Genomic DNA, 40474 nt, shown 5'->3' with positions numbered 1-40474 from the left:
CGGTGGAGCGGATGATGCGGGACGCGAAGATCACGCAGATCTACGAGGGCACCAACCAGGTCCAGCGCATCGTCATGGCCCGCAACCTGCCGTAAGGCCCGCGCGAAAATCACGCGACGGCGGGCGGCCGCGATTCGTAGGCTGCCCGCCATGTCCGCGCACACCCTCAGCCCCACCCTCAGCCTCGCCGAGCTCACCCCCGGGAACATCGACGCCGCCCTCGCCCTGCGGGTGCGCCCCGGCCAGGAGCACCTGGTCTCCTCGGTGGCGAAGTCCCTGGCCGAGGCGTACGTCCACGGCGAGGCGGCCTGGCCCCGGCTGATCATGGACGGCGAGCGGCCGGTCGGCTTCGTGATGGCCTTCTTCGACCTCGTCTTCTACCCCGACCGCCCCGGGGAGCGCCCCCGCTCCGGCCTGTGGCGGCTGCTGGTCGACGGGCAGGCCCAGCACGGCGGCTACGGCCGCTTCGCCGTCGAGCAGGTCTGCGCCGAGATCCGCCGCCGGGGCGGCACCCGCGCCACCGTCACCTACCACCCGGGCGACAGCGGCCCGGCCGGGTTCTACGCCCGTCTCGGCTTCCGGGAGACCGGCGAGACCAGCGGCGAACAGGCGGTGGCGGAGCTGGAGTTGGCGCCGTAAGGTCCCACCCCGTGACCACCGAGCCGGAGTTCATCACCGAGACCAGGGCGTTCTACGACGCCGTCGCCGCCGACTACACCGCCGCCTTCCGGGGCCACATGGACTCCAGTCCGGTGGACCGCGCGGTGCTGGGGATCTTCGCCGAACTCGTCCGCTCCGAGCGGCCGGACGGCAAGGTGGCCGAACTCGGCTGCGGCGCCGGCCGGGTGACCGGGTACCTGCACCGGGAGCTGGGCCTGGACGTCTCCGGGGTCGACCTCTCGCCCGGGATGGTCGAGCTGGCCCGCCGGGACCACTCCGAGGTGGAGTTCACCGTCGGATCGCTGTTCGAACTCCCGTACGGCGATGGCGGGTTGACCGGCGCGCTGGCCTGGTACTCGCTGATCCACACCCCGGCGGAGGAACTCCCACGGATCTTCGCCGAGTTCGCCCGGGTGCTCGCCCCCGGCGGCCACCTGGTGATGGCCTTCCAGGCCGGCGACGAACCGTCCCGGCAGGAGCGCCCCTGGGGCCACCCGGTGACGCTGGACTTCCGCAGGCTGCGTCCCGAGCGGGTGGAGGAGCTGTCCGAGGAGGCCGGGCTGCCGGTCACCTTCCGTTCCGTCCGCGAGCCGGAGGCCGGCGAGAAGGCCCAGCAGGCCTACCTCCTGGCCCGCAAGCCGAAGGGCTGACGGCCGACGGGCTGCGAGGCGGGGGTGGCGCGCGTGCGGCTGCCGGTCGTGCCATGATCCCTGCATGGCTTCCAACGTTTTCTTCGACATCGAGATCGACGGCGCGCCGTCGGGCCGCATCGTCTTCAAGCTCTACGACGACGTGGTTCCGAAGACCGCCCGCAACTTCCGCGAGCTGGCCACCGGCCAGAACGGCTTCGGCTACGAGGGCTCCGGCTTCCACCGTGTCATCCCGGCCTTCATGCTGCAGGGTGGTGACTTCACCAACCACAACGGCACCGGTGGCAAGAGCATCTACGGCGAGAAGTTCGCGGACGAGAACTTCCAGCTCAAGCACACCAAGCCGGGCCTGCTGTCGATGGCGAACGCCGGCCGCAACACCAACGGCTCGCAGTTCTTCATCACCACCATCGTCACCGACTGGCTGGACGGCAAGCACGTCGTCTTCGGCGAGGTCGTCGAGGGCCTGGACGTCGTCAAGCTGATCGAGTCCAAGGGCTCGCAGAGCGGCCGCACCTCGGCCAAGGTCACCATCGCCAAGTCCGGCGTGGTCGAGTAGTCACCACCCCCAGTCACCACCCCAGGGGAAAACGCGTACCGCCCCGGAGTGGGAAGTCGGCCCGGCCGACTTCCCACTCCGGGGCGGTGGCACTTCTACGGCGCGACGGCCTCGACGGGCGGCGCGTACCCCTCCCGCAGGCCGACCCGGCGCGCGGGCACCCCGGCCCAGACCTCGCCGGGCCCGGTCGAGCGGGTGAGGACCGCGTTGGCGCCCACGACCGTGCCCGCGCCGACCGTCAGCACGCCCTCCTTGCAGACCACCTTGGCGCCCGCGCACAGCACCGCGCCGTCCTCCACCACCACCCGCCGCATCCGGCTGAGCTCCTGCGGCACCCACGGGTCCGCCCGGCCGATGGTCACGCCGTTGTACAGCGTCACGCCGGCGCCCAGCGTCGTGTACGGGTGCAGCACCGTGCCGAAGCCCCGGTGGAAGACGGTGAGCCCCGGCCCGATCTCGCAGGCGGCCGGCACCTCCATCCCGTACAACGCGAGCGCCTCCTGGACCAGGCGGCCCAGGAGGCGGGTACGGCGGCGGTAGACGAGTGCGGTGACGAGTGACATCCACCCATTGTCACGTCCCGCGCACGTTACGTCACGTCATGTCAGCGTTACTTGACGTCCGGTACGGCGGTGTCGTTCCGGAAGGCGTCGAAGACGGCCTTGGACTTCGCCGGGTCCCACTGCACCGCGGACTCGCCGGTCTTCGTCCGGAAGTCCGGGTTGCCGATCGGGACGGTGAGGCTCTTGCCGTTGCCGCCGTTGACGTCCTTCATGGCGAGGAAGAGCGAGCCGAGGTCCGTCAGCCCGCAGTCGTCGTCCACGATCAGCGTGCCCAGCGCCGAGTCGACCAGCGGGTAGAAGGTGAACGGGTTCAGCAGGTTGCCCGGGGAGGCGGCCTGGTGGGCCAGCGCGCCGAGGAACTTCTGCTGGTTGCGCATCCGGCCGAGGTCCTGGTCGGCCATCTGGTGGCGCTGGCGGACGAAGGCGAGGGCCTGCTTGCCGTCCAGGGTCTGGTCGCCGGCCTTGAGGTCGAGGCCGGAGTCCTTGTCCTGGATGTCCTTGTCGATGTGCATCTCGACGCCGCCGATGGAGTCGACGATGCCGGCGAACCCGGCGAAGCCGATCTCCGCGTAGTGGTCGATGCGGATGTTGGTGTTCTTCTCGACGGTCTGCACCAGCAGGCGCCCGCCGCCGTTGTTGAAGGCCGAGTTGATCTTCGAGGTGGTGGCCTTCACGGTCTTCCCGTTGGAGGCCTTGTACTCGGGGATCGGCACCCAGGAGTCGCGCGGGACGCTCATCAGCGTGTTCCCGCCGTCCCCGATGTGCAGGATCATCATCGAGTCGCTGCGCTTGCCCTCGACGTCGTGGCCGGTGTGCATGTCGTCCATCTGCGACTCGGACAGGCCCTCGCGGCTGTCCGAGCCCACGATCAGCCAGTTGGTGCCCTTGCCCGCCGCCGGGCGGCCCGGGTAGTCGGCCAGCACGTTCTCGTGGTTGAGCTTGGAGTCCGCCCAGAACCAGGTGGACACGGAGGTCACCATCAGGGCGATCAGCACGCCGAAGACCGACCACTTCACGATCCGCCGCCGCGGCCACCGCCCCGCCGGGGCCGGACGCGCACCGGCGGGACCGCCCGGGCCGCCGCTGCCGCCCGGCCCGCCGGGGCGCCCCGGACCGCCCGGGCGCCCGTCCGGCAGCGCCGCGCCCTGCTGCCCGGCCCCCTGCTGCCCGGCCCCCTGCTGCCCGGCCCCCTGCTGGCCAGGGATGCCCGAGGGCCGCGGCGGCTCGGGCCGACGCGGTGCGGGAGCCCCCGGCCCGCGCGGGTTCAGCGAGGACGGGAGCGGCGGCTCGGCCGCCCCGCCGCCCGTACCGTTGCCGCCGTACGGGTTCCCGCCGCCGCCCTGGCGGCCCTCCTGCCACGTGTTCATGTGGTCGAGAATGCCCGACCCCCGGTGTGCCGACTCCTCCCGGGGTGCCCACCGGGCCTCTTGTAGCAGTTTTGATGCACGTACCGGATCGTTCCGCCGTAACGTCCCGACATCCCGCGTTCCGGCTGCTGAAACGATTCTTGACCGGTTCGAACACCACGTGTTTGCATCGACGGCATGGATCAGCGTTGGGCTCTCACGCGTCGGCGGCACGTCGATCTGCGTCGTGGGGTGGCCTGTTCGCTCTGTCGCGGCTGACGCGCGCTCCCCGTCGTACGTCGCTCCCCGCCCCGACACCCGGCCCGCAGCCGTCCCCGCCCCACGCTGCGCGGCGCCGCCCCGCTTCCTGCCAGAGGTGAACCATGGCCACCGTCCTGTCCGTTTCCGGCTCCCCGTCCGCCACCTCCCGAACCACCCGGCTGCTGCGCCACGTCGACGCGCAGCTCGCCGAACGCGGCCACCACGTCGTCCCGTTCGAGGCCCGCAGCCTCCCGGCGCACGCGCTGCTGTCCGGCGACTTCGGCCACCCCGAGATCGTCGCCGTCACCGAACTCTTCGCGCGGGCCGACGGCGTGGTGATCGGCACCCCCGTCTACAAGGCCGCCTACTCGGGCCTGTTGAAGGCCCTGCTGGACGTGCTCCCGCAGTACGCCCTCGAGGGCAAGGCCGTCCTGCCGCTGGCCACCGGCGGCTCGCCCGCCCACGTCCTCGCCGTCGACTACGCGCTGCGACCGGTGCTCAGCTCCATGGGTGCCGGCCACATCACCCAGGGCTGGTTCGTGCTCGACCGCCACGTGACGGCCAGGGAGGACGGCAGCACCCTCGTCGAGCGCGAGACCGACGCCCTGCTGACCCCCGTCGTCCAGGGTTTCGCCGACGCCCTGGAGCGGCTCTCCGTACCCGCACTGACCAGGGGCTGAGCCCCCGTACGGGGGGACCCCGAGACGGGCCGCGGCGACCCCTAGGGGGAGGGGCGCCGCGCCCCGTAGAACCTTGGTTGAAGCGCTTCATTCCGGCGGAGGACGAAGGCCGGGAGCTGCACTCCTAACGTGGTGGACGTGCCCGTGAGTTCCGGTGAGGAGCGCGCGGGGTGACGGGTGGGCCCACTTCCAAGGAGACTCCAGTGACGACGGCAGAAGCCGTGTACGACCCCCAGCTCCCCGGCGGAGAGTCCGCCGTCGCCGCGGCGGCCCGTCAGGTCACCAAGGCCTACGGATCGGGAGAGACCAAGGTCACCGCGCTCGACGCGGTGGACGTCGACATCCAGCGCGGGCGCTTCACCGCGATCATGGGCCCCTCGGGCTCCGGCAAGTCGACCCTGATGCACTGCCTGGCCGGCCTCGACACCGTCACCAGCGGGCGCATCTGGATCGGCGACACCGAGATCACCGGGCTCAAGGACAAGCAGCTCACCAAGCTGCGCCGGGACAAGATCGGCTTCATCTTCCAGGCGTTCAACCTGCTCCCGACCCTGAACGCGCTGGAGAACATCACGCTCCCGATGGACATCGCCGGCCGCAAGCCCGACCGGGCCTGGCTGGACCAGGTGGTGGAGACCGTCGGCCTGGCCGACCGCCTCAAGCACCGCCCGACCCAGCTCTCCGGCGGCCAGCAGCAGCGCGTGGCCGTGGCGAGAGCCCTGGCCGCCCGCCCCGAGATCATCTTCGGCGACGAGCCCACCGGCAACCTCGACTCCCGCTCCGGCGCCGAGGTGCTGACCTTCCTGCGCCGCTCGGTGGACGAACTCGGCCAGACCATCGTCATGGTGACCCACGACCCGGTCGCCGCCGGATACGCGGACCGCGTCCTGTTCCTCGCCGACGGCGTGATCGTCGACGAGATGCACGCGCCCACCGCCGACTCCGTCCTGGAGCGCATGCGCCGCTTCGACGGCAAGCGCACGAGCTGAGCGGGCGGACGACGAGACCATGCTGCTCAAGACCTCACTGCGGAGCTTCTTCGCCCACAAGGGCCGAATGGTGCTCTCCCTCATCGCCGTGGTGCTGTCGGTCGCCTTCGTGTCCGGCACGCTGGTGTTCTCCAACACCGCGACCAGCACCTTCGACAAGCTCTTCGCCGCCACCGCCTCCGACGTCTCCGTCCAGCCGCCCAAGCCGTCCGAGGACGACGAGTCGGGCCAGCAGGCGGCCGTCAAGCCGCCGACCGTGCCGATCGCGGTCGAGAAGCAACTGGCCGGGATATCCGGGGTGAAGAGCGCCCTCGGCCAGGTCTCGGTGGACAACGCCGTCCTGGTCAACCCGGCCACCAACAAGCTGGTCGGCCCGACCACCGGCGCGCCGACCCTGGTCGGCAACTGGACGGACACCCCGCGCAACCCGACGAGGCTCACCTCCGGACACCTCCCGCAGGGCCCGGACGACCTGGTGCTGGACGCCGACACCGCCAAGAAGGCCAAGCTCAACCTCGGCGACAAGGTGCGGGTCGAGAACCCCGTCGGCAAGCACGACTTCACCCTCGCCGGCATCGTCACCTTCACCACCACCAACCCCGGTGCGGCGCTGGCCTTCACCGACACCGCGACCGCCCAGACGGAACTGCTCGGCGAGCAGGCGTTCACCTCCGTCGAGCTGTTCGGCGACGGCAGCCGCACCAACGACCAGATCAAGGCCGACGTGCTGGCCAAGCTCGGCGGCGGCTTCCAGGCCAAGACCGCGGCCGAGCAGAAGGACGAGAACAGCAAGGCCGTCGGCCAGGGCCTCGACTTCATGACGTACGCGATGCTCGGCTTCGCCTTCGTCTCCGCGATCGTCGGCATCTTCCTGATCGTCAACACCTTCTCGATGCTGGTCGCCCAGCGCACCCGGGAGATCGGCCTGCTGCGCGCCGTCGGCGGCAGCCGCAGCCAGGTCAACCGCTCGGTGCTGGTCGAGGCGCTGATCCTGGGCGTGCTCGGCTCGACCATCGGCATCGGGGTCGGCCTGGGCGTGGCCGTCGGCCTGGTCGCCCTGATGAACGCCATCGGGATGGACCTCAAGGCGGCCGACCTGCAGATCGGGCCGGACGTCTTCGTCGCCGGGTACGCGCTCGGCATCGTCGTCACCGTGGTCGCCGCGTGGTTCCCGGCCCGCCGGGCGAGCAGGATCGCGCCGATCGAGGCCCTGCGGGACCACGGGACCCCGGCGGACGGCCGCGCCAACCTGATCCGTTCGATCGTCGGCCTGGTGCTGACGGCGGGCGGCGGCGCGGTGCTGGTGCTCGGCGCGAAGGCCGAGAAGGCCGCCGAGGGCGGCAAGATGCTGGGCCTGGGCGTGGTGCTCACCCTGGTCGGCTTCGTGGTGCTCGGCCCGCTGCTGGCCTCGGCCGTGATCCGGGTGCTCGGCTCGGTGCTGCCGGCGCTGTTCGGCCCGTCCGGCAAGCTCGCCCAGCGCAACGCGATGCGCAATCCGCGCCGCACCGGCGCCACCGCCGCCGCGCTGATGATCGGCCTGGCCCTGGTCATCGCCGCCTCGGTGTTCAGCTCCTCGGCGGTCACCTCGACCAGCGCGCAGATCGACAAGTCGGTGGGCGTGGACTACATCATCTCCGGCGGTCGCACCGCGATCACCCCCGAGATGATGGAGACGGTCCGGAAGACCCCGGGCATCGACCACATCACCACCCAGGAGTTCTTCTTCGCCTCCAAGCTCGTGCTGCCGGACGGCCAGAAGGTCAAGAACGAGCTGACCGCCGTTCCCCCGACCTTCTTCGGCACCGACTTCCGCCCGACCACCACCGCCGGCTCGGCGGACGCGGTGGGGCGCGGCACGATCGGCATCGGCGAGGTCTTCGCCAAGGACCACAACCTCAAGGTCGGCGACCAGGTCACCGTCGACTACGGCAAGGGCCACACCCAGAGCCTGGCGGTGGGCGCGGTCTTCCAGAAGGGCGGGCTGTACGGCTCGGGCTCCTTCGTCGACCTGGAGACCATGGGCAAGGTCGTCCCGGCCGCCGACCGGCCGCCGGTGTGGACCTTCTTCGCCAAGGCCTCGCCCGGCACCGACGTCGCCAAGACGCTGACCGCGCTGGAGGACGGCCTCAAGGAGTACCCGCAGCTCAACATCAAGGACCAGGCCGGCTACAAGGAGCTGGTGCAGGGCCAGATCAACACCCTGCTCTACCTGATCTACGGGCTGGTCACGCTGTCGATCATCGTCGCGGTGCTCGGCGTGGTGAACACGCTGGCGCTGTCGGTGGTCGAGCGCACCCGGGAGATCGGCCTGCTGCGGGCGATCGGGCTCTCCCGCCGCCAGCTGCGCCGGATGATCCGGCTGGAGTCCGTGGTGATCGCGCTCTTCGGAGCCGTCCTGGGCACCGGGCTCGGCCTGGCCTGGGGCGTCACCGCCCAGCGGGTGCTGCGGGACCAGGGCCTCGGGACGCTGTCCGTCCCGGTCGTCACGGTGGGGCTGACGCTGGTCGCCTCGGTGGTGATCGGCCTGCTGGCCGCGCTGATCCCGGCCTTCCGGGCCGGGCGGATGAACGTCCTCGCGGCGATCGCGACGGACTGACCCGGCCTCAGGGGGAAGCCGGGTACGGGGGAGCCCATGGGGGCCGACGGGGGAGTCACGGGGGATCCCACGGCGGTAACGGGGGGAACGGGGGCCGTCGGGGCCGGGTGCCGAGCGCACCCGGCCCCGCGGTGCTTCCCTTGCGCCGCCGCTGAGATGATCGTCCGATGTACTCCCCGGACGCTCCGTCGCTGCCCAGCGCCGCGCCCTTCACCGCCTCCTCCGCCGACCGCTGGCGCGCCGCCCGTACGGCCTGGCGGCTGGACAGCCGGTGGCTCGCGCTGGTGCCCGTCGGCGTCCTGATCCTCGCCGCCTCCCTGGAGCCGGACACCCCCGGCGTCTGCAACGAGCAGGGCCTCTGCCACGAGGGCTGGGGCGAGACCCTCGCGATCTGGACGGTGCTCGCCGAGACCGTCCTGCTGCTCCTCAAGCCCCGCGTCCGCGCCCTCGTCCCGCCGGTCGCGCTGGCGCTGCTCTGGTACGCCCCGAACGGGCTCGTCCACCCGCTCGCCCGCTGGTCCACCGTGCTGGTCCACGTGCTGCTGACCGCCCTGCTGGCCGCCGCCGAACTCGGCCGCCGCAGGGCCCGCCAGCAGCTCGACGAGATCATGAACCCGCCCGTGGACTTCCCCTGGACGGCGGCCGGCCCGCCCTGGCCGCTCAACCCCCCGGGCCCGCCCCCGGTCGGGCGGCGCCTGCTCGGCGGCCTGCTGCTGGCGGGGGCCGTGGCGCTTCCTCTCTACGGCCTGTGGGAGCAGCACCAGTGGGACGCCGTCGGCGAGCGGTCCGTCCGCGTCACCGGCACGGCGGGGGAGAGCGACGCCGAGGGCGTCCTCACCGTCCGCTACCAGCCGCCCGGCGGCGGGGACACGCGCACCGCGAAGCTCGACCTCTGGTGGGCCGACCGCCCCCAGCCCGGCCAGGGCGTCCCGCTGCTGCTGGACGGCGAGCACGTGCGCGCCGAGGGCGAGGAGTACGACCTGTCGGAGCAGCTGGCCTTCGGCGGCCTGCTCGCCCTGCCCGCCCTGGTGCTGCTCGGCTCCGCCCTCGTCCACGACACCCGCCGCCACCGGCCCGCCTTCGAGGGCGCCGCCCCCGCCCTGGCCGTCCGGCTGCGCGCCGACTCCCGGGGCGGCCTGCTGGTCCTGCCCGTGGACGCCCCGCCGACGGCGCGCCCGCTGTGGCGGCTCGCCGAACGCGACCGCTTCTACTGGGCGCACGAGGGACTGCCGGACGATCCCGAGCCGCGCTGGGTCCTCGAACACCCCGACATCGAGGGGGACGAGACGGACTACCCGGAGGAGCCGGAGCCGTCCCCCGCCGCCGCGCCCACCGCCTCCGACACCGACCGCACGGTCCCGGCCGTGCTCTACCGGGGCCCCGACGGCATCGACCCCCAACTCCTCCTCCGCCCCGCCCTGGTGCAGGGCGACCCGCTCTGGGTCGCCTCCGTGGTCGCCCCCGTGGCCCGCGCCCCGCGCGTGGAACGCGCCGTCCGCAAGCGCCGCGAACGCGAGGAGTCCGTCGCCCGGATCAGCGCCCGCACGGTGGCCGCCGCCCCCGCCCCCGGCGCCGAACCGCTGCCCGCCCTGCGCTGGGAACTGCCCCTGCCCGTACGGGTCCTGGGCGGCCCGCTCGCCGCCGCGGCCGTCGCCGCCCTCTCCGTGCTGCTCGGCGGCGACGGCCTCTGGGAGGGGCTGCTGCGCCCGCTCTGGCTCGGCACCATGGTCGTCGCCGCCTGCGCCCGCGCCTGCTCCTGGCAGCTGGTCGCCGACCGGGACGGCCTGCGGGTGGCCACCTCGCTGCGGGTGCGGCGCTACCAGTGGCGCCAGGTCGGCGCGGCCGCCGTCCACAAGGGCTCGCTGACCGTGCGGCTGCGCACGGGCGACGACCTCACCGTCAACACCCGGCTGATGGCCGCGCTGGCCGGCCACTTCGGCGAGCGCTTCGACGCGGTACGGCTGGCGCGGACCGTCGCCGTCGCCGCCCACCGCCCCGACCTGCGCCCCGCCGAGGCCCTGCCGGACCGGTTGGGCCGCCCGCAGAACCTCGTCAACAAGCTGGTGCTGGGCGCCTACGCGGTGTTCACCGTCGCCCACTACCTGCTGTGAGCAGCGCCTCCAGCCCGTCGGGCCCGGATGCGACGCCGGGCCCCGGGCACCGGTACGGTTGGGCGCGATGAACACCAAGGCTGCTGAGGAGCTGCCGGCGGTCTCCGTGATCATGCCGGTGCTCAACGAGGAACGACACCTGCGCACCGCCGTCCGGCGCATCCTGGAGCAGGACTACCCCGGCGAGCTGGAGGTGGTGATCGCCCTCGGCCCGTCCGGCGACCGCACCGACGAGATCGCCGCCGAGCTGGTCGCCGAGGACAGCCGGGTCAAGACCGTGCCCAACCCCACCGGCCGCACCCCCGCCGCCCTCAACGCGGCGATCAAGGGCTCCAGCCACCCGATAGTGGTGCGCGTGGACGGCCACGGCCTGCTCACCCCCGGGTACATCGACACCGCCGTGCGGCTGCTCACCGAGATGGAGGCCGCCAACGTCGGCGGCATCATGCACGCCGAGGGCGAGACGGAGTGGGAGAACGCCGTCGCCGCCGCGATGACCTCCAAGATCGGCGTCGGCAACGCGGCCTTCCACACCGGCGGCCTGGCCGGCCCGGCCGACACCGTGTACCTGGGCGTCTTCCGCCGTGAGGTGCTGGAGAAGCTCGGCGGCTACAACGAGGAGTTCGTCCGCGCCCAGGACTGGGAGCTGAACTACCGCATCCGCCAGGACGGCGGCCTGATCTGGTTCACCCCGCAGCTCAAGGTGACCTACCGGCCCCGGCCCTCGGTGCGGGCGCTCGCCAAGCAGTACAAGGACTACGGCCGTTGGCGCCGGGTCGTGACCCGCTACCACCGTGGCTCGGTCAACCTGCGCTACCTCGCCCCGCCGGCCGCCTTCCTCGGCGTGACCCTGGGCCTGGTGCTGGGCGCGGCCGTCCACCCGGTGTTCTTCGCCGCGCCCGGCGCGTACCTGCTGGGCATCCTCGGCGGCTCGGTGGTCGAGGGCCGGGGCCTGTCCGCCAAGGCGAAGGCCCTGCTGCCGGTGGCGCTGGCCACCATGCACCTGAGCTGGGGCTTCGGCTTCCTCACCTCGCCGCGCTCGCTGGCCCGCAAGGTGATCGCCAGCACCGCCCCGACGTCCAAGGACGTGCTCTCCCAGGCGCGTTGATGCCCAGGGCCTGTCTCTTGGACCCTTGCCGGGCGTGCGACGCCTGGGCACGCACCTCGCCGCGTTGTCGTCGGTCGCCAATGCTCCGCATGGGCTCCCTCCTCCGCCTTGCGATGCACGCACCCAGACGCCGCACGCTGATCCGACAAAATCCAAGAGACAGGCCCTAAGGTCCGTCCCCATGGACTCCTCAGCAGCCAGGATCGAGCCGAGCGCCGATGTGGACGAACGGGCCGCGATCGGCGCCGGGACGACGGTCTGGCACCTCGCCCAGGTCCGTGAGCACGCCGTGGTCGGCGCCGACTGCGTGATCGGCCGCGGCGCGTACGTCGGCCCGGGCGTGCGGATCGGGGACAGGGTCAAGGTGCAGAACCACGCGCTGGTGTACGAGCCGGCCGTGGTCGAGGACGGGGTGTTCATCGGCCCGGCCGTCGTCCTCACCAACGACCGCAACCCCCGCGCCGTGACTCCGGACGGGCGGCTCAAGACCGAACTCGACTGGCACGCCGCTGGAGTGACGCTCCGTCAGGGCTGCTCGATCGGGGCCCGCGCGGTGCTGGTCGCCGGGGTGACGGTCGGCCGCTGGGCGCTGGTCGCGGCGGGCGCGGTGGTCTCCCGGGACGTCCCCGACTTCGCCCTGGTCGCCGGGGTCCCGGCCCGCCGGATCGGCTGGGTCGGCCGCGCCGGCGAGCGCCTGGAGCCCGCCGGCGAGGGCCGCTGGGCCTGCCCCCGCACCGGCGAGCGCTACCGCGAGGACGGCTCAACGCTCGTGCGGGAGTAGCTACTTGGCGCAGACGTCCACGTCGTCCGCCTGCACCCGCTGGAGGTCCTTGGGTGCGGCCGTCGGCGGCTGTTGCGCGCCCGGGCCCGCGTCGAGCGCGTCCTTGCCGAGCACCAGCACCAGCGCGTCCTTGGGGTCGGCCTTCGGGTCCGCCTCGGCCGCGCCGCCCGGCAGCCCGAGGGCGGCGGCGAGCGCGGCGGCCTCGGCCTCCCGGCCGGCCGGGTAGGAGACGGTGGTGGTCGCGGCCGCCGGGGCGTCGCTCGCCACCGTGGCCTTGGTGAAGCCCTTGGCGCGGAGCTTCTCCACCGTCGGGGTGGACTGTCCGCGCGTCCCGCTGCCGTTGCGCACCGTCACCCGGACGTCCTTCGGGTCCACCGAAGGGGTGGTGGCGGTCGGCGCACCGGTGGCGGCCGGTGCGGGCGGTGCGGCCGTCTCCGTCAGCGAGAGGTCGCCCGCGATCATCGCGAACAGCTGCCCCGCGTCCGGCTGTTTGAGTATCAGCCGGTCCTCGTCCCGGGGGTCGTCGAGGACGGGCACGGTGGCGAAGGTGATGTTCTTGGTGTCCACCTTGCTGATGTCCAGCGCCAGGTCCTTGAGCTTGTCGACGCTGCCGATCCCGGAGTCCACGGTGAGCGCCTTGGTGGCGGCGTCGGCGAGCTTGTAGAGCTTGGACGGGCTGGTCAGGGTGTCGTCGCTCTTGATCTTGCGGATCATCGAGCTGATGAACTGCTGCTGGAGCGGGATGCGGGTGAGGTCCCCGCCGAAGCCCACCGCGTGCCGGGTGCGGACGAAGGCCAGTGCCTCGTCCCCCTGGACCACGTGCCGGCCCTTGGTCATCTTCAGGTGCGAGTCCTTGTCGTCGATGTCCTTGGCCGCGCACACCTCGACCCCGCCGACGGCCGTCGAAAGCGTCTTCACGGCCTCGAAGTTGACCTCCACGAAGTGGTCGACCCGGATGCCGGTGACCTTCTCGACGGTCTTCCAGGCGCAGCCCGGGTCGCGGCCGGACTGCCCGAGGCTGTTGTTGAACATGTCCCGCGCCGTGCCGGGGATCTTCTTCTTCCCGTCCGCCGACTGGCACTCCGGGATCGGCACCATCAGGTCGCGCGGGATGCTCATCACCGTCGCGTTGGAGCGGTCCTTGGCGACGTGGAACAGCAGTGTGGTGTCCGCGTGCCCCGCGCTGCCCGCGTCGCCGTACTCGCGGCCGAGGCCCTCGCGGCTGTCGGTGCCCAGGACCAGGATGTTCAGCGCGTCCCCGGCGGCCTTGGGGCGCTCCTCCTCGCGGCCGACGTCGACCTTGACCGAGGTCAGGTTGTTGTTGAAGTGCTGGTAGAGGTAGACCGCCCCGCCGCAGCCGGCGACCAGCACCAGCGCGCCCGTCCCGGCCGTCCACTTGAGCGCCCGGCGGCGTCTCGCCCGCCGTGCGGCGGCGGCCGCCCGGCGCCGGCTGTCCCGGCGGCCCGTTCCGCTGCCCTGGCCGGTTTCCGGTATGTCCTGCTGCACGCGGTTCCCTACGTCCGGTCCGGTCACGGGGCGGGCCCGCGGTGGCGGCACGCCGATTCGGACACACTAGACGAGCCGCGCGGGGTAATCGTTCCGGGTATGACGTCGGTCACGCAAGGGCAATGGGACGGCAAAGGCCTCAGTGCTGGGCGCAGGCGTCCACGTCGGCCGTCCGTCCCTCGAAGGTGGGCGAGGCGCTCGCGGAGGGTGACGCGGCCTCGTCCGAACCGGCGTCGACGGTCGGGCCGGGGCTCGGGCTCGCCGTCGGCGCCGGGGCCGAGCCGGGCGGCCGGACGGTGATCGGCCGGTCCTCCCGCAGCGCGGCGAACAACTGCCCGGTCTGCGGCTGCACGAACTCGTCCCGGTCCGAGTCGTAGCGGTACGGGCGGCGCGGCGCCGTCAGGAACACCACGTCCGGCGAGGGGACGCCGCGCAGGTCCTGGGTGAGGTCGTACAGCGCGCCGAGCGAGGACAGCCCGCCGTCCGCCCGGACGGAGGAGGTGGCCGCGTCCAGCACCGGCCACAGCCTCGCCGGGTTCAGCAGCACCCCCTGCGACTGCACCTTGCGCAGCAGCGAGGCCAGGAACTGCTGCTGACGCCCCATCCGCTGGGTGTCGCTGCCGTCGCCCAGGCTCTCCCGCGCCCGGACGTAGCCGAGCGCCTGCTCGCCGTGCAGGGTCTGCCGCCCGGCGGGCAGGTCCAGCTTGGCGTCCTTGTCGTGGATCGCCTGCGGCACGCACACCTCGACCCCGCCGACGGCGTCCACCATCGTCTTGAAGCCGGAGAAGTCGAGGATCACGTAGTGGTCGATCCGGATGCCGCTCAACTGCTCGACGGTGCGGATCGAGCAGGCCGGGCCGCCGCGTTCGAACGCCCAGTTGAACTGCACCGTCGCGGGCCTGCTGCGGGTGCCGTCCGGCTGGTCGCAGGCGGGCACGGGCACCATGACGTCGCGCGGGATCGAGACGGCCGTCGCGTGCCGACGGTCGGCCGCCAGGTGCAGCAGGATCGTGGTGTCCGAGCGCTGGGTGCCCGCCTCGCCGCCGTACGCGCCGTTGGCGCCGGAGCGGTCGTCGCTGCCGATCAGCAGGATGTTCTCGGCGCCCTTCGCCCCCGCCGTCCGGCTCGGGCGCTCGGCCTCCAGCTTCGCCAGCAGCCGGTCGGTGGCCGAGTCGGTGCGGATGTTGCCGTCCAGCCTGCGGTACGCGACCCAGAGCAGGACCCCGGTCGCGACCAGCAGGAACGCGACGGCGCCGGCGGTGATCATCAGCCACCGCCGGCGCCGTCGTGGACGTTCCCGGCCGCCCGGGGGAGCGGTCGTCGGGGGATCGGTCATCGGGGTCTCGTCCTCGGCCATGGCAGCGATCCCTACCCGCCGGGCCGGAGCCGGGGGTTACCCGAGGCGCAGTGTCACCCGTTCGGATTCCGTCCGCTTCTCCCACTGCTCGGCGTCCAGGTCCTGCGAGTTGCGGCACAGCACCACGGAGGCGCCGGCCGCCAGCGGGGCCAGCAGGCCGGCCTCCAGGCCCGACCAGTCGTCGTACGAGGCGGTGGACAGGACGCGGTCGCCGGGGTTCAGGCCCAGCCGGGCGGCGCCCTCCCGGGCCAGGGCCACGGTCTGCTCGCCGGTCAGCTTGAGCGGCAGCCCGTCCACGCCGGTCTCCAGCGCCGGCGCGTCCGGGGTGACGGGGGAGTACGGCGCGAAGCGGTCGCCCTGGCCGGGCACCTCGGCGGCGTAGTCCAGGAAGCCGTCGGGGCGCTGCGGGAACCGGCCGCCCAGCGGGCGCAGGGCGAGCGCGACGCGCTCGCCCTCGCAGGCCTCGGCGGCCTCCAGGCCGTCCGGGCCGCTCACCACCAGGTCGGCGGCGGCCGGGTCCCCGCCCGGTACCGCCGTCACCCCGACCGACCAGCAGGCCAGCAGCCAGACGGCGCTCTGCCAGTGGGCGGGCAGCAGCAGCGCGGCGCGGTCGCCCGGGCCGGCGTTCAGTTCGTCCTGCAGCAGGTTGGCCGTCTTGGCCACCCAGTTGTCGAAGGTCCGGGCGGAGAGCTCCACCCGTTCGCCGGTGGCGTCGTCGTAGAAGGTGACCAGCGGGGCCGCGGGGTCGACCGACGGGGTGCCGCCTCGCAGGTATGCGTGCAGCAGCTCGACGGGGGTGCGGGCATCGGCAGCGAAAGGCGCAGTCATGGTGCGCCCCAGCCTACGGCCTTCGGGTGGCGGGCCGGGAGGGGTGGCCGCGCCCTGGCGGGCCGCCGTGGCGGGGCGTCCGGTTTGCGGAGAACATCCGCTGTATGCGCTTCTCCCTCCCGGCCGCACTGCTCGCCGGCTGCACCTGTGCCCTGCTCCTCCAGCCCGCCCCCGCCTCCGCCACGGACGGCTCCTCCCGCCGCGGCTTCCCCGGCGGCGGCACCACCACCTCGCTGCCGCTGACGGCCGGCCGGCCGCTCGCCGCGCGCGGCACCCGGCCGTTCGAACTCCTCGGCCTGCGCTGGGACGGCCCGGCCGACGCGCTCGCCGGCGGCGCCGTACGCGTCCGCACCCGGGACGCGGACACCGGCGGGTGGAGCGACTGGCACCCCCTGGAGACGGCCGCCGAGGACGGCCCCGACCGCGCCCCGCACGGCTCCACCGCCCCGCTGTGGACGGGCCGCAGAGACGGCGTCGCCGTCGACGTCCGCCCCGGCCCCGCCGGGCCGCCGCCCGGGCTGCGGCTGGAACTCGTCGACCCCGGCGCGGGCGCCCCGGGCGGGGCCGCGACCCGTACGGTGCCCGCCGCCGCCCCCCGGCCGGCGATCGTCACCCGGGCCGGGTGGGGCGCCGACGAGTCGCTGCGGGACAAGGACTTCGAGTACACGGGCCCGGTGCGGGAGGTGTTCGTCCACCACACGGCCACCGCGACGGACTACGCGTGCGCCGACGCCCCGCGGGTCATCCGGGCGATCTACCAGTACCACGTTCAGACCAGCGGCTGGCGGGACATCGGCTACAACTTCCTCGTCGACCGCTGCGGCACGGTGTACGAGGGCCGCGCCGGCGGCGTCGACCAGCCCGTCCACGGCGCCCACACCCTCGGCTTCAACACCGACTCCTCCGGCGTCGCCGCCATCGGCACCTACGTCGACGCCGCCCCGCCGCAGCCCCTCCAGGACGGTCTCGCCGCCGTCGCCGCCTGGAAGCTCTCCCTCACCGGGCAACCCGCGGACGGCCGCACCAGGCTCACCTCCTCCTCCGACGCCAGCCGCTACCCCAAGGGCACGGTCGTCGACTTCGACGCGATCTCCGGCCACCGCGACGCCTTCACCACCGAATGCCCCGGCACCTCCCTCTACGCCGCCCTCCCGGCCCTGCGCACCGCCGCCACCCGCCTCCAGCAGCCGCCCGCCCCGCAGCCGCCGCTGCCGCCGACCCCCTGACGGTGCCGCCGCGTATCCTTCCTCACCTCATCGGAGGAGGTGCACGGCCGGATGGCAGGCGAGTCGACACGGCGCTGGCGCCCGGGGTTCCCCCTGGACGTCCCCCGCACACTGCTGCCCCTGCGCCGGGGCCCGGCCGACCCGTCCTACCGCTCCACCGGCGACGGCGCGATCTGGCGCGCCTCCCGCACCCCGGCCGGCGTCGGCACCCTCCGGGTGCTGCCGTGCCCGGCGGGCGGCGAGGTCGAGGCCACCGCCTGGGGCCCCGGCGCGCAGTGGCTGCTCGACCGCCTGCCCGTCCTCCTCGGCGCCGAGGACCACCCGGAGGACCTGCACCTGCCAGCAGGCCCGCTGCGCGACGCCCAGCGCCGCACGGCCGGGGTGCGCCTCGCCCGTACCGGGCTGGTCCTGGAGTCCCTCGTCCCGGCGATCCTGGAGCAGAAGGTCACCACCGACGAGGCGTACCGCGCCTTCCGCATCCTGCTGCGGGACTTCGGCACCCCGGCCCCCGGCCCGGCCGAGGGCATGCGGGTGGCGCCTTCGGCGCGCGAGTGGGCGACGGTCCCCAGCTGGGAGTGGCACCGGGCGGGGGTCGACCCCAAGCGCTCGGCGACGGTGATGCGCGCCGTCCGGCTGGCGCCGCGCCTGGAGGAGGCCTCGGCGATGGGGCACGAGCAGGCGGTCGCCCGGCTGACGGCCGTCCCGGGCATCGGCCTCTGGACGGCGGCCGAGACCCTCCAGCGCAGCAACGGCGACGCGGACGCCGTCTCGATCGGCGACTTCCACCTCCCCAACCTGGTCGGCTGGGCCCTGGCCGGCCGCCCCCGCAGCGACGACGCCGAGATGCTGGCCCTCCTGGAGCCCTACCGCCCCCACCGCCACCGCGTCTGCCGCCTCCTGGCGGCCACCGGCGCCCACGCCCCCCGCTTCGGCCCCCGCCTCACCCCGAACGACCACCGCCACCGCTGAGCGAAAGCCCTGCGTTGTGTACGCGCCGATGTGTACGCTGGCCGTATGGCTGACGCAATGAACATCCGTGAAGCCCGTGCCCACCTCGCTGAGGTCATCAGCCGGGCGGAGGCCGGTGAGATCACCGTGATCACACGCAAGGGCGAGCGTGTCGGGGCTGTCGTGCCGATCGAGATCCTCGACGCCATAGAGGAGGCAGAGGATGAGCTCCTTGCCCGTGAAGCGCGGAAGCACCTGGACGAACCGACCGTGACCATGGCCGAGCTGATGGCAGACCTGTTCGGATCGCCTGCGGACTCCGCCGGGAGCGCTGCGTGAAGTACGCCTTCGGTTTTACCGCGCACGCCCGACGCCAACTCCGTGCGATCGGTCAGTTTCAGGCGATGCGTATTCTCACCGCACTCACCGCGCTTGGGGACGACCCGTTCGCAGACGGACCCGATGTCAAGAAGTTGACCGGCAACGACGACCTCTACCGACTCCGAGTGGGCGACTATCGCGCGGTCTACCAGCTTCGCGGCGATGTCCTGCTGGTCCTGGTCGTCCATGTCGGCCACCGCCGCGAGGTCTATCGAGACCTGTGATTTCTACCGGACCTCGATGAAAGCTTCCGCGCCGCGCCGCGGCCTGAGCCGGGGAGCCTCGGCCGGGCGGCCGATGGCGACGGCGCCCATCGGGTCCCAACTGTCCGGCAGGTCCAGGGACTTCCGCACCGTGTCGCGGCAGAACATCGTGGACGACACCCACGCCGAGCCGTAGCCCTCGCCCGTGAGCGCGACGAGCAGGTTCTGCACCGCCGCACCGGCGGCGACGGTGAACATCTCCCGCTCCGCCGTGGCCCGCCGCTCGTCGCGGTAGGCGTGGGAGCCGTCCATGACGAGGCAGGGCACGACCAGGTACGGCGCGTTGCGCAGCACGTCGCCGCGGGCGGTGCGCCGGGCGATGCGGGCCTCGTCCCAGCCGTCGAGTTCGCGCAGGTCGCGCCGCCAGGCGTCGAGCATGGCGTCGAGCAACCGCACGCGCCGCTCGGGGGATTCGAGCAGCACGAACCGCCAAGGCGTGGTGTGGTGCGGCGCGGGCGCGGTGACGGCCGCGGCGACGGCCCGCCGGACGGCGTCCGGGTCGACGGGCGCGTCGGTGAAGGCGCGGACGGTGCGCCGCAGGGTGACGGCCTCGCGCAGGGCCTCGGAGGTGCCGAGGCGGAACATGTCGTCGACGGAGGAGCGCACCAGCGGCCGGGCGCCCTCGCCGTCCTCCTCGGTGACGAGGTGGCCGAGCCCGCGCACGACGGCGACCGGGACCCCGGTGGCCTTGCCCTTCACCAGGTCGGCGGCGGCGGCGAGTTCGTCGCCGGTGGCGACGACGGTCAGGGCGAGCTCGTTGCCGTGGCTGTCGGTGCGCCCCCGGTGGTCCTCCAGGACGGGGAGCCCGGCGGCGCCGATGGCGACGTCGGTGAGCCCGCTGCGCCAGGGCCGTCCGAAGGTGTCGGTGACGAGGACGGCGAGCCGGCGCCCGGTGAGCCGCTGGAGTCCGTCGCGCAGGGCGCGCGCCGAGGCGTCCGGGTTCTCGGGCAGCAGCAGCACGGTGCCGGGCGCGGTGTTGGAGGCGTCGACGCCGGCGGCGGCCATGACGAACCCGTTGCGGTTCTCCACGATCCGGGCCCGCCCGCGCCGGGCGACGACGCGGACGGTCTCGGCGTCGATCGCGGCCTCGCGGTCGTCGGCCCGCAGCAGCCGCCCCTCCGCCTTGCTGACGATCTTCGAGGTGACGACCAGGACGTCGCCGTCCTCGTACGTGCCGGCCTTGGCCAGCAGCGCGGCGAGGTCGGCGCCCGCCTCGATCTCCGGGAGGCCTTCGACCCCCAGGATCTCCACGGTCATCGGCGCACCTGCTCGGCCAGCGCGAGCGCGGCCCGGGCCATCTCGGCGGTGGCGTCGACGTCGGTCATCAGCAGCGGCACGGCCCGGCAGGCGATCCCGCCGGCCTCGACGGCGGCCACGGAGGCCTCGTCGGCGGTGTCGACCAGCCAACCGTCGATCAGCGAGGAGCCGTAGTTCAGCGCGACGGCCTCCGCCGTGGCCTCGACGCCGACGGCGGCGAGCACCTTGTCGGCCATCCCGCGCACGGGCGCCCCGCCGATGATCGGGGAGAGCCCGACGACGGGCGCGGGCGCGGCGGCGACGGCCTCCCGGATGCCGGGGACGGCGAGGATGGTGCCGATCGAGACGACGGGGTTGGACGGCGGGAACAGGACGACGTCCGCCTCGGCGATCGCCTCGAGCACGCCGGGCGCGGGCTTGGCGGTGTCGGCGCCGACGGCGACGATCGCCTCCGCGTCGACGGCGGCGTGCAGCCGGACCCAGTACTCCTGGAAGTGGATCGCCCGGGTGCCCTGCTCGTCGGTGATGCGCACGTGGGTCTCGACCCGGTCGTCGCTCATCGGCAGCAGCCGCACGCCGGGCTTCCAGCGCACGCACAGCGCCTCGGTGACCTGGCTGAGGGTGTATCCGGCGGCCAGCATCTGGCTGCGGACGAGGTGGGTGGCGAAGTCGCGGTCGCCGAGCCCGAACCACTCGGGCCCGACGCCGTACTCCTTCATCTCGGCCTTGATGGACCAGGTCTCCTCGGTGCGGCCCCACCCCTGCTCCTCGTGGATGCCGCCGCCGAGGGTGTACATCACGGTGTCGAGGTCGGGGCAGACCTTGAGGCCGAAGAGGTGGATGTCGTCGCCGGTGTTGCCGATGACGGTGATCTCGTCCTGCGGTCCGACCGCCTTCAGGAGTCCGCGCAGGAAGCGCGCTCCGCCGATTCCGCCTGCCAGTGCCACGATGCGCATGGGGGCCATCCTGCCACGACCGGACCACCCGTCAGTGGGCGTCCGGCTGCGGCTGGGACTGCTGTTCGACGGCCGTGGTCCCGTACTGGTTCATCTCGGTCAGGCCGGGCGTGTAGAGGTGGATCGAGACGGCCGGTTCGAGCGTTCCGTTGACGACCTCGTGCAGGTACCCGGGGGAGAACACCCGGCGCCCGCCGGGCCGCAGCGTCCGCTCCTCCTCGCCGGCGCCGGTGAGGGAGCGCTCGATCAGCTCGCCCTGGACGACGGCCATCACGCCGGAGGAGTCGCCGTGGTCGTGGAAGCCGCTGCTCTGCCCGGGCAGCCAGCTGAGCAGCCAGACCTCGTACCCGGGGCCGGTCTCCAGCCGGGCGTACCAGCGGGTGAGGGCGTCGTAGCGCACCAGCGGCTCCCAGCGGGAGCGGTCGGCGGCGATCTCGCGCACCAGCCGGGCGTACTCGGCGACGGTGACGGGGTGGGCTGGCAGGTCGGTGCGGGCGAGGTGGGGGAAGGCGAGCGGGTCGCCCGCGATGGAGACGTCGCTCAGCCCGTCCGACCAGCGCGGGGTACGGGCGGGCGCGAGGCCAAGGCGGGTGAGCTTGCTGCGGTCGCGGTTCCGCTTGCGGATGCGGATCATGCGCACGGGAGTCGTCCTCGGAGGTGGCGGCTGGTTCGGCGGGGAGCAGCCGGCTCCGGGATGTCCTGGGGCGGGAGATCGCGGGCGGCCTCTGTGCTTCCTGGAGAAGGCGGCGCGCGGTGGGACGCGGGCGCCTAGATACAGGGACAGAGGCGACAACAGAGGTTCGCGGCACGGCGGAGGGTGGAACCGCTCCGGGGGCTGGCGAACTCTGACATGGAAGAAAGGAGACCGCATCCGTAGCACCGGTGTCAAACCGGTGGAGTGCGGCATTAGGGGGGATTCGGTCCGGATCTTTCCTGGATGGGGTGATTCATCACCCTCTATGTTTCGATGGGAAGATCGCCGGGAAGGCAGGCCGATGACCCACCTGTGATCGTGACTCTGCGTCACTCGGCGACGGGTTGTTGACGGTTCGATCCCGTCCGAGGCTTTCGGGCCGAAGGTCCGATGTGTCCAGATATGTACACTATTCGTAACGGCTTGGTGCCAGGGAGTGAATCCCGACCCCAATACCAGAGCTCGGCTTGACTGAGCCAGAGTGACGCAACTGTAATTTCACTCGTGTCGTCAGCCGCACGAGGCAACGGCAACCACGGGGACGCCAAGGTAGGGGCAGAGGAGGCGCGCCACATGAGCGAGCTCTTTGAGCTGTTGATCGGTGACGGCATCGCGGAGGAAGAGGAGGAACTCGGTTGGCAGGAGCGCGCGTTGTGCGCCCAGACCGACCCGGAGTCCTTCTTCCCCGAGAAGGGCGGCTCCACTCGCGAGGCCAAGAAGGTCTGCCTCGCCTGCGAGGTCCGCTCGGAATGCCTGGAGTACGCCCTCGCCAATGACGAGCGCTTCGGCATCTGGGGCGGCCTCTCGGAGCGCGAGCGCCGTCGGCTCAAGAAGAGCGCCGTCTGACCCGGGGCGCCCCGGGCCCCCGCTGACCGACCGGCAGGTCCGGTGTCGGCGGGGCCGGCCGGACAGTCGTACGAGCGCCTCACCGTCGCGGTGGGGCGCTTTCGTGCGTCCCGGGCCACGCGGCGCCCGTTCGAGGGGACCCCCGCGCGGACACCGCGCACGTGACGGCCATCCGGAGCCGTTAGTGTGGTGCGCCATCCGGTTGCCGTTCACCGGCTGTGTCCACCGAGAACTGGGGCCCGCGCACTCGATGACCGTCTACAGCCAGAGCGGCTTCACCGCTTCCCGGCCGCCCGCCTACCCGCGCCACCTGGTCACCGCCGTGATCGTCTCGCACGACGGCGCCCGCTGGCTGCCGCAGGCCCTGGCCGGCCTGCTCGGCCAGGACCGGCAGGTCCAGCGCGTCCTCGCGGTCGACACCGGTTCCACCGACGACTCCCCGCAGCTGCTCGCCAAAGCGCTCGACGACTTCGGCCTCGCCGACGGGATGCCGGACACCGGGCCGATCGTCCTCGGCCGCCGGGCGGGCTTCGGCACCGCCGTCGGCGAGGCCGTCTTCAACAGCCCCCCGCTGCGCCCCGAGGACCTGCCCTACCGGCTCGACCCCTCCGGCTACGACCCGGTCACCGGCGGCTGGGACGACTTCGGCGACCCGCTCGCCCAGGAGGACGTCCTCGGCCGCGGCGGCCCGCGCGAGACCCAGCCCGTCGAGTGGCTCTGGCTGCTGCACGACGACTGCGAGCCGCAGACCGACGCCCTGCGCCGCCTCCTCCAGGTCGCCGACTCCACCCCGAGCGCCGCCGTGATCGGCCCCAAGCTGCGCAGCTGGTACGACCGGCGCCAGCTCCTGGAGGTCGGCGTCACCATCGCCCGCTCCGGCCGCCGCTGGACGGGCCTCGACCGCCGCGAGCAGGACCAGGGCCAGCACGACCAGGTCCGCCCGGTCCTCGCCGTCTCCACCGCCGGCATGCTCGTGCGCCGGGACGTCTTCGAGGAGCTCGGCGGCTTCGACAAGGCCCTCCCGCTCATGCGGGACGACACCGACTTCTGCTGGCGCGTCAACGCCGCCGGCCACCGCGTCGTCGTCGCCCCCGACGCGGTGCTGCGGCACGCCGAGGCCGCCAGCCGCGAGCGCCGCGCGATCGACTGCGGCCCCACCCACCCGCACCGGGTGGACAAGGCCGGCGCCGTCTACACCCTGCTCGCCAACAGCCGGGGCGTGCTGTTCCCGTACGTCCTGCTGCGCCTCGTCCTCGGCACCCTGGTGCGGGCCGTCACCAGCCTGCTCGGCAAGGACCCGAAGCAGGCAGTCGACGAGCTCGCCGGCCTCGGCCACGAACTCGTGCGCCTGCCACGGCTGTTGGCCGCCCGCAAGCGCCGAGCCCGGACGCGGGCGGCGGACGCCCTGGACGACCGCTCGCTCTTCCCCGCCCCCGGCGCCACCACCCGCCTGGCCGTCGAGGGCGTCGTCTCCTCGCTCGGGATAGGGGGCGGCGACGACGCCGGCAGCCGGCACGGCTCCGCCGAGGCGGGCGGCGACGACGACTCCGAGGACCTCGTCGTCGAGCAGTTCGCCCTGATCAAGAAGCTCGCCCGGCGCCCCGCCCCGGTGCTGTTCGCCGCCCTGCTGCTGTTCGCCCTCGCGGCCTGCCGCAGCCTGTTCGGCAGCGGCTCGCTCATGGGCGGCGCCCTGCTGCCCGCCGCGGACGGCGCGAGCGGCCTCTGGTCGATGTACGCGGACGCCTGGCACCCCGTCGGCACCGGCTCCACCGCCGCCGCACCGCCGTACCTCGGCGTCCTCGCCGTGCTCGGCTGGGGGCTGTTCGGCAACGCCGACCTCGCCCTCACCCTGCTCGTCCTGCTCACCGTCCCGCTCGCCGCCGTCAGCGCCTACCTGGTCTCCCGCCCGCTGCTGGACTCCAAGATGGTCCGCGCCTGGGCCAGCGCCACCTACGCGCTGCTGCCCGCCGCCACCGGCGCGCTCGCCCAGGGCCGGATCGGCACCGCCGTCCTCGCCGTGCTGCTGCCGCCGCTGGCCCGCGCCGCCGCGATCGCCGCCGGCCTCGGCATCCGCCAGGAGAGCGCCGCCAAGGGCGCCCGGCCCGGCTGGCGGCCGGTCTGGATGACCGTCTTCTTCCTCACCCTGGCCACCGCCTTCGTGCCGCTGACCTGGGCGCTCGCCGTGCCGCTCTGCCTGGCCACGCTGGTGTTCGCCGTCCTGCGCGGCGGAGCCTTCGGCTCCGGCGGTACGGCGCTGCGCCTGCTGGGCCTGCGCGTCGCGGTGATCCTCGCCGTGCCCGTCGCCGTCCTGGCCCCCTGGTCGCTCACGGTGCTCTCGCACCCGACCTGGCTGCTGCTGGAGGCCGGCCTGCCCGGCCTGCACGGCGCCGGGGCGAGCGCCGCCGGCCTGCTGCTGGTCAACCCCGGCGGCGCCGGGGTGCCGCCGGTGTGGCTCTCCGCCGGTGTCGTCCTCGCCGCCCTCGCCGCCCTGCTGCGCGCCGACCGCCGGCGCGCGGTGCTCGCCGCCTGGGGCGCCGCCGGCGCGGGCCTGGTCTTCGCCGTCGCCGTCGCGGGCACCTCCGTCACCCCGGCCTCCGGCGGCCCGGCCGTGCCCGCCTGGGCCGGCCCCGCCACCCTGATCGCCGGGATCGCTCTGCTCGCCGCCGCCGCCATCGGCGCGGACGGCGCCAACGCCCGCGTCGCCGGGATCGCCTTCGGCTGGAAGCAGCCCGTCGCCGCCCTCGTGGTGGCCGCCGCCGTGCTGGCCCCGCTGGGCACCGGCCTCTGGTGGGCGATCACCGGGGCGGGCGGCCCGCTGCACCGCGGCCAGTCCGACCAGGTGCCCGCCTTCATCGCCGAGGAGGCCGGAACCACCGACCGGGCCCGCACCCTCGTCGTCACCGGGGAGAAGGGCGGCGGCGCCGTCCGCTACACCGTGCTGCGCGGCGCCGGCCTGACCCTCGGCCAGGCGGAGTCCACCGTCGACCCGGCCACCGGCACCCAGGGCGGCCTCGACACGATGGTCGGCAGCCTGCTGGCCGGCTCCGGCGCCGACCAGGCCGGGGCCCTCGCGGGCTACGGCATCGGCTACGTGCTCGTCCAGCAGCCCGCGATCGACACCTACAAGGACGTCCTGGACACCACCCCCGGCCTGGTCAAGGCCAACCAGGACACCGGCTCCGCGCTCTGGCAGGTCACCGGCACCCCGGCCGTCCGCGCGGTGATCACCGCGCCGGGCGCCCTGCCCGTGGTCGTCGCCTCCGGCGCCCGCGACCTCTCCACCACCGTCCCGGCCGGTCCCGACGGCCGGGTGCTGCGCCTGGCCGAGAGCGCCGCCCCCGAGTGGAAGGCCACCGTGGACGGCACCGCCCTGGAGCCGACCACCGTGGACGGCTGGGCGCAGGGCTTCAAGCTCCCGGCCTCCGGCGGCAAGCTCAGCGTCACCCGCGAGGGCGGTTTCGCCCACACCGGCTGGATCTGGGCCCAGGTCCTCCTGGGCCTGACCGTCCTGGTGCTGGCCCTGCCCGGCCGCCGCAGCCACAAGGACGACGACCTGCCCGAGGACGTCGTGGCCGCCGCCGCGCTGGCCGCCGCCGCCGAGAAGCAGGCCCCCGCCCCCGGCAGCCGCCGGGCCCGCCGGATGGCCGAGCGCGGCGAGGGCGGCGAGGAGGCCGCCGAGGAGCCCGGCGTGTACGACGGCCGCCCCGGCGCCGTCCCGGCCCAGCCCGCGGGCGAGCCCGTCACCGGAGCCGTCCAGGCGGCCGCCGCCGCCCAGGAGGCGGAGCAGTACGCCGACCCGTACCAGACGTACCAGCAGGCCGACCCGTACAGCTACGACCAGTACGGCCAGCAGCCGGCGGCCGCGCCGTACGGCGGCCAGGGGTACGAGCAGGGCTACGACCAGTACGACCAGTACGGCCAGCAGGGTTACCAGCAGCAGGGCTACGACCAGCAGCAGTACGGCTACGACCCCTACCAGCAGCACCCGCAGCAGGGCTACGAGCAGCAGCAGCCCTGGCTGCCGGGGCAGCAGCAGGCCGATCCCTATGACGACCCGAACAACCCGAACGGCCCGAGCGACCCGGACGGCACCGGCCACGCTTCCGGGACCTACCGGCCGCACCAGCACGGATCGGGGAGCTGACCCGCGATGAAGAAGCCCGCACTCCGCAAGAAGTCCGCGTCCGCCGACCCGTCGCAGGAGCACCGAGCGGCCCCGGAGCCCCGAGAGCCCCGGGCCGGCCGGTTCGCCGGAGGCACCAGGACCACCCAGTCCCTGCTGGCCGCCGCCGTGGTGCTCGCCGCCGTGTTCGGCATCGCCGAGGTCCGCCCGCCCGCCGCCCCGGCCAAGGCCGACGCCGTGGCACCGACCACCGCCCAGGTCGAGCGGACGGCGGCGGTCTGCCCGCAGCCGTTCCAGGGCCTGACGGGATCGACCACCCTCACCGCCTACAGCCCGCCCGGCACCGGCTCCGCCACCGGCGGCGCCGGCTGGATCTCCGACGCCGCCGCGCCCGCCGCCCCGGCGGCCACCCCCGGCGCCGCGGCCACCCCGGCGGCCACCGCGCCCACCGGCACCCCGGCCCCGACCGCCTCCGGCGCCCCGGCCGCGGCCCCCGGCAAGAACGCCCCGCCCGCCGACGCCCGCCTCACCCTGGCCAAGCCCGGCACCCCGGTCTCCGCGCCCGCCGCCAACGGCGACGCCGCCCCCGGCACCGGAGCCGTCGCCACCGGCGCCCTCGCCCCCGGCTTCACCGTCACCCAGACCACCGTCGTCACCGAGCAGCGCGGCCAGGGCATGTCCGGCCTGACCTGCACCCCGGCCGGTACGAGCTTCTGGTTCGCCGGGGCCAGCACCGCCGGGGACCGCGTCGACTACGTCAGCCTGGTCAACACCGAGGCCACCGCCGCCGTCGTCGACCTCAAGCTGTACGGCGACAAGGGCCTGATCGACAACGACGCCGCCAACGGCCTCACCGTCGCCCCCGGCAGCTCCCAGTCGATCCTGCTGTCCACCCTCACCAAGGGCGCCGTCAACGACCTCGCCGTGCACGCGGTGGTCCGCTCCGGCCGCGTCGGCGCCGCCCTGCACGCCGCCGACGGCGGCAAGGGCACCGACTGGATCCCCGCCTCGGCCGACCCGGCGCCCACCCAGGTGATGCCCGGCCTGCCCGCCGACACCTCCTCCGCCCGCCTGGTCGTCTGGGCCCCGCCGGAGGACGACGCGGACCTCAAGATCCAGCTCTCCGGCAAGAACGGCTGGTTCACCCCGGCCGGGAACGAGTCCATCCACGTCAAGGCGGGCCAGGTCGCCGCCGTCGACCTCGGCAAGGTCACCCGCGACGAGGTCGCCGGCCTGCGGCTGTCGCCCAGCGACGACAAGCACCCCACCCCGATCGTGGCCGGACTGCGGGTCGACCGCACCGGCGCGAGCGGCAAGAGCGACGCGGCCTGGCTCACCGGCACCGCCCCGGTCGGCGCCCGCGCCACCGTCGCCGACAACCGGCCCGGCGCCTCCACGCTCTTCCTGACCTCCACCGGCGACGCCGCCACCGTCAAGGTCACCGCCTCGGCGGGCAGCGGCGGCGGCACCCCGGCCACCAAGGACGTCCAGGTCCCGGCCGGCGGCACCGTCGCCATCCCGGCGCCCGAGCCCGCCGGGGGCAACGGCGCCTTCGCCCTCACCGTGGAGACGACCTCCGGCGGCCCGGTGGTCGCCGCCCGGATGCTCGCGATCCCCGCCAAGGACGTGCCGATGTTCACCGTCCAGGCCCTGCGCGACGACCGCAGCACCGTCAAGGTCCCGCAGGCCGCCCAGGACCCGGGCGTCGTCCTGCGCTGACCGCACGCCGAAGGGGCGGGCACCCGGCCAACCGGATGCCCGCCCCTTCCGCGTCCTCGGAGCCCGCCTCAGTCCTCGTCGTAGCGCGGGTCGATCGCGTCGGGCGACAGCCCCAGCAGCTCGGCGACCTGCTCGATCAGGATCTCGTGCACCAGCGCCGCACGGTCCTCCCGGGTCTTCGCCCGGATCTCCACCGGCCGCCGGTAGACGACGATCTGGCTCTTGTGCCCCTGCCGGCCCGGCGAGACCCGCCCCAGCGGCACCCCGTCCTCCGCGTCGGCGGCGTCCGGCTCGTGCAGCGGCACCTCCTGCACGGCGAACTCGACCTCGATCAGCTGCGGCCACCGCCGCTCCAACCGCTCCACCGACTCGCGCACGTAGTCGTCGAACAGTTCGGAACGCGTGAGGGAGATCGGCACCTGGGGCGGCGCCAGCGGGCCGCGCAGCCCCCTGCCGTGCCGGTCGCGGTGCCGGGGGCGGCGCGAGGGCCCTGTCGATGACTGCGGTGCGGAGCTGTCCATATCACTGCCGAGCGTAGTCCTTGGACGGACGGAAGTGGACCACTCCGACCGGGAAACGCCAGGGGTGGGGGCGCGTGCGGCAGCGTGCGGAGGCCGACACGGAACACCCTCCGGACAGGCGGTCTTCGCGCCCTGGCGAGGAGTGCGGTACCGTCCACCCTCGTGAGCTCTGTACGTCGTTGTTCGCGGACCGCGTGCGGCCGGCCGGCCGTCGCGACGCTGACGTACGTCTACGCGGACTCCACCGCCGTGCTGGGCCCGCTCGCCACCTACGCCGAGCCCCACTGCTACGACCTCTGCGCCGAGCACGCCGAGCGGCTCACCGCTCCGCGCGGCTGGGAGGTCGTCCGGCTCGCCGCCGAGGCCGGCCCGCTGCGCCGCAGCAGCGACGACCTGGAGGCCCTGGCCAACGCCGTCCGCGAGGCCGCCCGCCCGCAGACCCCCCGTCAGGGCCGCGGCTCCGAGGGCGAGTCCACCGAGGCCGGCCGACGGGGCCACCTGAGGGTCCTGCGCTCGCCCGACAACTGACGGCCCGCGCGTCACGGCCCGTTCGCCCGGCCCGGGTACGCTGCCGGTCTACCGCCACCGCGGCCCGTCGACCGCGCGGCCGGTGGTGTGACACGACCGACCACTACAGAGACCAGGTGGAGCCGCAGTGCGCGACCTCAAGCAGCTCGTGAAGGCGTACGACGTCCGGGGCGTCGTCCCGGACCAGTGGGACGAGAGCCTGTCCCGGGCTTTCGGCGCCGCGTTCGTGCAGGTCACCGGAGCGAGCGCGATCGTGGTCGGCCACGACATGCGCCCGTCCTCCCCGTCGCTCAGCCTGGCCTTCGCCGAGGGCGCGGCCGCGTACGGCGCCGACGTGGTGCAGATCGGCCTGTGCTCCACCGACCAGCTCTACTACGCCAGCGGCAAGCTCGACCTGCCCGGCGCGATGTTCACGGCCAGCCACAACCCGGCCCAGTACAACGGCATCAAGCTCTGCCGCGCCGGCGCCGCCCCGGTCGGCCAAGACACCGGCCTGTCCGAGATCCGCGAGCTCGTCGAGTCCTGGACGGGCGAGGACGACACCGTCACCGTCCCGGCCCGGGACGTGAAGCCCGGCGTGCTCAGCGAGCAGGACACCCTGCGCGGCTACGCCGACCACCTGCTCGGCCTGGTCGACCTCACCGTGATCCGCCCGCTCAAGGTCGTGGTCGACGCCGGCAACGGCATGGGCGGCCACACCGTGCCGACCGTCTTCGACGGCCTGCCGCTCGAACTCGTCCCCATGTACTTCGAGCTGGACGGCACCTTCCCCAACCACGAGGCCAACCCGCTCGACCCGAAGAACATCGTCGACCTCCAGGCCAAGGTCCGCGAGGTCGGCGCCGATGTGGGCCTCGCCTTCGACGGCGACGCCGACCGCTGCTTCGTCGTGGACGAGCGCGGCGAGCCCGTCTCCCCGTCCGCGATCACCGCCCTGGTCGCCGCCCGCGAGATCGCCCGCGCCAAGGCCGCCGGCGAGGCCGAGCCGACGATCATCCACAACCTGATCACCTCCTGGACCGTCCCCGAGGTCGTCCGCGAGCTCGGCGGCAACCCGGTGCGCACCCGCGTCGGCCACTCCTTCATCAAGCAGGAGATGGCCGTCACCGACGCCGTCTTCGGCGGCGAGCACTCCGCCCACTACTACTTCCGCGACTTCTGGCGCGCCGACACCGGCATGCTCGCCGCGCTGCACGTGCTCGCCGCGCTCGGCGGCCAGCCGGGCACGCTCTCCGCGCTGACCGCCGAGTACGACCGCTATGCCGCCTCCGGCGAGATCAACAGCACCGTCGCCGACCAGGCCGCCAGCACCGCCGCCGTCCGCGCCGCCTACGCCGGCCTGGAGGGCACCACCGTCGACGAGCTGGACGGCCTCACCGTCGCCGGCGCCGACTGGTGGTTCAACCTGCGCGCCTCCAACACCGAGCCGCTGCTGCGCCTGAACGTCGAGGCCAAGGACCCGGCGAAGATGGCCGAGCTGCGCGACGGCGTCCTCGCCGTCGTCCGCGGCTGAGCGCCTGACGGAAGCGGGCGGGGGGGGGGGGCCGGGGGGGGGGGGGCGGGCGCCCGGCGCCCCCCCCCCCCCCCCCCGCGCCACCCCCGAACTCTGGAGAGCCCCATGAAGCTCGAATCCTTCCTGCTGGAGATCCTGGTCTGCCCGCAGTGCCGGGCCGCGCTCGTCGAGGGCGACACCGAGGACCAGCCGGAGCTGGTCTGCACCGGCGCCGACTGCGGCCTCGCGTACCCGGTCCGCGACGGCATCCCGGTCCTCCTGGTGGACGAGGCCCGCCGCCCCGCCTGAGCCCTTTCCCCAGCGCTCCACAGGACAGCCGCCGGAGGCCCGCCGCATGCTCGACGACACCCTGCTCGACGACCCGGCCGCCCTCCAGCGCGCCGACCGCGACCGCGCCCTCCTGGCCCTGGCCGGCGCCGGGGCGCGCGTGCGCACCGCCCTGCGCGAGGCCGAGGCCGCCGGGATCGAGCGGCTCAACCCCGACGGCCGCCCGCGCGCCGTCCTGGTCGCCGGACACGGCAGCGCCCTGACGGCCGGTGAGGTCCTCGCCGTGCTCGCCGGAAGCGCCGGCCTCGTCGTCCCCCTGCCGCCCGCCGAGGCCACCGCCCCGCGCGGCGACCGCGACCGCTCCGGTGCCCCGCCCGCCTTCACCGCCGGGCTCGGCTGGCAGCTGCCCGGCTGGACCGGCCCGCTCGACCTGCTGGTGATCAGCTCCGCGGACGGCGGCGAGCAGGGCCTGATCCGCCTCGCCGAACAGGCCTACGCGCGCGGCTGCGCCCTCGTCGTCACCGCCCCGGCGGGCAGCCCGCTGGCCGAGGCCGCGCTCCAGGTGCGGGCGCTGCCCCTGCCGTACGTCGTCGGCGCCCAGCCGGAGGAGGCTCCGCCCGCCGCGGCCGAGCCCGACCTCCCGGCCGAGGACCCGGCCGCGCTCTGGTCCCACCTCACCCCGCTGCTCGCGCTGGCCCAGAAGATCGGGCTCACCCAGCTGCCGTACGACGCGCTGCCGGCCGTCGCCGACCTGCTGGACGCCACCGCCGTGCGCTGCCGCCCGGACGCCGCCGCGTACACCAACCCGGCCAAGGGCCTCGCCGCCCGCCTGGCCGGGACGGTCCCGCTGCTCTGGGCCGAGGGCCCGATCGCCGGGGCCGCCGCCGCCCGCTTCGCCGCCCAGCTCGCCGACCGGGCCGGCCGCCCGGCGCTGGCCGGTCCGTTGCCGCAGGTGCTCACCGCCCACCGGGGCATGTTCACCGGCCAGTTGGGCGCGGGCGCCGACCCGGACGACTTCTTCCGCGACCGCGTCGAGGAGCCCGACCCGCTGCACCTCCAGGTCCTGCTGCTGCGGCACGTCCCCGGCGCGGCGGACCAGGAGCAGGACGGCCCGGCCGAGGTGCCGGAGGACGACGACCGCCCGCGCAGCTTCGGCGCCGGCCGCGCCCACCGGCTGGCCGCCGCCCACGACGTCCGCCTCACCGAGTACGCGAGCACCCGGCCCGAGCAGCTCCACGCGCTGGCCGACCTCGTCGCGCTCACCGACTTCGCCGCCGTCTACCTGGGGCTCGCCGCCGCGCAGTCCTGAGCCCGGTGCCGCTAGGTTGTGCGGCGTGAGGGAGCGAAGCGAGCGAACATTTGACGGGTGCGTAGGGGCGAATGCCCCTGCCGAGCGCTGCGAGGCGGACGCATGAGCACTGAGGGCGGGACGAAGGCACTGGTCGCGGCGCTGTCCGCGAACCTGGCGATCGCGGTGGCCAAGTTCACCGCCTTCGGCTTCACCGGATCGTCCTCGATGCTCGCCGAGGGCGTGCACTCGGTGGCCGACTCCGGCAACCAGGTGCTGCTGCTGATCGGCGGCAAGCGGGCGCGTCGCGCGGCGGACGAGGAGCACCCGTTCGGGTACGGGCGCGAGCGCTACGTGTACGGCTTTCTGGTGGCCATCGTCCTGTTCAGCGTCGGTGGCCTGTTCGCGGTCTACGAGGGCTGGCACAAGATCAGCCACCCCGAGACGCTCGACGCCTGGGGCTGGGCGGTCGGCGTGCTGCTCTTCGCCATCGCCATGGAGGGCTGGTCCTTCCGCACCGCCGTGCACGAGTCCGCGAAGGCCAAGGGAAGCCGCAGCTGGACGCAGTTCATCCGTACGGCCAAGGCGCCCGAACTCCCTGTGGTGCTGCTGGAGGACACCGGCGCGCTGATCGGCCTGGTGCTCGCGCTGTTCGGCGTCTCGCTCACCGTCATCACCGGCGACGGCGTCTGGGACGGCGTCGGGACGCTCTGCATCGGCGTGCTGCTGGTGCTGATCGCCGTGGTGCTGGCACTGGAGACCAAGTCGCTGCTGCTCGGGGAGTCCGCCGACCGCGAGTCGGTGGCGCGGATCCGCGCCGCGCTGGTCGACGGCGAGACCGTCACCGGGGTCATCCACATGCGCACCCTGCACCTCGGCCCGGAGGAACTGCTGGTCGCCGCCAAGATCGCCGTCAACGCGCGGGACAGCGCCGCCCAGGTCGCCACGGCCATCGACGCGGCGGAGGAGAGGGTCCGCGCCGCCGTGCCGATCGCCCGGGCGATCTACCTGGAACCGGACGTCTACAGCGCCGAGAAGGCCGCCGCCGGCGACGACCCGGCGGCCACGCCGGGCGGCCCCGGACCAGCGGCCGGGGGCCACTGAGCACCGTCCGGACGTTGATCATCCGTCCGGCCGAAATCGGTCATCCGCGAACGCCCGGCGCGGCCTGCGTGTAGATTCGTCACCAGTGCCAGTACGTCGCTGCTGATGGCGGTCGATCGGCGGTCCGCCCCCGTAGGGTGTGCGCCGGTCGAGGGAGAGAGGTCCTCCGACGGATTGCGCCGCGCAGTGGGGAGTCGTCCCGGACCACGGGGACGGCCGCTCCGACACGTCCGTGCACCCGCACGGCCCGTTGTGCTGCGCAGCGCGCCGGACCTCTGGCCGCCCCGATCCCATCAGCGAGGAGCAGACGCATGTCGACCGACACCACCGGTGACTTCAAGGTTGCCGACCTTTCCCTGGCGCCGTTCGGCCGCAAGGAGATCCAGCTCGCCGAGCACGAGATGCCCGGCCTGATGTCCATCCGTGCCGAGTACGCCGCGTCGCAGCCGCTGGCCGGCGCCCGGATCACCGGTTCGCTGCACATGACCATCCAGACCGCCGTGCTGATCGAGACGCTGACGGCGCTCGGTGCCGAGGTCCGCTGGTGCTCGTGCAACATCTTCTCCACCCAGGACCACGCGGCCGCCGCCATCGCGGTGGGCCCGGAGGGCACCCCGGAGAACCCGCAGGGCGTCCCGGTCTTCGCCTGGAAGGGCGAGACGCTGGAGGAGTACTGGTGGTGCACCGAGCAGGCGCTCACCTGGCCCGAGGGCAAGACCCCGAACATGATCCTCGACGACGGCGGCGACGCCACCCTGCTGATCCACAAGGGCGTCGAGTTCGAGAAGGCCGGGGCCGCCCCGGACCCGTCGACGGCCGACAACGACGAGTTCCGCATCATCCTCGAGCTGCTGAACCGCACGCTCAAGGACACCCCGAACAAGTGGACCGAGGTCGCCGCCACGATCAAGGGCGTGACCGAGGAGACCACCACCGGTGTCCACCGCCTGTACGAGATGCACCGTGACGGCCAGCTGCTGTTCCCGGCCATCAACGTCAACGACTCGGTCACCAAGTCGAAGTTCGACAACAAGTACGGCTGCCGCCACTCGCTGATCGACGGCATCAACCGCGCCACCGACGTCCTGATCGGCGGCAAGGTCGCCGTCGTCTGCGGCTACGGCGACGTCGGCAAGGGCTGCGCGGAGTCGCTGCGCGGCCAGGGCGCCCGCGTCATCGTCACCGAGATCGACCCGATCTGCGCGCTCCAGGCGGCGATGGACGGCTACCAGGTCGCCACGCTGGAGGACGTCGTCGAGATCGCCGACATCTTCATCACGACCACGGGCAACAAGGACATCATCATGGCCTCGCACATGGCCCGGATGAAGCACCAGGCCATCGTCGGCAACATCGGCCACTTCGACAACGAGATCGACATGGCCGGCCTGGCCAAGCTCGAGGGCGTCGTGAAGACCGAGGTCAAGCCGCAGGTCCACGAGTGGCGCAAGGCCGACGGCCGCACGATCATCGTGCTCTCCGAGGGCCGCCTGCTCAACCTGGGCAACGCGACCGGCCATCCGTCGTTCGTGATGTCCAACTCCTTCGCGAACCAGACGATCGCGCAGATCGAGCTGTTCACGAAGACCGAGCAGTACCCGATCGGCGTGTACGTGCTGCCGAAGCACCTGGACGAGAAGGTCGCGCGCCTGCACCTGGACGCGCTGGGCGTGAAGCTGACCACCCTGTCGCAGGAGCAGGCCGACTACATCGGCGTTCCGGTCGAGGGCCCGTACAAGGCGGAGCAGTACCGCTACTGATGCGGTGAGGTTTCCGGTGGCCGGCACCCCTGTGCGAGGGGTGCCGGCCACCGGCGTGTTCGGGCGGCGGCGGAGCTAGACGAAGGGGTCGGTCGTCCAGGTGCGCGGGTCCAGGCCGAGGGCCTTGGTGCGGGCGAGCAGCCAGGGGAGGCCGCCCTGCTGGACCAGCGCCGGTGGCGGGGTTGCGGAATCGATGTCGGCGCACACCTGGACCCCGTCGTCGGTGGAGCACTTCACCAGCCCGGGCCCCGCGTCGGTCGGCGCGCTCGGGATCTGCCGCTTCGCAGCCTCCGGCTCCACCGTGAGCCGGACGACCGTGCGGTTCACCCGGAGTGTCAGCGACAGGTGCCAGGGGCTCGTGTCGGCGGTGCCGGGACGGTCCAGCCTCGCGCCGGAGACGTCGAAGGTGTCGGGCAGGCCGGTGATCCGCACGGGCAGAGGGACCTCCCAGGTGCCGTACCGGACTCCGTCGGCCACCCGGTGCAGGACCTCCCGCGAGACGTCCGTCGGTCCGCCGCCGTAGCCCAGGAGCCTCGCCCAGCGACCCGAAGGCGTCTGCCACTCCAGGGTGAGGCCTTGCTCGGGGTGGGTGTCGGAGACCACCCAGTGGGCGGACCGTCCGTCGACCGGTTCGGCCTCCTCCCTCCGGGCGTCGCTGCCGGGCAGCGACGGCGGCTCGTCCCCGAACGAGGTCAGCTGGGAGAGCTGCAGGCGCGCGCCGTTCTTGCCCGGCCGCCTTGCCTCCAGGACGACGCCGTGGGTTTCGCCGGGGGCGGTCAGACCGTCGTAGCTGATGCCGGTCTCCCCGCCGACCCAGTCCGGCAGCCAGCCGAACCGCAACTCGGGGATCAGCGGATCGGGCCTGGCGGGGATCACGCTGGACGGCGCGGGTTCGACGACCGCCGGGGCGGGGCCCGTCAGCGCGGGCTTCCCGGGGACGATCAGTGCGGTGGTCGTCACCACCACGGCGGTGACGACGGCCGCCGCCCCGACCAGCGCCCGCCTGCGGCGGCGCAGCCGGGCGGTGCCCTCGACGATGCAGCGGGCGGTGTCGAGGCGCTGCGGGGGAGCGGTCCCGTCGGCGAGAGCGGTCAGGCGTGTGGTCAGGTCGTCCTCTCCTCCGATGGTCATGTCGTCCTCTCGGCAGGGGCGGAACGGGGAGTCAGGTTGCCCCGCAGGGTGCCCAGGGCGCGGGAGCTCTGGCTCCTGACGTTGCCGGGGGAACAGCCCAGGGCCTCGGCGGCCTGGTCGACGGACAGGTCGCAGTAGTACCGGAGGACCACCGTGGCGCGCTGGCGGGGCGGGAGGGCCGCGAGGGCCCGGCGCAGGTCGAGGGAGGCGTCGAGGTCGACGTCGCAGAACGTCGTGTCCGGGCCGTTCTCCGAGCGGATCGTGCGGCGCCACCACGGGGAGCGCTGCTCGGCCAGGAAGGTGTTCACCAGGATGCGGCGCGTGTAGCCGTCGAGGTTCTCGACCCGCGAGACTCTCGACCAGTTCACGTACAGCTTGGTGACCGTCTCCTGGACCAGGTCGTCGGCCCGGTGCCAGTCCCCGCACAGCAGGTAGGCGACCTTGCGCAGCCAGCCGCTCTTGGAGGCCACGTACTCCGTGAACTCCTCGACGCGTGCCTGCCTCGCCATCCGCACACCCCCTCTCGTCGTCGTGCCGTGCTCCTCCGCCTCCCTAATGCGGGCACCTGCCCGGAACGTTGCACCGGAATCCGGTGCGTAGGCTTTCGGGCATGCCCAACGGCCGCTATTCGCTGCACGACACCCACGACCACGAGCTCCTCGGCGAGGAGCGGTTCAGCTGCGCGCCCGGCGCGGCGGGCTGGCGGTACGTGTCCAAGACCTACGCGCCGGACGGCCGGGTGCTCGGCAGCCTCGACCTCACCCTGGACTCGCGGGCCCGGCCCCTGCGGATGGAGCTGCGGGCGGGCGGCTGGCAGGTGCGCGGCGGGGCGGTGGACGGGGTGGCCTGGGTCCGTACGGACGCGGGGGACCCGGGCGGGGAGAGCGCCGCGGAGGGGTACGACCGGGCGCACGCCTTCACCGGCGGCTCGCCGGGCTTCCTGGTCGCCACCGCGCGGCTGCTGCGGCTGGACGAGGGGGCGAGCGCGCGGGTGCGGCTGGTGGCGTTCACCGAGCCGGTACTGGCGCCGCGCACCCTCGACCAGGGGTGGCTGCTGGAGGGTGTGGACCGGCACGAGACGGACTCGGGGCCGCTGTTGGTGGAGCGGTACCAGGTGGCGGACCTGGCGACGGGGGAGCAGCAGGTCGTGCACCTCGCGGGGGACGTGGTGCTGTCGGCGGCGGGGGTGGAGCTGGAGGAGCTGGCCTCGCCGCCGAACGCCTGGCCGTCCCCGCCCGCCTAGGCCGGCGGGGCGAATCCCGAGGCGGGGGGCGGCGGCGGGGCCGTCGGCTTGTCCAGGGAGAGCGGCGCGGGCGTCGCCGGCATCGCGGGAGGCGCGGCGGGGGCCTCCGGTATGCCGAGGACGCGTACGGGCCGGGCGTCCTGCGGCTCGGGAGCCGGGGCGGGTGCGGCCGGGTACTGGACGGGGTACTGCGCGGGGTACTGGGCGGCGTACGCGGCCTGGGCCGCCTGCGCGGCCTGCCACTGCCGCTCCTGGGCCCGCGTCCACTCCCGCCGCTGGCGCTCGGTGAGCACCGCGCCCAGGTACGCCGCCGGGTGCAGCCCGGGCGGCACGGCGAGGCCGGTGCGGGCGGACAGGTCGTCGGCCAGGCGGACGGACATCCGGTGGGTCACGGCCGGGTCCAACTGCCCGATGCGGCCGAGCAGTTGGCGGATGGCCAGCCAGAGCGGCTCGGGCACGGCGGAGAAGTCCATCGCGACGAGCTCGCGGCCCATGCTCTGCAGCAGCTGCGGGTGCACGGGCGGCAGCGGGACGGACGTGCCGCCGCCGGCCGCGGCGCGCTCGCGGACCACGACCGTCCCGGCGAAGACGTCGCCGAGGCGCTTGCCGTCCGTCCGCAGGGCCGAGGTGATCACGGCCGGGCAGCCGACGAGCGTGATCAGCTCGAAGAACCCGACGCCCGCGCGCACCAGCGAGTGCCGGAACCGGACGGGCCCGCCGTCGCCGCGCACCACGCGCAGGCCGAGCGCGGCCTTGCCGAGCGAGCGCCCGTGGCTGAGGGTCTCGACGATCACCGGGACGGCGACCAGGAAGAACACCATGAGGCCGAGCGAGACGGCCGCCACGGCCGCCCGGTCGAGGTCGATCAGGGCCACGCTCAGCACGATCGTGGTCACGATCAGGGCGGCGAACTCCAGGAGCAGGTCGATCAGGATGGCCAGCGCCCTGCTCGGCAGCTTGGCCGTCTGCAGGTCGAGGACGACGGCCTCACCCGTCACCAGGTCGCTCAAGACACCCGTCCGTTCACGTTCGTGGAGCCGTACGGCCCCCGCAGGGAGTTCGCCCCGAGGAGACGAACCGGAGGAGGGCGGCTGCGGACGCGAGGCGGTGCCGGTGGCGGGTCGGCCCCCGACGACCCGTTCTTCGCAGTCCCTCCGCATTCTGATCCGCAGCCGCAAACATACGGCGCCGGACCGTCGCACGGGAAGTGAGATCCCGGCGACCACGGCGTCGCCGGTGCCTGGCATGCTGGGCCGCGCGTGTCCGTACCCACCCGCCCGCCCCCGCGCGAGCCGCCCCGAGCGCCTCGCCCACCCTGGAGCCGCCGAATGGACCTGGACGTCTTCGTCGTTACCCACCAGGGGGAGTGGGCCCGGCTGGACGCCCTCGCCCGCAGGCGCCGGCTCACGGGGGAGGAGGCGGACGAGCTGGTGACGCTGTACCAGCGGACCACCGGCCACCTGGCCAAGGTCCAGGCCGCCGCGCCCGACCCGGCCCTGGTCGCCAGGCTCACCGGCCTGGTCTCGCGCGGCCGTGCGGCGGTGACCGGTGCCCGTACCAACGGCTGGCAGGACGTCGCCCGCTACTACACGGTGAGCTTCCCGGCCGCGCTGTACCGCTCCCGCCGCTGGTGGGTGCCGATCGCGGTCGTCTCGTTCGCGCTCAGCGCCCTGATCGCCTGGTGGCTGACCGCGCACCCCGAGGTGCTCCGCAGCCTCGCCTCCCCGGACGAGCTGCGGGAGATGACCCGCCCCGGCGGGGAGTACGAGGCCTACTACTCGGACCGGCCGGCCAGCTCCTTCGCCGCGCAGGTCTGGACGAACAACGCGTGGATCGCGGTGGAGTGCCTGATCTTCGGGATCGCGTTCGGGCTCCCCGTGATCGCGGTGCTGTGGGGCAACGTGCTCAACCTGGGCGTGGGCATCGGCCTGATGGCCTCCGCAGGCCGGCTCGACATCTTCCTGGGCCTGCTCATTCCGCACGGACTGCTGGAGCTGACCGCCGTCTTCGTCGCCGCCGGCCTCGGCATGCGCCTGGGCTGGACCATCATCGACCCCGGCCCGCGTACCCGGGGCGTGGCCCTGGCCGAACAGGGCCGGGCGATCGTCGGCATGGCGATGGGCCTCGCGACGGTCCTGGCGGTCTCCGGCATTCTCGAAGCCTTTGTCACCCCCTCCGGCCTGCCCACCTGGGCCCGCATCTCGATCGGCGTGGTGGCGGAGGTGCTCTTCCTCCTCTATGCCCTGGTGTTGGGTCGGAAGGCCGCCGCGGCCGGCGAAACCGGTGATCTGGACGCGGCCGACCGGGCGGACCTGCAGCCCGTCGCCGCGTGAGCCGTGGCGATCAACAGGCTTCTGACCTGGTAGTCTTCTCGCATCCCGACCAAACCATTGACGTGGTGAGGGTGGGCTAGTAGGTTTGAACGGTTGGAGCGGCTGGACAACGGCCGCCCCGGGCGTTAGTGTCTACGACACCGCCGAATCAGGCAGGTGCATTTCTCGAAATGCACGCCTCTGACGAAGCAAATCCCGCGGAGTGAGCACACCGAAAGCTTTGATAAGCTTCGGAGCGAAGTTCGAAGGAAATCCCGCCAGCGGGAATCGGATGAATGAAACTCCGGAAAACGGAGCGGAAAACATCTGGTAAGCTGGAAACACGAAAGAACGAAGCGCCCGGAGGGCCCGCTGGAAGGCGGCCTGAAGGAAGCGTCC

The 40474-nt window shown here is 73.6% G+C and carries 38 protein-coding genes; 25 read left to right on the top strand and 13 right to left on the bottom strand.

Translation table 11 applies throughout. From position 1 onward, the window contains the following. From ACIRRS_RS36710 to ACIRRS_RS36695, 4 genes are all read left to right on the top strand, one after another. Nucleotides 1-95: acyl-CoA dehydrogenase family protein (locus ACIRRS_RS36710; protein ID WP_132919430.1), on the top strand; the 95-nt coding region annotated here is incomplete at its 5' end. Nucleotides 96-150: 55 nt separating this feature from the next. Next, nucleotides 151-639: a GNAT family N-acetyltransferase gene (locus ACIRRS_RS36705; RefSeq protein ID WP_402980823.1), complete on the top strand. Its 489-nt coding sequence runs from the start codon at nt 151-153 to the stop codon at nt 637-639. 11 nt (nt 640-650) lie between these two features. Further along, entirely contained in the window at nt 651-1310 is a 660-nt protein-coding gene (locus ACIRRS_RS36700; protein ID WP_402980820.1) for a class I SAM-dependent methyltransferase, read from the top strand. Nucleotides 1311-1374: 64 nt separating this feature from the next. Continuing rightward, nucleotides 1375-1869 carry a peptidylprolyl isomerase gene (locus ACIRRS_RS36695; protein ID WP_402980817.1) on the top strand — a complete coding sequence of 165 codons (495 nt, stop codon included), beginning with the start codon at nt 1375-1377 and terminating at the stop codon, nt 1867-1869. A gap of 95 nt (nt 1870-1964) precedes the next feature. On the opposite strand, the gene ACIRRS_RS36690 is transcribed toward ACIRRS_RS36695, so the two are convergent. Beyond that, nucleotides 1965-2432: a hypothetical protein gene (locus tag ACIRRS_RS36690; protein WP_402980814.1), complete on the bottom strand. Its 468-nt coding sequence runs from the start codon at nt 2430-2432 to the stop codon at nt 1965-1967. A gap of 47 nt (nt 2433-2479) precedes the next feature. After that, the gene (locus ACIRRS_RS36685; protein ID WP_402980811.1) at nt 2480-3799 is read right to left on the bottom strand and encodes an LCP family protein; all 1320 of its coding nucleotides are present in this window, start codon (nt 3797-3799) and stop codon (nt 2480-2482) included. A gap of 362 nt (nt 3800-4161) precedes the next feature. On the opposite strand from ACIRRS_RS36685, the gene ssuE reads away from it, so the two are divergent. From ssuE to ACIRRS_RS36655, 6 genes are all read left to right on the top strand, one after another. After that, complete coding sequence (ssuE, locus tag ACIRRS_RS36680) at nt 4162-4719, top strand: NADPH-dependent FMN reductase (RefSeq protein WP_402980808.1); 558 nt, start codon at nt 4162-4164, stop codon at nt 4717-4719. Nucleotides 4720-4922: 203 nt separating this feature from the next. Further along, nucleotides 4923-5708, top strand: a complete 786-nt coding sequence (locus ACIRRS_RS36675; protein WP_402980805.1) for an ABC transporter ATP-binding protein — start codon at nt 4923-4925, stop codon at nt 5706-5708. A 19-nt stretch (nt 5709-5727) separates the two neighbouring features. Next, nucleotides 5728-8304 (top strand): ABC transporter permease, encoded by a 2577-nt coding sequence (locus tag ACIRRS_RS36670; protein WP_402980802.1) that lies wholly within the window; start codon nt 5728-5730, stop codon nt 8302-8304. 167 nt (nt 8305-8471) lie between these two features. Further along, nucleotides 8472-10415 carry a hypothetical protein gene (locus ACIRRS_RS36665; protein WP_402980799.1) on the top strand — a complete coding sequence of 648 codons (1944 nt, stop codon included), beginning with the start codon at nt 8472-8474 and terminating at the stop codon, nt 10413-10415. Between the two features lie 67 nt (nt 10416-10482). Further along, a complete protein-coding gene (locus tag ACIRRS_RS36660) occupies nt 10483-11523 on the top strand; it encodes a glycosyltransferase family 2 protein (protein WP_402980796.1) in 1041 nt (346 codons plus the stop codon). 181 nt (nt 11524-11704) lie between these two features. Then, nucleotides 11705-12304 (top strand): acyltransferase, encoded by a 600-nt coding sequence (locus ACIRRS_RS36655; protein ID WP_402980793.1) that lies wholly within the window; start codon nt 11705-11707, stop codon nt 12302-12304. Here ACIRRS_RS36655 and ACIRRS_RS36650 read toward each other — a convergent pair whose 3' ends face one another. The 3 genes from ACIRRS_RS36650 to ACIRRS_RS36640 all read right to left on the bottom strand — a co-directional run bounded on the left by ACIRRS_RS36650 (nt 12305) and on the right by ACIRRS_RS36640 (nt 15995). Beyond that, the gene (locus ACIRRS_RS36650) at nt 12305-13810 is read right to left on the bottom strand and encodes an LCP family protein (protein WP_402980790.1); all 1506 of its coding nucleotides are present in this window, start codon (nt 13808-13810) and stop codon (nt 12305-12307) included. A 139-nt stretch (nt 13811-13949) separates the two neighbouring features. Beyond that, nucleotides 13950-15167 carry an LCP family protein gene (locus ACIRRS_RS36645; protein WP_402980787.1) on the bottom strand — a complete coding sequence of 406 codons (1218 nt, stop codon included), beginning with the start codon at nt 15165-15167 and terminating at the stop codon, nt 13950-13952. A gap of 36 nt (nt 15168-15203) precedes the next feature. Then, nucleotides 15204-15995 carry a TIGR03089 family protein gene (locus ACIRRS_RS36640; RefSeq protein ID WP_402980784.1) on the bottom strand — a complete coding sequence of 264 codons (792 nt, stop codon included), beginning with the start codon at nt 15993-15995 and terminating at the stop codon, nt 15204-15206. 104 nt (nt 15996-16099) lie between these two features. On the opposite strand from ACIRRS_RS36640, the gene ACIRRS_RS36635 reads away from it, so the two are divergent. From ACIRRS_RS36635 to ACIRRS_RS36620, 4 genes are read left to right on the top strand one after another with little or no spacing between them, the layout of a single operon-like run. Then, entirely contained in the window at nt 16100-17221 is a 1122-nt protein-coding gene (locus tag ACIRRS_RS36635; RefSeq protein WP_402980781.1) for a peptidoglycan recognition protein, read from the top strand. Between the two features lie 51 nt (nt 17222-17272). After that, nucleotides 17273-18190, top strand: a complete 918-nt coding sequence (locus ACIRRS_RS36630; protein ID WP_402980778.1) for a DNA-3-methyladenine glycosylase family protein — start codon at nt 17273-17275, stop codon at nt 18188-18190. 45 nt (nt 18191-18235) lie between these two features. Continuing rightward, entirely contained in the window at nt 18236-18508 is a 273-nt protein-coding gene (locus ACIRRS_RS36625) for a type II toxin-antitoxin system Phd/YefM family antitoxin (protein ID WP_402980775.1), read from the top strand. Further along, entirely contained in the window at nt 18505-18774 is a 270-nt protein-coding gene (locus ACIRRS_RS36620; protein WP_402980772.1) for a type II toxin-antitoxin system RelE/ParE family toxin, read from the top strand. Before ACIRRS_RS36625 ends, ACIRRS_RS36620 begins: the two co-directional genes overlap by 4 nt. 3 nt (nt 18775-18777) lie before the next feature. Here ACIRRS_RS36620 and ACIRRS_RS36615 read toward each other — a convergent pair whose 3' ends face one another. Genes ACIRRS_RS36615 through ACIRRS_RS36605 form a run of 3 tightly spaced genes read right to left on the bottom strand, consistent with a single transcriptional unit; the run spans nt 18778 to nt 21666 of the window. After that, nucleotides 18778-20070, bottom strand: a complete 1293-nt coding sequence (locus ACIRRS_RS36615) for a coenzyme F420-0:L-glutamate ligase (RefSeq protein WP_402980769.1) — start codon at nt 20068-20070, stop codon at nt 18778-18780. Continuing rightward, complete coding sequence (cofD, locus tag ACIRRS_RS36610; RefSeq protein WP_402980766.1) at nt 20067-21026, bottom strand: 2-phospho-L-lactate transferase; 960 nt, start codon at nt 21024-21026, stop codon at nt 20067-20069. Before cofD ends, ACIRRS_RS36615 begins: the two co-directional genes overlap by 4 nt. A 31-nt stretch (nt 21027-21057) precedes the next feature. Continuing rightward, a complete protein-coding gene (locus ACIRRS_RS36605; RefSeq protein ID WP_402980763.1) occupies nt 21058-21666 on the bottom strand; it encodes a cysteine dioxygenase in 609 nt (202 codons plus the stop codon). 627 nt (nt 21667-22293) lie between these two features. On the opposite strand from ACIRRS_RS36605, the gene ACIRRS_RS36600 reads away from it, so the two are divergent. The 3 genes from ACIRRS_RS36600 (at nt 22294) to ACIRRS_RS36590 (ending at nt 28408) form a co-directional block, all read left to right on the top strand. Further along, the gene (locus tag ACIRRS_RS36600) at nt 22294-22566 is read left to right on the top strand and encodes a WhiB family transcriptional regulator (protein WP_063349134.1); all 273 of its coding nucleotides are present in this window, start codon (nt 22294-22296) and stop codon (nt 22564-22566) included. A gap of 250 nt (nt 22567-22816) precedes the next feature. Beyond that, nucleotides 22817-26710 carry a glycosyltransferase gene (locus ACIRRS_RS36595; RefSeq protein WP_402980760.1) on the top strand — a complete coding sequence of 1298 codons (3894 nt, stop codon included), beginning with the start codon at nt 22817-22819 and terminating at the stop codon, nt 26708-26710. 6 nt (nt 26711-26716) lie between these two features. Continuing rightward, nucleotides 26717-28408 carry a DUF5719 family protein gene (locus tag ACIRRS_RS36590; protein WP_402980757.1) on the top strand — a complete coding sequence of 564 codons (1692 nt, stop codon included), beginning with the start codon at nt 26717-26719 and terminating at the stop codon, nt 28406-28408. 68 nt (nt 28409-28476) lie between these two features. Here the strand turns inward: ACIRRS_RS36590 and ACIRRS_RS36585 are convergent, their stop codons facing one another. Continuing rightward, complete coding sequence (locus tag ACIRRS_RS36585) at nt 28477-28929, bottom strand: metallopeptidase family protein (RefSeq protein WP_402980754.1); 453 nt, start codon at nt 28927-28929, stop codon at nt 28477-28479. Nucleotides 28930-29013: 84 nt separating this feature from the next. Between ACIRRS_RS36585 and ACIRRS_RS36580 the strand changes: the two genes are divergently transcribed. From ACIRRS_RS36580 to ahcY, 6 genes are all read left to right on the top strand, one after another. Further along, nucleotides 29014-29457 carry a DUF3499 domain-containing protein gene (locus tag ACIRRS_RS36580; protein WP_402980751.1) on the top strand — a complete coding sequence of 148 codons (444 nt, stop codon included), beginning with the start codon at nt 29014-29016 and terminating at the stop codon, nt 29455-29457. Between the two features lie 127 nt (nt 29458-29584). Next, nucleotides 29585-30970, top strand: a complete 1386-nt coding sequence (locus ACIRRS_RS36575) for a phosphomannomutase/phosphoglucomutase (RefSeq protein WP_402980748.1) — start codon at nt 29585-29587, stop codon at nt 30968-30970. A gap of 105 nt (nt 30971-31075) precedes the next feature. After that, nucleotides 31076-31258 carry a Trm112 family protein gene (locus ACIRRS_RS36570; protein WP_402980745.1) on the top strand — a complete coding sequence of 61 codons (183 nt, stop codon included), beginning with the start codon at nt 31076-31078 and terminating at the stop codon, nt 31256-31258. A gap of 46 nt (nt 31259-31304) precedes the next feature. Next, nucleotides 31305-32546 carry an SIS domain-containing protein gene (locus ACIRRS_RS36565; protein WP_402980743.1) on the top strand — a complete coding sequence of 414 codons (1242 nt, stop codon included), beginning with the start codon at nt 31305-31307 and terminating at the stop codon, nt 32544-32546. A gap of 102 nt (nt 32547-32648) precedes the next feature. Beyond that, nucleotides 32649-33629, top strand: coding sequence for a cation diffusion facilitator family transporter (locus ACIRRS_RS36560; protein WP_402980740.1), 981 nt, complete (start codon nt 32649-32651; stop codon nt 33627-33629). Between the two features lie 311 nt (nt 33630-33940). Then, nucleotides 33941-35389: an adenosylhomocysteinase gene (gene ahcY / locus ACIRRS_RS36555; RefSeq protein ID WP_402980737.1), complete on the top strand. Its 1449-nt coding sequence runs from the start codon at nt 33941-33943 to the stop codon at nt 35387-35389. A 75-nt stretch (nt 35390-35464) separates the two neighbouring features. Here the strand turns inward: ahcY and ACIRRS_RS36550 are convergent, their stop codons facing one another. Continuing rightward, on the bottom strand, nt 35465-36520 hold the full coding sequence (locus ACIRRS_RS36550; RefSeq protein ID WP_402980734.1) for a hypothetical protein: 1056 nt from the start codon (nt 36518-36520) through the stop codon (nt 35465-35467). After that, the gene (locus tag ACIRRS_RS36545) at nt 36517-37029 is read right to left on the bottom strand and encodes a SigE family RNA polymerase sigma factor (RefSeq protein ID WP_402980731.1); all 513 of its coding nucleotides are present in this window, start codon (nt 37027-37029) and stop codon (nt 36517-36519) included. Before ACIRRS_RS36545 ends, ACIRRS_RS36550 begins: the two co-directional genes overlap by 4 nt. Nucleotides 37030-37130: 101 nt before the next feature. On the opposite strand from ACIRRS_RS36545, the gene ACIRRS_RS36540 reads away from it, so the two are divergent. After that, nucleotides 37131-37763, top strand: coding sequence for a hypothetical protein (locus ACIRRS_RS36540; RefSeq protein ID WP_402980728.1), 633 nt, complete (start codon nt 37131-37133; stop codon nt 37761-37763). On the opposite strand, the gene ACIRRS_RS36535 is transcribed toward ACIRRS_RS36540, so the two are convergent. Then, complete coding sequence (locus tag ACIRRS_RS36535) at nt 37760-38773, bottom strand: RDD family protein (RefSeq protein ID WP_402980726.1); 1014 nt, start codon at nt 38771-38773, stop codon at nt 37760-37762. The genes ACIRRS_RS36540 and ACIRRS_RS36535 overlap by 4 nt on opposite strands. 318 nt (nt 38774-39091) lie before the next feature. On the opposite strand from ACIRRS_RS36535, the gene ACIRRS_RS36530 reads away from it, so the two are divergent. Beyond that, entirely contained in the window at nt 39092-40096 is a 1005-nt protein-coding gene (locus ACIRRS_RS36530; protein ID WP_402980723.1) for a stage II sporulation protein M, read from the top strand. Nucleotides 40097-40228: 132 nt separating this feature from the next. Here ACIRRS_RS36530 and ACIRRS_RS36525 read toward each other — a convergent pair. Then, nucleotides 40229-40474: hypothetical protein (locus tag ACIRRS_RS36525; protein WP_402980721.1), on the bottom strand; the 246-nt coding region annotated here is incomplete at its 5' end.

Source organism: Kitasatospora sp. NPDC101183, from assembly GCF_044767945.1.
Classification (GTDB): Bacteria; Actinomycetota; Actinomycetes; order Streptomycetales; family Streptomycetaceae; genus Kitasatospora.
Note: the sequence above shows the minus strand (reverse complement) of the source record. Positions and strands in the feature narration are given on the sequence as shown.

Bases quoted from the DNA above. Each gene is read 5' to 3' on its own strand.
- ACIRRS_RS36645 (WP_402980787.1), bottom strand. From the start codon at position 15,167: ATGGCCGAGGACGAGACCCCGATGACCGATCCCCCGACGACCGCTCCC.
- ACIRRS_RS36570 (WP_402980745.1), top strand. From the start codon at position 31,076: ATGAAGCTCGAATCCTTCCTGCTGGAGATCCTGGTCTGCCCGCAGTGC.
- ACIRRS_RS36705 (WP_402980823.1), top strand. From the start codon at position 151: ATGTCCGCGCACACCCTCAGCCCCACCCTCAGCCTCGCCGAGCTCACC.
- ACIRRS_RS36635 (WP_402980781.1), top strand. From the start codon at position 16,100: ATGCGCTTCTCCCTCCCGGCCGCACTGCTCGCCGGCTGCACCTGTGCC.
- ACIRRS_RS36625 (WP_402980775.1), top strand. From the start codon at position 18,236: ATGGCTGACGCAATGAACATCCGTGAAGCCCGTGCCCACCTCGCTGAG.
- ACIRRS_RS36690 (WP_402980814.1), bottom strand. From the start codon at position 2,432: ATGTCACTCGTCACCGCACTCGTCTACCGCCGCCGTACCCGCCTCCTG.
- ACIRRS_RS36655 (WP_402980793.1), top strand. From the start codon at position 11,705: ATGGACTCCTCAGCAGCCAGGATCGAGCCGAGCGCCGATGTGGACGAA.
- ACIRRS_RS36545 (WP_402980731.1), bottom strand. From the start codon at position 37,029: ATGGCGAGGCAGGCACGCGTCGAGGAGTTCACGGAGTACGTGGCCTCC.
- ACIRRS_RS36665 (WP_402980799.1), top strand. From the start codon at position 8,472: ATGTACTCCCCGGACGCTCCGTCGCTGCCCAGCGCCGCGCCCTTCACC.
- ACIRRS_RS36595 (WP_402980760.1), top strand. From the start codon at position 22,817: ATGACCGTCTACAGCCAGAGCGGCTTCACCGCTTCCCGGCCGCCCGCC.
- ACIRRS_RS36660 (WP_402980796.1), top strand. From the start codon at position 10,483: ATGAACACCAAGGCTGCTGAGGAGCTGCCGGCGGTCTCCGTGATCATG.
- ACIRRS_RS36585 (WP_402980754.1), bottom strand. From the start codon at position 28,929: ATGGACAGCTCCGCACCGCAGTCATCGACAGGGCCCTCGCGCCGCCCC.
- ACIRRS_RS36565 (WP_402980743.1), top strand. From the start codon at position 31,305: ATGCTCGACGACACCCTGCTCGACGACCCGGCCGCCCTCCAGCGCGCC.
- ACIRRS_RS36670 (WP_402980802.1), top strand. From the start codon at position 5,728: ATGCTGCTCAAGACCTCACTGCGGAGCTTCTTCGCCCACAAGGGCCGA.
- ssuE (WP_402980808.1), top strand. From the start codon at position 4,162: ATGGCCACCGTCCTGTCCGTTTCCGGCTCCCCGTCCGCCACCTCCCGA.
- ACIRRS_RS36685 (WP_402980811.1), bottom strand. From the start codon at position 3,799: ATGAACACGTGGCAGGAGGGCCGCCAGGGCGGCGGCGGGAACCCGTAC.
- ACIRRS_RS36590 (WP_402980757.1), top strand. From the start codon at position 26,717: ATGAAGAAGCCCGCACTCCGCAAGAAGTCCGCGTCCGCCGACCCGTCG.
- ACIRRS_RS36540 (WP_402980728.1), top strand. From the start codon at position 37,131: ATGCCCAACGGCCGCTATTCGCTGCACGACACCCACGACCACGAGCTC.
- ACIRRS_RS36630 (WP_402980778.1), top strand. From the start codon at position 17,273: ATGGCAGGCGAGTCGACACGGCGCTGGCGCCCGGGGTTCCCCCTGGAC.
- ACIRRS_RS36560 (WP_402980740.1), top strand. From the start codon at position 32,649: ATGAGCACTGAGGGCGGGACGAAGGCACTGGTCGCGGCGCTGTCCGCG.
- ACIRRS_RS36615 (WP_402980769.1), bottom strand. From the start codon at position 20,070: ATGACCGTGGAGATCCTGGGGGTCGAAGGCCTCCCGGAGATCGAGGCG.
- ACIRRS_RS36695 (WP_402980817.1), top strand. From the start codon at position 1,375: ATGGCTTCCAACGTTTTCTTCGACATCGAGATCGACGGCGCGCCGTCG.
- cofD (WP_402980766.1), bottom strand. From the start codon at position 21,026: ATGCGCATCGTGGCACTGGCAGGCGGAATCGGCGGAGCGCGCTTCCTG.
- ACIRRS_RS36600 (WP_063349134.1), top strand. From the start codon at position 22,294: ATGAGCGAGCTCTTTGAGCTGTTGATCGGTGACGGCATCGCGGAGGAA.
- ACIRRS_RS36530 (WP_402980723.1), top strand. From the start codon at position 39,092: ATGGACCTGGACGTCTTCGTCGTTACCCACCAGGGGGAGTGGGCCCGG.
- ACIRRS_RS36550 (WP_402980734.1), bottom strand. From the start codon at position 36,520: ATGACCATCGGAGGAGAGGACGACCTGACCACACGCCTGACCGCTCTC.
- ACIRRS_RS36640 (WP_402980784.1), bottom strand. From the start codon at position 15,995: ATGACTGCGCCTTTCGCTGCCGATGCCCGCACCCCCGTCGAGCTGCTG.
- ahcY (WP_402980737.1), top strand. From the start codon at position 33,941: ATGTCGACCGACACCACCGGTGACTTCAAGGTTGCCGACCTTTCCCTG.